Origin of the sequence: Escherichia sp. 20412-1 (assembly GCF_003027595.1) — a bacterium.
GTDB classification, from domain to species: domain Bacteria; phylum Pseudomonadota; class Gammaproteobacteria; order Enterobacterales; family Enterobacteriaceae; genus Escherichia; species Escherichia marmotae.
The window spans coordinates 1-47110 of sequence record NZ_PYQM01000028.1 but is presented as its reverse complement, the minus strand read 5'-3'; the positions used below and the strand labels follow the sequence as shown (position 1 = coordinate 47110).

42 protein-coding genes, 1 tRNA gene and 3 pseudogenes are annotated in these 47110 nt (G+C 50.8%); 20 read left to right on the top strand and 26 right to left on the bottom strand.

Annotated features, from left to right (window positions below; genetic code table 11):
- Positions 1-393: 393 nt before the first annotated feature.
- The 4 genes from licT to ppa all read right to left on the bottom strand — a co-directional run bounded on the left by licT (position 394) and on the right by ppa (position 5573).
- Positions 394-1233 (bottom strand): BglG family transcription antiterminator LicT, encoded by an 840-nt coding sequence (gene licT / locus C7B16_RS17275; protein WP_061090806.1) that lies wholly within the window; start codon positions 1231-1233, stop codon positions 394-396.
- Positions 1230-2654, bottom strand: a complete 1425-nt coding sequence (locus tag C7B16_RS17270; protein ID WP_000640262.1) for a glycoside hydrolase family 1 protein — start codon at positions 2652-2654, stop codon at positions 1230-1232. Before C7B16_RS17270 ends, licT begins: the two co-directional genes overlap by 4 nt.
- Positions 2651-4531: a beta-glucoside-specific PTS transporter subunit IIABC gene (locus C7B16_RS17265; protein WP_001108705.1), complete on the bottom strand. Its 1881-nt coding sequence runs from the start codon at positions 4529-4531 to the stop codon at positions 2651-2653. Before C7B16_RS17265 ends, C7B16_RS17270 begins: the two co-directional genes overlap by 4 nt.
- A gap of 511 nt (positions 4532-5042) precedes the next feature.
- Entirely contained in the window at positions 5043-5573 is a 531-nt protein-coding gene (gene ppa, locus C7B16_RS17260) for an inorganic diphosphatase (RefSeq protein WP_000055070.1), read from the bottom strand.
- A 308-nt stretch (positions 5574-5881) separates the two neighbouring features.
- Here ppa and ytfQ point away from each other — a divergent pair, with 308 nt between their 5' ends.
- Genes ytfQ through C7B16_RS17230 form a run of 5 tightly spaced genes read left to right on the top strand, consistent with a single transcriptional unit; the run spans position 5882 to position 10945 of the window.
- Positions 5882-6838, top strand: coding sequence for a galactofuranose ABC transporter substrate-binding protein YtfQ (gene ytfQ, locus C7B16_RS17250; protein WP_000265933.1), 957 nt, complete (start codon positions 5882-5884; stop codon positions 6836-6838).
- A gap of 35 nt (positions 6839-6873) precedes the next feature.
- Positions 6874-8376 carry a galactofuranose ABC transporter, ATP-binding protein YtfR gene (ytfR, locus tag C7B16_RS17245; RefSeq protein ID WP_000205820.1) on the top strand — a complete coding sequence of 501 codons (1503 nt, stop codon included), beginning with the start codon at positions 6874-6876 and terminating at the stop codon, positions 8374-8376.
- Between the two features lie 13 nt (positions 8377-8389).
- Positions 8390-9412 (top strand): galactofuranose ABC transporter, ATP-binding protein YtfT, encoded by a 1023-nt coding sequence (gene ytfT, locus C7B16_RS17240; protein WP_001468307.1) that lies wholly within the window; start codon positions 8390-8392, stop codon positions 9410-9412.
- The gene (gene yjfF / locus C7B16_RS17235) at positions 9399-10403 is read left to right on the top strand and encodes a galactofuranose ABC transporter, permease protein YjfF (protein ID WP_000596001.1); all 1005 of its coding nucleotides are present in this window, start codon (positions 9399-9401) and stop codon (positions 10401-10403) included. The genes ytfT and yjfF overlap by 14 nt, the downstream gene beginning before the upstream one ends.
- 26 nt (positions 10404-10429) lie before the next feature.
- Positions 10430-10945 carry a DUF2569 domain-containing protein gene (locus tag C7B16_RS17230; RefSeq protein WP_000263316.1) on the top strand — a complete coding sequence of 172 codons (516 nt, stop codon included), beginning with the start codon at positions 10430-10432 and terminating at the stop codon, positions 10943-10945.
- A gap of 39 nt (positions 10946-10984) precedes the next feature.
- On the opposite strand, the gene fbp is transcribed toward C7B16_RS17230, so the two are convergent.
- The gene (fbp, locus tag C7B16_RS17225) at positions 10985-11983 is read right to left on the bottom strand and encodes a class 1 fructose-bisphosphatase (protein ID WP_000853758.1); all 999 of its coding nucleotides are present in this window, start codon (positions 11981-11983) and stop codon (positions 10985-10987) included.
- A 175-nt stretch (positions 11984-12158) separates the two neighbouring features.
- Between fbp and mpl the strand changes: the two genes are divergently transcribed.
- Positions 12159-13532: a UDP-N-acetylmuramate:L-alanyl-gamma-D-glutamyl-meso-diaminopimelate ligase gene (gene mpl / locus C7B16_RS17220; RefSeq protein WP_001219774.1), complete on the top strand. Its 1374-nt coding sequence runs from the start codon at positions 12159-12161 to the stop codon at positions 13530-13532.
- Between the two features lie 179 nt (positions 13533-13711).
- Here mpl and yjgA read toward each other — a convergent pair whose 3' ends face one another.
- Entirely contained in the window at positions 13712-14263 is a 552-nt protein-coding gene (gene yjgA / locus C7B16_RS17215) for a ribosome biogenesis factor YjgA (RefSeq protein WP_000166266.1), read from the bottom strand.
- Between the two features lie 93 nt (positions 14264-14356).
- Between yjgA and pmbA the strand changes: the two genes are divergently transcribed.
- The gene (pmbA, locus tag C7B16_RS17210) at positions 14357-15709 is read left to right on the top strand and encodes a metalloprotease PmbA (RefSeq protein ID WP_001162190.1); all 1353 of its coding nucleotides are present in this window, start codon (positions 14357-14359) and stop codon (positions 15707-15709) included.
- Between the two features lie 58 nt (positions 15710-15767).
- Positions 15768-16154 (top strand): cytochrome b562, encoded by a 387-nt coding sequence (gene cybC, locus C7B16_RS17205; RefSeq protein ID WP_001232257.1) that lies wholly within the window; start codon positions 15768-15770, stop codon positions 16152-16154.
- Here cybC and C7B16_RS17200 read toward each other — a convergent pair.
- Positions 16151-16315, bottom strand: a complete 165-nt coding sequence (locus tag C7B16_RS17200; protein ID WP_228943734.1) for a hypothetical protein — start codon at positions 16313-16315, stop codon at positions 16151-16153. The two genes, cybC and C7B16_RS17200, sit on opposite strands and share 4 nt — an antisense overlap.
- Before the next feature lie 28 nt (positions 16316-16343).
- On the opposite strand from C7B16_RS17200, the gene C7B16_RS17195 reads away from it, so the two are divergent.
- Together C7B16_RS17195 and C7B16_RS17190 are read left to right on the top strand one after the other, a co-directional pair.
- Entirely contained in the window at positions 16344-16586 is a 243-nt protein-coding gene (locus C7B16_RS17195) for a type II toxin-antitoxin system RelB/DinJ family antitoxin (protein ID WP_000212715.1), read from the top strand.
- A pseudogene (locus tag C7B16_RS17190) lies at positions 16576-16859 on the top strand (type II toxin-antitoxin system RelE family toxin); the annotation flags it as partial. The gene C7B16_RS17195 and the pseudogene C7B16_RS17190, both read left to right, overlap by 11 nt.
- Positions 16860-16865: 6 nt before the next feature.
- Here the strand turns inward: C7B16_RS17190 and nrdG are convergent.
- From nrdG to treR, 5 genes are all read right to left on the bottom strand, one after another.
- Positions 16866-17330: an anaerobic ribonucleoside-triphosphate reductase-activating protein gene (nrdG, locus tag C7B16_RS17185; protein WP_001106237.1), complete on the bottom strand. Its 465-nt coding sequence runs from the start codon at positions 17328-17330 to the stop codon at positions 16866-16868.
- An 84-nt stretch (positions 17331-17414) separates the two neighbouring features.
- Positions 17415-19553 (bottom strand): anaerobic ribonucleoside-triphosphate reductase, encoded by a 2139-nt coding sequence (nrdD, locus tag C7B16_RS17180; protein WP_000187807.1) that lies wholly within the window; start codon positions 19551-19553, stop codon positions 17415-17417.
- A gap of 392 nt (positions 19554-19945) precedes the next feature.
- Positions 19946-21601 carry an alpha,alpha-phosphotrehalase gene (gene treC, locus C7B16_RS17175; protein ID WP_001468311.1) on the bottom strand — a complete coding sequence of 552 codons (1656 nt, stop codon included), beginning with the start codon at positions 21599-21601 and terminating at the stop codon, positions 19946-19948.
- A 49-nt stretch (positions 21602-21650) separates the two neighbouring features.
- Positions 21651-23069, bottom strand: coding sequence for a PTS trehalose transporter subunit IIBC (gene treB / locus C7B16_RS17170; protein WP_000049038.1), 1419 nt, complete (start codon positions 23067-23069; stop codon positions 21651-21653).
- A gap of 121 nt (positions 23070-23190) precedes the next feature.
- Positions 23191-24138: a trehalose operon repressor TreR gene (gene treR, locus C7B16_RS17165; RefSeq protein ID WP_001181341.1), complete on the bottom strand. Its 948-nt coding sequence runs from the start codon at positions 24136-24138 to the stop codon at positions 23191-23193.
- 173 nt (positions 24139-24311) lie between these two features.
- Here treR and mgtL point away from each other — a divergent pair, with 173 nt between their 5' ends.
- Both mgtL and mgtA read left to right on the top strand, forming a co-directional pair.
- Positions 24312-24365, top strand: a complete 54-nt coding sequence (mgtL, locus tag C7B16_RS17155) for a mgtA regulatory leader peptide MgtL (RefSeq protein WP_001387276.1) — start codon at positions 24312-24314, stop codon at positions 24363-24365.
- Between the two features lie 142 nt (positions 24366-24507).
- Entirely contained in the window at positions 24508-27204 is a 2697-nt protein-coding gene (gene mgtA, locus C7B16_RS17150) for a magnesium-translocating P-type ATPase (RefSeq protein WP_107179940.1), read from the top strand.
- 44 nt (positions 27205-27248) lie between these two features.
- Here the strand turns inward: mgtA and C7B16_RS17145 are convergent, their stop codons facing one another.
- The 5 genes from C7B16_RS17145 to pyrL form a co-directional block, all read right to left on the bottom strand.
- A complete protein-coding gene (locus tag C7B16_RS17145) occupies positions 27249-27704 on the bottom strand; it encodes a transposase (RefSeq protein WP_001029764.1) in 456 nt (151 codons plus the stop codon).
- A gap of 66 nt (positions 27705-27770) precedes the next feature.
- Positions 27771-28157, bottom strand: a complete 387-nt coding sequence (locus C7B16_RS17140; protein ID WP_000047542.1) for an enamine/imine deaminase — start codon at positions 28155-28157, stop codon at positions 27771-27773.
- A 72-nt stretch (positions 28158-28229) separates the two neighbouring features.
- Positions 28230-28691: an aspartate carbamoyltransferase regulatory subunit gene (gene pyrI, locus C7B16_RS17135; protein WP_000148581.1), complete on the bottom strand. Its 462-nt coding sequence runs from the start codon at positions 28689-28691 to the stop codon at positions 28230-28232.
- 12 nt (positions 28692-28703) lie between these two features.
- Entirely contained in the window at positions 28704-29639 is a 936-nt protein-coding gene (gene pyrB, locus C7B16_RS17130) for an aspartate carbamoyltransferase (RefSeq protein ID WP_000013036.1), read from the bottom strand.
- 3 nt (positions 29640-29642) lie between these two features.
- Positions 29643-29777 carry a pyr operon leader peptide gene (pyrL, locus tag C7B16_RS17125; RefSeq protein ID WP_032141493.1) on the bottom strand — a complete coding sequence of 45 codons (135 nt, stop codon included), beginning with the start codon at positions 29775-29777 and terminating at the stop codon, positions 29643-29645.
- Positions 29778-30039: 262 nt separating this feature from the next.
- Here pyrL and tabA point away from each other — a divergent pair, with 262 nt between their 5' ends.
- The gene (tabA, locus tag C7B16_RS17120) at positions 30040-30492 is read left to right on the top strand and encodes a toxin-antitoxin biofilm protein TabA (RefSeq protein ID WP_000583473.1); all 453 of its coding nucleotides are present in this window, start codon (positions 30040-30042) and stop codon (positions 30490-30492) included.
- Positions 30493-30537: 45 nt separating this feature from the next.
- Here tabA and argF read toward each other — a convergent pair whose 3' ends face one another.
- On the bottom strand, positions 30538-31542 hold the full coding sequence (gene argF, locus C7B16_RS17115; protein ID WP_107179939.1) for an ornithine carbamoyltransferase: 1005 nt from the start codon (positions 31540-31542) through the stop codon (positions 30538-30540).
- A 160-nt stretch (positions 31543-31702) separates the two neighbouring features.
- Between argF and rraB the strand changes: the two genes are divergently transcribed.
- A complete protein-coding gene (gene rraB / locus C7B16_RS17110; RefSeq protein WP_000002962.1) occupies positions 31703-32119 on the top strand; it encodes a ribonuclease E inhibitor RraB in 417 nt (138 codons plus the stop codon).
- A gap of 45 nt (positions 32120-32164) precedes the next feature.
- On the opposite strand, the gene C7B16_RS17105 is transcribed toward rraB, so the two are convergent.
- Positions 32165-32668 carry a GNAT family N-acetyltransferase gene (locus C7B16_RS17105; protein WP_001468314.1) on the bottom strand — a complete coding sequence of 168 codons (504 nt, stop codon included), beginning with the start codon at positions 32666-32668 and terminating at the stop codon, positions 32165-32167.
- Between the two features lie 192 nt (positions 32669-32860).
- Here C7B16_RS17105 and C7B16_RS17100 point away from each other — a divergent pair, with 192 nt between their 5' ends.
- Positions 32861-34048: a YjgN family protein gene (locus tag C7B16_RS17100; RefSeq protein WP_001014712.1), complete on the top strand. Its 1188-nt coding sequence runs from the start codon at positions 32861-32863 to the stop codon at positions 34046-34048.
- Between the two features lie 46 nt (positions 34049-34094).
- Here the strand turns inward: C7B16_RS17100 and valS are convergent, their stop codons facing one another.
- The 3 genes from valS to pepA form a co-directional block, all read right to left on the bottom strand.
- The gene (valS, locus tag C7B16_RS17095) at positions 34095-36950 is read right to left on the bottom strand and encodes a valine--tRNA ligase (protein ID WP_001517658.1); all 2856 of its coding nucleotides are present in this window, start codon (positions 36948-36950) and stop codon (positions 34095-34097) included.
- Positions 36950-37393 carry a DNA polymerase III subunit chi gene (holC, locus tag C7B16_RS17090; protein ID WP_000786399.1) on the bottom strand — a complete coding sequence of 148 codons (444 nt, stop codon included), beginning with the start codon at positions 37391-37393 and terminating at the stop codon, positions 36950-36952. Before holC ends, valS begins: the two co-directional genes overlap by 1 nt.
- A gap of 358 nt (positions 37394-37751) precedes the next feature.
- Entirely contained in the window at positions 37752-39263 is a 1512-nt protein-coding gene (gene pepA, locus C7B16_RS17085; protein ID WP_107179938.1) for a leucyl aminopeptidase, read from the bottom strand.
- A gap of 153 nt (positions 39264-39416) precedes the next feature.
- On the opposite strand from pepA, the gene ytgA reads away from it, so the two are divergent.
- The 3 genes from ytgA to lptG all read left to right on the top strand — a co-directional run bounded on the left by ytgA (position 39417) and on the right by lptG (position 41712).
- Entirely contained in the window at positions 39417-39467 is a 51-nt protein-coding gene (gene ytgA, locus C7B16_RS25045) for a protein YtgA (RefSeq protein WP_211180521.1), read from the top strand.
- A 62-nt stretch (positions 39468-39529) separates the two neighbouring features.
- Positions 39530-40630, top strand: coding sequence for an LPS export ABC transporter permease LptF (lptF, locus tag C7B16_RS17080; RefSeq protein ID WP_000584138.1), 1101 nt, complete (start codon positions 39530-39532; stop codon positions 40628-40630).
- Positions 40630-41712 carry an LPS export ABC transporter permease LptG gene (gene lptG / locus C7B16_RS17075; protein ID WP_001182249.1) on the top strand — a complete coding sequence of 361 codons (1083 nt, stop codon included), beginning with the start codon at positions 40630-40632 and terminating at the stop codon, positions 41710-41712. The genes lptF and lptG overlap by 1 nt, the downstream gene beginning before the upstream one ends.
- A gap of 150 nt (positions 41713-41862) precedes the next feature.
- Here lptG and C7B16_RS17070 read toward each other — a convergent pair whose 3' ends face one another.
- Both C7B16_RS17070 and C7B16_RS17065 read right to left on the bottom strand, forming a co-directional pair.
- Positions 41863-43365, bottom strand: a complete 1503-nt coding sequence (locus C7B16_RS17070; RefSeq protein ID WP_001294846.1) for a helicase HerA-like C-terminal domain-containing protein — start codon at positions 43363-43365, stop codon at positions 41863-41865.
- Between the two features lie 157 nt (positions 43366-43522).
- Positions 43523-43750, bottom strand: a pseudogene (locus C7B16_RS17065) (alcohol dehydrogenase catalytic domain-containing protein); the annotation flags it as partial.
- Positions 43751-43945: 195 nt separating this feature from the next.
- Between C7B16_RS17065 and C7B16_RS17060 the strand changes: the two are divergent.
- Together C7B16_RS17060 and C7B16_RS17055 are read left to right on the top strand one after the other, a co-directional pair.
- A tRNA-Leu gene (locus C7B16_RS17060) sits at positions 43946-44030 on the top strand.
- 288 nt (positions 44031-44318) lie between these two features.
- A pseudogene (locus C7B16_RS17055) lies at positions 44319-44610 on the top strand (hypothetical protein); the annotation flags it as partial.
- 88 nt (positions 44611-44698) lie between these two features.
- On the opposite strand, the gene dcm reads toward C7B16_RS17055, so the two are convergent.
- Positions 44699-45931: a DNA (cytosine-5-)-methyltransferase gene (gene dcm, locus C7B16_RS17050; protein ID WP_024193624.1), complete on the bottom strand. Its 1233-nt coding sequence runs from the start codon at positions 45929-45931 to the stop codon at positions 44699-44701.
- An 80-nt stretch (positions 45932-46011) separates the two neighbouring features.
- Complete coding sequence (locus C7B16_RS17045) at positions 46012-46731, bottom strand: Eco47II family restriction endonuclease (protein ID WP_016249526.1); 720 nt, start codon at positions 46729-46731, stop codon at positions 46012-46014.
- Between the last annotated feature and the right edge of the window lie 379 nt (positions 46732-47110).

The following is a 47110-nucleotide window of genomic DNA, read 5'->3' as shown; positions in this document are numbered from 1 at the left end:
TCGTAACGGGATACCAGATCAAGGGCCTGTCCAATGTGCATAAAAAAATCCGGAAACGAGTGAGCGTTTCCGGATTCTTACACAGCCACTGGATCGGTCAACTGATCCTTAACTGATCGGCATTACACCTTCGGGTGGCGTTGTTTTTGCGAGACGACACGCATTCTGTTTTGTAACTTTCCCGCCTGTTTCTTTTCCTTCCGAGTCGCTTTCTATATCTGTTAACGCATAAAAAACGCTGCTGGTGTTCATTAATGCGCAGGGGTAAAACATCTTGCAATTTAAATGGTGAGAATGAGCAGGAGCGGCTTATTTCCAGCAAGCGGCTCTGAACAGGCAAGATGCGTTCTCAAAAGCAAATGTTATACGTCAATTTAAACAGAGACATCCTGTTTATGCATCAAGTCCAGTTATCCTCACCAGATGGACTGTGAGCCATAGCAGTTCGTTACCTCTGAGGGTGATACCGAGTTGAACCTTGATATAATCGCGGATCAGTAGCGTACACTGCCAGGCTTCTGGATACTCTTTAATCACTTGCACTAGCAGGAAACTGTCCCGCGAGCTATCCAGTTCTCCCTCCTGTAAACGCTGAAGGAAAAACTGCATATGGATAAGAAAACGTGAGTAATTAATCGATTCAGTGTCGATCTCCTGCTTAAAGTGGTACTGCACGAGATTAAAAATATCCTTCAACATTTTCACTGACTGCATGGTTTGCGCTACGTCGTCGCCTTCGCTCTGACCATTCACAAGATGAAAAGCGATATTCCCGGCTTCCTCTTCCGGTAGTTCAATACCGTACTGCTGGCGAATAATGGTTACAGCCTCGCTGGCGATGTGGAACTGTTGTGGATAAAACCGCCTGACCTCCGGTAGTAGGCGGTTTTGAATGGTGATCCCTTTGCGGCTGCGCTCGATGGCAAAAGCCAGGTGATCGGCAAGGGTAAAGAAAATCTGCTCACGAACTTTGCTCGAAAGCTGCATGTTGGCACGGGAAATAATCATCGCAGCCATTTCGATGACTTCATCCGGTATAGCGGAAAGTGCCTCAATATAGCCGCTGCGTTCGTCAAGCGTCTGGGTTACAAATAGCTTCTCTATCTGCTCCGGGGCGATCTCGTCCCCGGGTCTGCTGTTGAAGCCAATACCTTTCCCCATGACGATAACTTCCCTGTTATCGTCATCAAGGGAGAGCACCAGGCTATTATTGAGCACCTTCTGAACAATCATCTCTGAGACTCGTTGTGGTTACCGTTTTGCGCGATGACATCCTTATACCACCAGAAACTGCGTTTGCGGATCCTTTGCAAACTCTTCAGATCATCCTCGCCGCGATCGACATAAATAAAACCGTAGCGCTTAGCGTATCCCTGGTGAGTGCTTACCACATCAATTGCTGCCCATGGGCAGTAGCCCATCAGCTCGACGCCGTCAGCAATTGCCAGACGCATTTGCTCAATGTGCGCTTCAAGGAAAGCGATACGGTAATCGTCATTCACCGTCCCATCATGCTCCAGCTTATCCGGTGCGCCCATACCGTTTTCGCTGATCAGAATCGGCAGGCCGTAGCGCTCGCACACTTTACGCAGCGTCAGGCGCAATCCCACCGGATCAACGACCCAGCCGTAAGGCGTTTTGCCGACCCACGGATTTTCCGCTGGCCGATAAACGCCCTCTTCGCCCAGCATAATTTGTTGATCGCCCGCGCGGGGGGCAACATCGGCACCATCGCCCCGGCTGGCAGCAATCGTCGCGGTTGAGTAGTAGTTAATGGCGATAAAATCCGGCCGCCCCTGCTGCAAAATCAGCGCATCTTCTGGCTGCATTTCCGGCGCGAGGCCGCGATCCTGCAAATACGCCCACGCCAGGGCGTTGTAGCGACCATGTACCGCTACATCTAAAAAACTCCAGCAGCGCAGCGTTTCCCAGTTATGCGCGGCAATAGCGTCTTCCGGTTTGCAACTTTCGGCGTACATCGAAGTGGTGTTTATCGCCGGGCCGATGCGCAGCCCGGGGAATTCGCGGTGGCACAGGGCGAAGATCTGCGCCTGAGCCAGCATCATATGATGATTCTGCTGGTACAGCGCCTTCTTATCCGGCAGTTCACGATTGGCGGGTACGCCAATCGCGCCGGGATGCAGGATCATGGTGTTCTGTTCGTTAATCGTCAGCCATAGCGGGACTTTATCGGCAAACTCGCTGAACAGCAGACGGGCGTAACGAACAAACGCCTCCCCGGTTTTGCGGTTCAGCCAGCCGCCTTTCAACTCCAGAGCCCAGGGCAAGTCGAAATGATACAACGTGACGATGGGGGTTATTCCGTGGCGTGTCAGGGCGTCGATCAGGCGGTGATAAAAGGCTAACCCGTCCGGATTCACCGGGCCATCACCGTCAGGTATCACCCGCGACCAGGCCACCGAAAAGCGGTAGGCCTTCAGCCCCATCTGCGCCATCAGCGCTACGTCTTCCTCCACGCGATGATAGTGATCGCTGGCAATGCGGAAGTCAGCCGTTCCCGGCGGATGGCTGAGCATGTCGACTACCGACGGTCCTTTACCGTCTTCATTCCACGCGCCCTCAACCTGATAGGCCGAAGTGGACGCGCCCCACAGAAAACCGTCCGGGAACTGCGTTTTCTTTTGATAAATCATACCTGCACCTCCTTAGCGGATTGCACCATCAGTTGTTCGCCGTAATCGACCTGCGCGGCGGTGGTAAGGCGCAGGGAGTGCTGCTCGTCGCCATTGACCACAATCACCGGGGTAATCAGGTCATACCCGGCCTGTTCGATGGCGGGGATATCAAAGCGGATTAGCTCCTGTCCGACCTCCACCTTGTCGCCTACTTTCAGCGATGAGCTAAAGTGCTGGCCGTTAAGATTAACGGTATCGATACCGATATGGATCAGCAGCTCAAGTCCGCTTTCACTTTGTAAACCAACGGCGTGGCAGGAAGGTAGAAACATCATTACAGTACCGTTAAACGGCGCACGCAGAACCCCTTCCTGTGGTTGGATCGCCACGCCTTCTCCCAGCAGGCCACCGGAAAAGACATCATCATTCACTTCGTTCAGCGCCATCACCTGACCGCGCAGCGGGCTGAGTACTTCAATCTCACCCTCAATTTTCGGGCTAACGACAGGCTGCGGAGCCTCGCTGACCTCTTCTTGCTCTTCAGGCGTATCTTTAAAGGCGATAAACCAGGTCAGGGCAAAGGTTACTACGATAGAAATCGCACAGGTCACTAGCGCATGAACGATATTCATCGGGTTTTCACCGATAAACGCCGGCAGCGCCGCAAGTCCTGGGGAGACAAACGCATAGCGCACCAGACCGCTCACACCAGCATAAATCCCGGCGCAGCCGCCACCGATCATCGCGGCAATCAGTACCCGGCGGAACTTGAGTAATACCCCGTACAGTGCCGGTTCGGTGATCCCCAGCAGCGCGGTAAAGCCCGATGATGAGGCCAACTGGCGCAGGTTGTTATTTTTGGTTTTCAGCGCCACGCACAGCGTCGCCGCGCCCATTGCCACGTTTGACGCCAGCATTCCCGGCCCGTTGATCATCTCAAAACCGTTTTTACTCAACTGACCGGTAGCGATTGGCGTCATCGCCCAGGCGGTGCCGGTAATAATCAGGAAGGGTTGCAGAGCGCCCATCAGCATCGGAATTAACCAACTGGCGTGGCGATCAATAGCGCCCGCGCCAGCCGCCACCAGATCGTTAAGCAAAATACCCGCAGGGCCGACGAGCACCAGCGCCAGTGGCGCGGTGATCAACAGGATCAGCATCGGCTTAACAAAGAACTTAATGATCGACGGCGAAACCTTCTCCGCGAAGCGCTCCACCCACGACATCAGCCAGACCGTCAGAATAATTGGCAGCACTGACCCGGCGTAATCGGAAAGCAGGACGTTGATACCGACAAAATCAACCGCTTTCCCCGCTGCCAGCATCTGGCCGATGCCCGGATGCAGCAGTACGCCCGCGAGGGTCATCGCCAGAATCGGGTTACATTCAAATTTCAGCGATGCCCCGTAGGCCAGCAGCACTGGCAGGAAGAAGAAGGCCGCGTCGGCAATAATGTTGAGTAGCTGATAGGTTGAACTGGTTTCGCTAATCACGCCCGTTAGTTTGAGGATAGCCAGCAGTGCCTTGATCATCCCGGCGCCGGTAATGGCCGGGATCACTGGGGTGAAGGTGGTCGAAATCACGCTGATAATGCGTGCGATGATACCGGTGGGTTTGGCGTTTTTGCCACCGCTTGAGGGGCCTTTCTTCTCCGGCAGCGCCTTATTGAGCAGGCGATAAACCTGCTGCACCTCATTGCCGATAACAATCTGGAACTGACCGCCTTTCTCCACCACGCTTATCACGCCGGGGATAGCGCCAATCTGCGTATCGTTAACCTTTGCGCGATCGTTAAACTCCATGCGCAAGCGGGTCGCGCAGTGGGTGAGCATTCGGATATTCTCCGCACCACCCACCGAGTGGAGGATTTTGTCTGCTGTTTCGTTATAGTTCATAGTGTTCCCTGGGTTGAGGCAAAAAAAAAGACCAAAATAGAAATGCTCCCCTTGGCGGGAGAGCATTTCTATTTTGGTCTTGCCTGCTTTCGCAGTAGCACGCCATCATAGAAATGGGTTATTTCGACAGATTATCTAAGTGATGTTGTTGTCTTTCAATCGGTATAGAGAAAAAACGTGATCTGCATTGAATGAAATTATGACGGTTTCAGGTGAACCTCTATGTTTTACCCAAACACGTGTCTACCATTCATGTGATAAGAAGGGCTTTGTGCCTTACCAACACCGGGTTCGGTTGTTTTTTGCAAGACAAAACAGGTGTCAATATAAAATAAAAACCCTTACTAACCGAAGCCCGGTGTTCAGGGTTATTACGATATACTCGTCATGCTGCAAGTTGCATGTACTGTGTCTGCGTTCGCTCACCTCAGTCACTTACTTATGTAGGTGCCCGGGAATTCACTCGCTTGTCGCCTTCCTGCAACTTGAATTATTTAGAGTATACAAGAAATTATTTATTCTTTGCGCGCTCGAAGGAAGCAACGATTTCAGCTTTAGCGGCTTCAGCGTTTTCCCAACCTTCAACTTTCACCCACTTGCCTTTTTCGAGGTCTTTGTAGTGCTCGAAGAAGTGAGCGATCTGCGCTTTCAGCAGTTCCGGCAGATCGTTAACGTCTTTGATGTGATCGTATTCTTTGCTCAGCTTGCTGTGCGGAACCGCAATCAGTTTTGCATCTTCACCGGCTTCGTCGGTCATTTTCAGAACGCCAACCGGACGGCAACGGATCACAGAACCCGGCTGCAGCGGGTACGGAGTCGGGACCAGTACGTCAACCGGATCACCATCCAGAGACAGAGTGTGGTTGATGTAACCGTAGTTGCATGGATAGAACATTGCGGTGGACATGAAGCGGTCAACGAACAGTGCGCCGCTTTCTTTGTCGATTTCGTATTTGATCGGATCTGCGTTAGCCGGGATCTCAATAACAACGTAGATGTCTTCCGGCAGATCTTTACCCGCAGGGACGTTGAGTAAGCTCATGTCTGTTTCCTTTAAAATATGTGGCAAACAAGTGCCGAGTATTATAGCCAACTCGCGCCGAATGTCTTCGCTTGTTTTCGTCCTCTTTTTCCTTTTTCGCCAGCTTTAAGACGGTTTACAGAGCAGGAAAATCCATAACCGTAGCCGCATTTTTCATAGCGAGATGAAAGCGATTACAAACTTGTGATTAACGATGTATTTACTTTTTTGAAGTGTGAAGTAACGCAATCTGTTACATGACCGATTGTCTATAGTTTTTTCGCGAACATCTTTTAAACAATAATAATCACCCCGACGAGGACAACCCTATGTGGAAACGCTTACTTGTAGTCTCTGCGGTCTCAGCAGCCATGTCGTCTATGGCATTGGCCGCTCCCTTAACCGTAGGATTTTCGCAGGTCGGATCGGAGTCCGGCTGGCGTGCCGCAGAAACCAACGTGGCGAAAAGTGAGGCAGAAAAGCGCGGTATCACGCTAAAAATTGCCGATGGTCAGCAAAAGCAGGAAAACCAGATTAAAGCGGTACGTTCCTTCGTCGCACAAGGTGTGGATGCGATCTTTATCGCTCCGGTGGTGGCGACGGGCTGGGAACCAGTATTAAAAGAGGCGAAAGATGCCGAAATTCCGGTCTTTTTGCTCGACCGTTCCATCGATGTGAAAGACAAATCTCTCTATATGACGACCGTTACTGCTGACAACATTCTGGAAGGCAAGTTGATTGGTGACTGGCTGGTGAAAGAGGTCAACGGTAAACCGTGTAACGTGGTTGAGTTACAAGGCACCGTTGGGGCGAGCGTTGCCATCGACCGTAAGAAAGGTTTTGCCGAAGCTATTAAGAATGCGCCAAATATCAAAATTATCCGCTCGCAATCCGGTGATTTCACCCGTAGTAAAGGCAAAGAAGTTATGGAGAGCTTTATCAAAGCGGAAAACAACGGCAAAAATATCTGCATGGTTTACGCCCATAACGACGACATGGTAATAGGCGCGATTCAGGCGATTAAAGAAGCGGGTCTGAAGCCGGGCAAAGATATTCTGACAGGCTCTATCGACGGCGTGCCGGATATCTACAAAGCGATGATTGATGGTGAAGCGAATGCCAGTGTTGAACTGACGCCAAACATGGCAGGCCCAGCTTTCGACGCGCTGGAGAAATACAAGAAAGACGGCACCATGCCTGAAAAGCTGACGCTGACTAAGTCCACCCTTTATCTGCCTGATACCGCAAAAGAAGAGTTAGAGAAGAAGAAAAATATGGGGTATTGAGGCCTACCAGGAGCCCGCTTTACACTGGGAGAGCTATGACTACCGACCAACACCAGGAAATCCTCCGTACCGAAGGATTAAGCAAATTCTTCCCCGGCGTCAAAGCGTTAGATAACGTTGACTTCAGCTTGCGTCGTGGTGAAATTATGGCACTGCTTGGTGAAAACGGGGCAGGAAAATCGACGCTGATTAAAGCATTAACCGGCGTTTACCATGCCGATCGCGGCACAATCTGGCTGGAAGGCCAGGCCATCTCACCGAAAAACACAGCCCATGCACAACAGCTTGGCATCGGCACCGTCTACCAGGAAGTCAACCTGTTACCCAATATGTCGGTTGCCGACAATCTCTTTATCGGCCGTGAGCCCAAACGTTTCGGCTTGCTACGGCGCAAAGAGATGGAAAAGCGCGCAACCGGGTTAATGGCATCCTACGGTTTCTCCCTCGACGTGCGCGAACCGCTTAACCGTTTTTCGGTGGCAATGCAGCAAATCGTCGCCATTTGCCGGGCCATCGATCTCTCCGCCAAAGTGCTGATCCTTGATGAACCCACCGCCAGCCTCGACACCCAGGAAGTGGAACTACTGTTTGGCCTGATGCGCCAGCTTCGAGATCGCGGCGTCAGCCTGATCTTCGTCACTCACTTTCTCGATCAGGTATACCAGGTCAGTGATCGGATCACCGTCTTACGCAACGGCAGCTTTGTTGGCTGTCGGGAAACCCGCGAGCTTCCGCAGATCGAACTGGTGAAAATGATGCTGGGGCGTGAACTCGACACTCATGCGCTACAGCGTGCCGGGCGAACATTGTTGAGCGACAAACCTGTTGCCGAGTTTAACAATTACGGCAAGAAAGGGACGATCGCGCCGTTTGATCTGGAAATTCGTCCCGGCGAGATCGTCGGGTTGGCAGGTTTGCTGGGATCAGGACGTACAGAAACTGCGGAAGTGATCTTCGGTATCAAACCCGCCGACAGCGGCACAGCGTTGATCAAAGGTAAACCGCAAACCCTGCGATCGCCGCATCATGCATCGGTACTGGGTATTGGTTTCTGTCCGGAAGACCGGAAAACCGATGGCATTATTGCTGCCGCTTCGGTACGGGAAAATATCATCCTTGCCTTACAAGCCCAGCGCGGCTGGCTGCGACCGATTTCACGCAAAGAACAGCAGGAAATAGCAGAACGATTTATCCGCCAGCTCGGTATTCGCACCCCTTCTACGGAACAGCCGATAGAGTTCCTCTCTGGCGGTAATCAACAAAAAGTGTTGCTTTCACGCTGGCTGCTGACTCGTCCGCAATTTCTAATTCTCGACGAGCCAACGCGCGGTATTGACGTTGGTGCCCACGCCGAGATCATCCGCCTGATTGAAACGCTGTGCGCCGATGGTCTGGCACTGCTGGTGATCTCCTCGGAACTGGAAGAACTGGTGGGCTATGCCGATCGGGTGATCATCATGCGTGATCGTAAACAAGTGGCAGAGATCCCGCTGGCAGAGCTTTCCGTTCCGGCGATCATGAACGCCATTGCGGCGTAAGGAGAACAGTGTGATGCCTCAATCTCTCCCTGACACCGCGTCGTCGAAAAGGCGTTTTCGCTGGCCGACGGGAATGCCGCAACTGGCAGCGCTGTTGCTGGTGCTGCTGGTCGATAGCCTGGTCGCCCCGCATTTCTGGCAGGTGGTGCTTCAGGATGGGCGTCTGTTCGGGAGTCCCATCGATATCCTTAACCGCGCGGCTCCCGTTGCGCTGCTGGCGATCGGCATGACGCTGGTGATCGCCACTGGCGGCATCGATCTTTCCGTAGGCGCGGTGATGGCTATTGCCGGAGCCACAACGGCCGCGATGACGGTAGCGGGGTATAGCGTGCCGATTGTGCTACTCAGTGCGTTAGGCACCGGCATTCTGGCTGGATTGTGGAATGGCATTCTGGTGGCGATCCTCAAAATTCAACCGTTTGTCGCCACTCTGATCCTGATGGTTGCCGGGCGCGGCGTGGCGCAACTGATCACCTCCGGACAGATCGTTACTTTCAACTCGCCGGATCTCTCCTGGTTCGGCAGCGGATCGCTGTTGTTCCTGCCAACGCCGGTCATTATTGCAGTGCTGACACTTCTTCTGTTTTGGTTGCTGGCTCGCAAAACGGCGCTGGGGATGTTTATTGAAGCTGTTGGCATCAACATTCGGGCAGCGAAAAATGCCGGAGTGAACACGCGGATCATCGTCATGCTCACCTATGTGTTGAGCGGGCTGTGTGCGGCGATTGCGGGCATTATCGTGGCGGCGGATATTCGCGGTGCCGACGCCAATAATGCTGGATTATGGCTGGAACTGGACGCCATTCTTGCGGTGGTGATCGGCGGTGGATCACTGATGGGCGGGCGCTTTAACCTGCTGCTCTCGGTGGTGGGGGCGCTGATTATTCAGGGAATGAATACCGGGATTTTGCTCTCGGGCTTTCCGCCGGAGATGAATCAGGTGGTGAAAGCTGTGGTGGTGCTTTGCGTGCTGATTGTTCAGTCGCAACGCTTTATCAGTCTGATTAAAGGAGTGCGTAGCCGTGATAAAACGTAACTTGCCACTGATGATCACCATCGGCGTCTTTGTGTTGGGCTATCTCTACTGTCTGACGCAGTTTCCCGGTTTTGCCTCCACGCGGGTGATCTGCAATATCCTGACTGATAACGCTTTTCTGGGGATCATCGCTGTCGGCATGACCTTTGTGATCCTCTCCGGTGGGATCGATCTTTCTGTCGGTTCGGTGATCGCTTTTACCGGCGTGTTTCTGGCAAAGGTGATTGGTGACTTCGGCTTTTCGCCACTATTGGCCTTCCCGCTGGTACTGGTGATGGGCTGTGCCTTCGGCGCATTTATGGGGCTTCTGATCGACGCGCTGAAGATCCCGGCATTCATCATTACCCTGGCAGGAATGTTCTTTTTGCGCGGCGTCAGCTATCTCGTTTCGGAAGAGTCGATCCCGATTAACCATCCCATTTATGAAACGCTCTCAAGCCTGGCGTGGAAAATCCCCGGCGGTGGTCGCTTAAGCGCGATGGGGCTGCTGATGCTTGCGGTGGTGGTTATTGGTATTTTCCTCGCACATCGTACCCGTTTTGGTAATCAGGTATATGCCATTGGTGGCAACGCGACTTCGGCAAACCTGATGGGAATTTCTACTCGCAGCACCACTATTCGCATTTATATGCTCTCCACCGGACTGGCGACACTGGCCGGGATTGTCTTCTCTATTTACACCCAGGCCGGATACGCGCTGGCAGGCGTAGGTGTGGAACTGGACGCTATCGCCTCCGTGGTGATTGGCGGTACACTTTTAAGCGGCGGTGTTGGGACAGTATTAGGAACGCTTTTTGGCGTAGCGATTCAGGGACTCATTCAGACTTACATAAACTTTGACGGCACGATGAGTTCATGGTGGACGAAAATCGCCATCGGCATTTTGCTGTTTATTTTCATTGCATTACAGCGTGGGTTAACGGTGCTGTGGGAGAACCGTCAGAGTTCGCCAGTAATAAGAGTGAGTCCGGAAAATACAATAAAAGAGTAAATTTACTGATATACAAGGATATTTTTATGTGGGCAAAGGAAGGCGAGGATTTAAGTACAACATGCAAAAGTTGTGGAGTAGCTGTTTTACCACCTGACGATTATTGCAAAGGTTGTGCTGATAAAAAGCTTACGGGGATTGGAGGTTGGCTGTATTTACCTGCTATTTCTTTAGTGCTGGTGATTATTTCGAGCATTTATTCTTTTGTACGAACATGGGGGCTTGCTCAGGGCAGTCAGGAAGAACCGCTCAGAACTCTGCTTTATCTGGAAGTGGTCGGATGTGCCACGATATTTCTGTTGGTGAGTTATACTACTTTTTTGTTTTTTAATAAGAAACGCCAACTTCCTCACTACTATATTGCCCTTCTTCTGGCGCTCTTCGCATTGAATGTTGCTGATATCTGGGGAGCAGTACAATTTCTTCATGCCACAATTGATCTTTCAGACGCATGGGGTGTGCTGAAAAATATCATTCATTTGGCTATCTGGGTTCCCTATTTCCGTGTCTCTAAACGCGTCAAATTAACTTTTGTTAATTAAAACGCAAAAACGCCGGACTGCTCCGGCGTTTTTAGACCATTACGCGTCAGGGAACTCACGAATAAAGCGTTCGACATCTTCAACCATATGGTCATTGCCGACGAAGAACGAACGGCGCTGATGCAGGGTTTCCGGGATGATATCCAGAATACGCTCTTTGCCATCGCTCGCTTTACCGCCTGCTTGTTCCGCCAGGAATGCCATTGGGTTGCATTCATACAGCAAACGCAGTTTACCGTCCGGGTGACTTGCGGTGCTTGGATAGAGATAAATGCCGCCTTTCAGCAGGTTACGGTGGAAATCCGCGACCAGTGAACCGATATAACGTGAGGTGTACGGGCGGTTGGTGGACTTATCTTCTTCCTGGCAGAATTTAATGTACTTCTTCACGCCGTTAGGAAACTTAATGTAGTTTCCTTCGTTGATGGAGTAGGTTGAGCCTTTCTCCGGGAAACGCATTTTTTCCTGACACAGACAGAAAACACCGAGTGACGGATCATAAGTAAAGGCGTGGACGCCGCAGCCAGTGGTGTAAACCAGCATGGTAGAGGAGCCGTATACCACGTAACCTGCGGCAACCTGTTTATTACCAGGCTGGAGGAAATCCTCTTCCGTTACCGGCGTACCAACAGGCGTGACGCGGCGGTAGATGGAGAATATAGTACCGACAGAGACGTTAACATCGATGTTGGACGAGCCATCCAGGGGGTCCATCAGCACAACGTATTTTGCGTGTTCACACCCATCAAAGACGACAATCCCATCCTCTTCTTCAGATGCAATGCCCGCAACGATATCGCGCGCTTTCAATGCGGCTTTCAGTTTTTCATTAGCGAACAGGTCGAGTTTTTGTTGCACCTCGCCCTGCACATTCTCAGCACCGCTGGCACCCAGGATATCAACCAGTCCGGCTTTGTTGATATCTCTATGGATAATCTTGGCGCCCAGTTTTATTGCCGACAGCAAAGCAGTGAGCTCACCGGTAGCATGAGAAAACTCGTGCTGCTTTTCGACAATAAATTCACCTAACGTTTTCATAAAACTTTCCCTGCAATGTTTATGGAGTAAAGCGACCGCAACAATCTTAACAAATAATCTGAATGTTGCGCTCAGGTGAATCGCGCCAGCAAATTACGGATTATCCTGAAATGCGTTTCTCACTTGCCCGACATATGCGTAAAATGAGCGGTAGATTAAAAAAGGATAATGACGTATGCGCATTCATATTTTAGGAATTTGTGGCACGTTTATGGGTGGTCTGGCGATTCTGGCGCGCCAGTTGGGCCATGAAGTAACGGGTTCGGACGCCAATGTGTATCCGCCGATGAGCACCTTACTTGAGAAGCAAGGCATTGAACTGATTCAGGGTTTCGATGCCAGCCAGCTCGATCCGCAGCCGGATTTGGTGATTATTGGCAATGCCATGACCCGTGGAAATCCGTGTGTGGAAGCGGTACTGGAAAAAAACATTCCGTATATGTCAGGTCCACAGTGGCTGCACGATTTTGTGCTGCGTGACCGCTGGGTTCTGGCCGTTGCTGGTACACACGGCAAAACTACTACCGCGGGAATGGCGACCTGGATTCTGGAACAGTGCGGCTATAAACCGGGTTTTGTGATCGGCGGTGTACCTGGAAACTTTGAGGTTTCGGCGCGTCTGGGCGAAAGCGACTTCTTTGTTATCGAAGCGGATGAGTATGACTGCGCCTTCTTTGACAAACGTTCTAAGTTTGTTCATTACTGCCCGCGCACGCTGATCCTCAATAATCTTGAGTTTGATCACGCCGATATTTTCGATGACCTGAAAGCGATCCAGAAACAGTTCCACCATCTGGTACGTATTGTTCCGGGGCAGGGCCGTATTATCTGGCCGGAAAACGACATCAACCTGAAACAGACCATGGCGATGGGCTGCTGGAGCGAGCAGGAGCTGGTGGGCGAGCAGGGACACTGGCAGGCGAAAAAGCTGACCACCGACGCTTCCGAATGGGAAGTTTTGCTGGATGGTGAAAAAGTGGGTGAAGTGAAATGGTCGCTGGTGGGGGAACATAACATGCACAACGGTCTGATGGCGATTGCTGCGGCCCGTCATGTTGGTGTTGCTCCGGCAGATGCTGCTAATGCGCTGGGGTCATTTATCAACGCTCGTCGTCGTCTGGAACTGCGTGGTGAAGCAAATGGCGTGACGGTATATGACGATTTTGCCCATCACCCGACGGCAATTCTGGCAACGCTGGCGGCGCTGCGCGGTAAAGTTGGTGGTACGGCGCGTATTATTGCCGTGCTGGAACCACGCTCGAACACCATGAAGATGGGCGTCTGCAAAGATGATTTAGCACCGTCGTTAGGTCGTGCCGATGAAGTCTTCCTGTTGCAACCGGCGCATATTCCGTGGCAGGTAGCCGAAGTGGCGGAAGCCTGTATTCAGCCTGCACACTGGAGTGGTGATGTCGATGCGTTGGCAGATATGGTGGTGAAAACCGCCCAGCCTGGCGACCATATTCTGGTGATGAGCAACGGCGGTTTTGGTGGTATTCATCAGAAACTGCTGGATGGTCTGGCGAAGAAGGCGGAAGCCGCGCAGTAACCCTGAGACGTTTTATAAGGCCTACAGGGGCAACGTGCTTTTGTAGGCCGGATAGGGCGTTCACGCCGCATCCGGCATTTGAGCATAGCGCCTGATGCGACGCTTGACGCGTCTTATCAGGCCTACAGATCTGGCGGTGTACTGCATCCGGCAAACCATACTCACATCAGCAACAAAACTTACCCTTCGTTCTCCGCTAACTCACGCAGATACTGGAAAATCTGTCGTGCGGATTTCGGCGGCTTGTTCCCTTCTTTCTCTTTCTTCGCGTTGCGGATCAGAGCACGTAATTGCTGACGATCGGCATCTGGCCACAAGTTCAATACCTCAGCGATGGCATCATCACCGTGGTCGATCAAACGATCGCGCAGGTTTTCCAGTTTATGGAACAGCACAACCTGCTGGTTGTGGCGGTTTTTCAGCTTATCCAGCGCCTGACGGATCGGTTCTACATCGCGCTGGCGCAGCATCTTACCGATAAGCTGCAACTGGCGGCGGCGGCCTTCCATCTTAATACGCTGGGCTAACTCGATAGCTGCGCGCAGATCCGCATCTAGCGGGATCTTATCCAGCGCGTTTTTCCCCAGATCTACAATTTCCGCACCCAGGCGTTTTAACTCCTCGGCATCGCGTTTAATTTCACTTTTACTGACCCAGATAATTTCATCGTCTTCGTCTTCGATATCATCACCGGGAACGTCGTCGAGCCAGTCTTCGGGCTGCTTAGTCATGTCAGGCTCCTTAAAAAAAGAGGCTAATGTTACCAGTTAAGATGCGCACTGAAAAACGGTTCTCTGTTAGACTTCAGAGAAACTCTCTACATTATGGCACTTGCAATGAAAGTAATCTCTCAAGTTGAAGCGCAGCGCAAGATTCTGGAAGAAGCAGTTTCGACTGCGCTGGAGTTGGCCTCAGGCAAATCGGACGGTGCAGAAGTTGCCGTCAGCAAGACCACCGGCATTAGCGTAAGCACGCGTTATGGTGAAGTGGAGAATGTCGAATTCAATAGCGATGGCGCGCTGGGGATCACCGTTTATCACCAGAACCGCAAAGGTAGTGCATCATCCACCGATTTAAGCCCGCAGGCCATTGCCCGCACCGTACAGGCGGCGCTGGATATTGCCCGTTATACCTCGCCAGATCCCTACGCAGGCGTGGCAGATAAAGAGTTGCTGGCCTTTGACGCGCCTGATCTCGACTTGTTCCACCCTGCGGAAGTCTCTCCGGATGAAGCCATTGAACTGGCGGCCCGTGCTGAACAGGCTGCGTTAAAGGCGGACAAACGCATCACCAATACCGAAGGCGGCAGTTTTAACAGCCACTACGGGGTAAAAGTATTTGGTAACAGCCACGGCATGTTGCAGGGCTACTGTTCAACGCGCCATTCACTCTCCAGTTGCGTGATTGCCGAAGAGAACGGCGATATGGAGCGTGATTATGCCTACACCATTGGTCGCGCGATGAGCGATCTACAAACGCCGGAATGGGTCGGGGCAGACTGCGCCCGCCGTACTTTATCGCGCCTGTCACCGCGTAAACTCTCCACTATGAAAGCGCCGGTAATTTTTGCCAATGAAGTTGCCACGGGGCTGTTTGGTCATCTGGTCGGCGCGATTGCCGGTGGTGCGGTCTACCGCAAATCGACTTTTCTGCTCGACTCGCTCGGTAAACAAATTTTGCCTGACTGGCTGACCATTGAAGAACACCCGCATCTGCTAAAAGGGTTGGCATCCACGCCATTCGACAGTGAAGGTGTGCGCACCGAGCGTCGCGATATCATCAAAGATGGCATCCTGACTCAGTGGCTGCTGACTTCCTACTCTGCGCGCAAGCTGGGGCTGAAAAGTACCGGTCATGCGGGCGGTATCCACAACTGGCGTATTGCCGGGCAAGGTCTGAGCTTCGAGCAGATGCTCAAAGAGATGGGCACCGGGCTGGTGGTGACAGAATTGATGGGCCAGGGTGTGAGCGCAATTACCGGTGATTATTCCCGTGGTGCCGCGGGTTTCTGGGTAGAAAACGGCGAAATTCAGTATCCGGTTAGCGAAATCACCATCGCAGGTAATTTAAAAGATATGTGGCGCAATATTGTCACCGTCGGTAACGATATTGAAACACGCAGCAATATACAGTGTGGTTCTGTACTGTTGCCGGAGATGAAAATCGCCGGGCAGTAAAAAACTGGCGCGACCTGCCGCGCCGAATCTTAATAAGAAAAATGGAAGGAAGTGAGCAATGCGTAAAAGCCTGTTAGCTATTCTTGCAGTCTCCTCGTTGGTATTCAGTTCGGCGTCGTTTGCCGCTGATCTGGAAGGCAATATGGAAACCCTCAACGACAATTTAAAAGTGGTCGAAAAAGCGGATAACGCGGCGCAAGTCAAAGATGCGTTAACCAAAATGCGCGCCGCGGCGCTGGATGCGCAAAAAGCAACGCCGCCGAAGCTGGAAGGTAAATCGCCAGACAGTCCGGAAATGAAAGATTTCCGTCACGGTTTCGACATTCTGGTCGGCCAGATTGACGACGCGCTGAAGTTGGCGAACGAAGGTAAAGTCAAAGAAGCACAGGCCGCCGCAGAGCAACTGAAAACCACCCGCAACACCTATCACAAGAAGTATCGTTAATGCTGGATTGGGCGGTGAAACATCACCGCCCAACGCTCTTCTCCTTTCATAAATCCCACGCAGAATTTACTGTCAACACGACCATTGTCTTGTGCGTAGCCCCATTTTTGCGAGGCGTTTTCCATAAATGAATGTAATGCATATGTAATGCTATAATGCATTACACTTTTCGTAATTACCGGAGGCATAATGGCCACACTTAACGTCCGCCTGGATGACAAACTGAAAAATGAGGCTTATGCGGTGCTGGAAAAATTAAATATCACGCCTACTGAAGCAGTGCGACTGTTGTTTCAGTACGTTGCGGAAAATGGGCGAATGCCGGTAAAAACGCTCACTGTCAGTGATAGCGAAGAAGCCTTGTTACGCACTGTCAGGGAACGACTGGCCAACCCACAAGAGGCCATTAAGGTTCGACTGGATGAACTATGAGCTGGCCTTTGATCCGCGAGCGCTGAAAGAGTGGCAAAAGCTGGGCGTGGCAGTCCGGGAACAATTTTAAAAAAGCTTGAGAATGTGCTGAAAAGGCCGAGCAATCCATCGGCTAAACTGCGGGATTTGCCGGACTGCTACAAAATTAAGCTTCGAACACTGGGATATCGTCTGGTCTATCAGGTCAATGATAAAGCGTTGCTCGTGTTGGTGATAGCTATTGGTAAGAGAGAGAACTCAGCCGTTTATGATGAGGCGGATAAACGGCTGGATGAGCGATTACCGCAAATGATGCACCACCTGGTTGCTGCTACCGCGCCAGATCAGGGACGGATCTTTTAAATCCTGCACAAATTTGCCGTCGACCAGCACGTTAATCAAGTCAACAACCTGCATTTGCGCAGCATTGAGTTCGTCGAGTTTATAGCCTGTCCATACCCAGATATCTTTACCAGGGCACTCGGCGCGGATGCGTTGTACCAGTTTTAAAATATCCGGCACGTTTTGTGGGTGCAGCGGGTCGCCGCCGGAGAGGGAAATACCCTGGCGTTTGATGCGGGTGTCGTTCAGATCGTTGATGATCTGGTCTTCCATTTCTTTGGTAAACGGTTGACCGGAATTTACCCGCCAGGTGCTTTTGTTATAGCAGCCAGGACATTCATGGACGCACCCGGAGACAAACAGGGTGCAGCGAGTGCCGGGGCCGTTAACGATGTCGACAGGATAGTATTGATGGTAATTCATTTTTGCCTGGCTTATCAGTCCGCGTGTAGGCCGGATAAGACGCTTTCGCGTCGCATCCGGCATTTGCTTACCGCAGAGTGAAGATCAACCGATTTGCCCATTGCCCAAATGTTTAACGCGGCGCTTAACTTCTTCCTGCTTACCGGCGTTAAACGGACGCGCATCAGGACTGCCTAAATACCCGCACACGCGGCGAGTCACCGACACACGGGAGGTGTCATGGTTACCACATTTCGGGCAGGTGAAGCCTTTGCTGGTGCACTCAAACTCACCGGTAAAGCCACATTCGTAGCATTCATCGATCGGCGTGTTGGTGCCGTAATACGGCACATGCTGATAGCTGTAATCCCAGACATCTTCCAGCGCCTTCAGGTTGTGCTGAATATTTGGATACTCGCCGTAGCAAATGAAGCCACCGTTCGCCAGCGGCGGATAAGGCGCTTCAAAGTCGATCTTGTCGTACGGGTTAACCTTCTTCTCAACATCGAGGTGGAAACTGTTGGTGTAGTAACCTTTATCGGTCACGCCCGGCACCACGCCAAACTCCGCAGTATCAAGACGACAGAAGCGATCGCACAGGTTTTCACTCGGCGTACTGTAGAGGCTGAAACCGTAGCCGGTTTCTTCTTTCCACTGATCCACCGCCTGACGCAGACGTTCAACAATGGCAATACCTTTCGCACGCAGTTGCTCGTTGTCGTAAACATGTTCGCCGCCGAACAGCGCATTAATCGTTTCGTGGATCCCGATATAACCCAGCGAAATCGATGCACGACCGTTTTTGAAGATTTCAGAAACGTCGTCATCAGCATTCAGACGTACTCCACAGGCACCTTCCATATAGAGGATTGGGGCCACGCGCGCTTTCACGCCTTCCAGACGGGCGATACGGGTCATCAGCGCCTTACGCGCCAGCACCAGGCGTTCATCCAGCAGCTTCCAGAAGGTGGCTTCATCACCTTTTGCTTCCAGCGCAATACGCGGCAGGTTAAGGCTGATTACGCCGAGGTTGTTACGTCCATCGTGGATCTGCTCGCCGTTTTCGTTTTCCCACACGCCGAGGAAGCTGCGGCAACCCATTGGCGTTTTAAACGACCCGGTAACTTTAACCACCTGATCGTAGTTCAGAATGTCTGGATACATGCGCTTGCTTGCACACTCCAGTGCCAGTTGTTTGATGTCGTAGTTCGGATCGCCTTTTTTATGGTTCAGGCCATCGCGGATCGCAAACACCAGTTTCGGGAACACGGCAGTTTTACGGTTTTTACCGAGGCCCGCGATACGGTTACGCAGGATAGATTCCTGAATCAGACGCGACTCCCAGCTAGTACCCAGACCAAAGCCAAAGGTGACAAACGGCGTCTGACCGTTGGCTGTGTGCAGGGTATTCACTTCATATTCCAGCGACTGGAACGCGTCGTAGCACTCTTTGATGGTACGAGAGTTGGCGTAGCCTTCAGCGTCTGGAATGCTCCACTCTTCCGCTGTTTTACGGTGCTTGTTGTAGCTGGCAGTGACGAACGGTGCCAGAACTTCGTCGATACGGTTAATGGTGGTGCCGCCATAAATATGGCTGGCAACCTGGGCGATAATCTGTGCAGTTACTGCGGTTGCCGTAGAGATCGACTTCGGCGGTTCAATCTCGGCGTTCCCCATCTTAAAGCCCTGGGTCAACATACCTTTCAGGTCGATCAACATGCAGTTGAACATCGGGAAGAACGGCGAGTAATCGAGATCGTGGTAGTGAATATCGCCACGCTCATGCGCCTGAACCACGTCACGCGGCAGCAAATGCTGGCGTGCATAGTGTTTAGCAACAATCCCGGCCAGCAGGTCGCGCTGGGTCGGAATCACCTTGCTGTCTTTGTTGGCGTTTTCATTGAGCAACGAAGAGTTGGTCTGCTCGACCAGGCCACGGATCTCCTGGTTCAGGCGACCGCGTTTTTCACGTTCAATGTCGCGATCATGACGGTACTCGATGTAAGCACGAGCCAGTTGTTTGTACGGGCCAGACATGAGCTGGTTTTCAACTGCAGTCTGGATTTCGTTGATATCGACCTGGGTGCGGCCTTGCATTTGCTCGCTGACGACAGCGGCAACAGTGGCACAATAATCTGCATCATCGACTTCCGCTGCTTTAGCTGCACGCAGAATAGCTTCTTTGATGCGCTCTGATTTAAACGGCACTTTGCAGCCGTCTCGTTTCATCACATGCGGTGTCATGATCGCTCCATATTTTTAAGAACAGGTTATACACAGAAAATTGGGAAGTGCGCCCCGGTTTATTTGGCTCTTTTTACGGGGAGTTACAGCAGTCCCAATCTGCCTTATCCACAATTATGTCGGCTTAGTTGGTGTGTATCTTGATGCAAGTATAGTCGACGGATACAACATATTGGGTTGCGATGCATTTTAAAGTCTATATATAGTGCTTTGCATTAAGGATGTTTGAGCTTTTTTTGATTTAGCTCAAAGTAAAAAGCAGAGTGTACGGATGACGGGCGCTACAGCGATGTGTAAATTTTTAATAATTTTCTGTTTAAAAAACCAACAAAAACAATGTGCTGCCATGTAAGGCCCCGAAAATGCTCGCTTTGCCGGGGCCAGGAGAAGAATTATCTCTGCAACCACCAGGCAGCCTCAAAAGGCCGTAATGTCATGGCTCCCGGTTGAGAGGAGGCTTCTTCATAGTTGTGCATTAACAGTTGCCAGTCGCCGCGGATTTGCCCTGGCTGCCAGGGTTGTATGTCGCGGCTAAGGTTGGCAATCACCAATAAGGTTTGCCCCTGCCATTCGCGGCGATAGCACCACAATGCAGGGCTGTTTGGCAGCAGATCCTGGTAATCGCCCCATGTCAGAATGGGTTCTTGTTTACGCAGCGCGATTAATTTCTGATAGGTGTAAAACACCGAAGATTCATCGGCCAGCGCGGCTTCCACGTTGATTTCCCGATAGTTATCACACACGGCAATCCACGGTTCGGCGGTAGTAAACCCGGCGTTATCGCCGTTGTTCCATTGCATTGGCGTGCGGCTGTTATCGCGGGACTTGCTGGCGAGGATCGCCAATAACTCTTCGGCGTCACACCCGCAGTTGCGCAGTTCGGCAAACATGTTGAGGCTTTCCACGTCGCGGTAATCGGTAATGCGTGTGAAATGCGGATTGGTCATGCCAATCTCTTCCCCCTGGTAAATATAAGGCGTTCCCTGCATACCATGCAGCACCATCGCCAGCATTTTTGCCGCAGGCTCTCGGTAGTCACCTTCATCGCCAAAGCGAGAAACAATGCGCGGCTGATCGTGGTTACACCAGAACAAAGCATTCCACGCGACGTTATGCATTCCCTGTTGCCAGTGGCGGAACAATGTTTTTAACGCTACAAAGTCAGGTTTAGCTAGCGTCCATTTTTCACCGCCGGGATAATCGACCTTCAGGTGATGAAAATTAAAGGTCATCGACAATTCACTGCCTGTCAGCGCCGCGTATCGCTGGCAATGTTCAAGGCTGGTGGAGGACATTTCACCTACGGTCATCAACCCGCGTGGTGTAAAGACATCACGGTTCATCTCGTGCAAAAACTCATGGACTCGTGGCCCGTCGGTGTAGAAGCGACGCCCGTCGCCATCCAGATCGTCAGGGAAGCGCGGGTCTTTGGAGATCAGATTCACCACATCCAGACGCAGCCCGTCTACCCCGCGATCGGCCCAGAACTCACAGACTTTTTTCAGTTCTGTGCGTACTGCTGGGTTTTCCCAGTTGAGATCGGCCTGTTCAGGTGCAAACAGATGCAAATAATACTGTTCGCTTTCTGCGTGCCAGCGCCAGGCATTGCCGCCGAATTTAGAACGCCAGTTATTTGGTGGTATTCCTGGTTTGCCGTCACGCCAGATATAAAACTGACGATAAGGGCTTTCTTTGTTCAGCGCCTCGCGAAACCAGGCGTGTTGGGTAGAAGTATGGTTAAACACCATATCAAGAATAATGCGAATACCGCGCGATTTCGCCTGCGCCACCAGTTCGTCAAAATCATCCAGCGTGCCATACGTGGGATCAATCGCCGTATAGTTCGCCACGTCGTAACCGTTATCGACCTGGGGAGAGACATAAAAGGGGGTCAACCAGATAGCATCGACCCCCAGTTTTTGTAGATAGTCGAGGCGCAGGGTGACTCCGCGCAGATCGCCGGTGCCGCTGCCGGTGGTGTCCTGAAAACTCTTTGGATAAATCTGGTAGATAACGCCGTTTTGCCACCAGTGGGGAAGATTAGTCATTAGGTTATTCCTGCAAATGCGAGGGGGCGCAAGTGCGCCCCGAAGAAAATTAAACAATTTCAAGCGTACCCAGGCGATATTTCCGCTGGTAGATAAACGAGGTGAGTACAATCGGAATGATGATGGCGATAGCCATTGCCAGCGCAAACACCTGCCAGTAGCTCGGCTGAATAGAGAGAATGCCCGGCAGACCGCCAACACCGATGCCGTTCGCCATGACGCCGTTCAGGCCGCATAACAATCCCGCCACACCAGAACCAATCATCGCGCACAGCATCGGGAAGCGATATTTCAGGTTGATGCCGTACATTGCCGGCTCTGTGACCCCAAGCCAGGCGGAGATCGCGGCAGGCACGGAGATCTCGCGTTCATTGTGCTTGCGGCTGGAAATGATAATACCTATCACGGCGGAGCCCTGAGCGATATTCGACAGTGCAATCAGCGGCCACACTGGCGTGCCACCCATGCTTTGAATCATCTGCAAATCAATAGCAAGCGTGGTCTGGTGTACGCCGGTGATCACCAACGGGGCGTACAGGAAGCCAAACAATGCCGCACCAATCGGCGCAAAGCTGCCGGTCATCAGGTGGCGTACCGCAAAGGCAACGCCATCGCCAATCATGCGGCCAAAGGGACCAATAAGTGCATGGGCAAGGAACACCGCGAGGATCAACGAACAGACCGGCACAACCACCAGATAGAGGTAATCTGGCACGATGCGCTTAAGGCGGGTTTCAATAACGCCAAGCGCCAGCCCGGCCAGCAGTGCCGGGATCACCTGTGCCTGATAGCCCACTTTAGCGATGCTGAACATGCCAAAGTCCCATACTTCTGGCACCTGCTGCCCGAGCAGATAGGCGTTCATCAATTGTGGAGAAACCAGCGTCACGCCAAGTACGATACCGAGAATCGGTGTGCCACCCATCTTTTTCACCGCTGACCAGCAGATTCCGACTGGCAGGTAGAAGAAGATCGCTTCACCGATCAACCACAAAAAATCGTAGATCGTTTTTAGAGAAGGGTACATTTGCGCCAGCGTCTGCCCGTTGCTCATGGGTAGATCGCCAATCACATTGCGAAAACCGAGGATCAAACCACCACTAATTAGCGCCGGTAGCAACGGGAAGAAGATCTCTGCGAAATGGGAGATCAACTGTTCATGCCATTTCATATTTTGCCGTGCAGCTTTTTTCACCTGCTCTTTATCGACCTGCGCCTGACCAGTCCTCGCCAACAGCGCTTTATAGTAATCGCCAACGTTGGTGCCAATGACCACCTGAAATTGCCCGGCATTGGTGAAGCAGCCTTTCACCATTGGTAATTGTTCAATTTCTTTCGGTCTGGCATTGGTCGGTTGGTTGAGGACAAAGCGCAGGCGTGTAATACAGTGGCTCACCGTCGCGATATTGTCGCGCCCGCCGACCAGTTCAATCAACTGGTCGATATCCGTTTGGTTCACTTTGCTCATCGTAAAGCCCCGTGGCAGATGACATATTTGGTTGATGGCAGAATATCGTGGGAAGAGAATATTAAAAATGGGAACGTTCCCGAAACGCAGCGAAGATCACAAATTATCGTTCAGTCAACGATCAGGAAAGGGTGGCGGGGATGACGATTTGTTGGGGTTCGCTGCGTCCGGTTACCTGCTCGATCAACTGGCAGGCCGCCTGGCGTCCGGCTTCAGCGTAGCCGGGATCAACGGTGACGATCTCCGGATGGAGGAACTTCATCAACGGCGTATTACCAACACTCGCCAACTGTAGAGTGTCAATGCGTTTCTCTTGCAGGTATTTACTTGCGCCAAGTGCCAGCGTGTCGGTTGCGCACAGCAACGCGGTGGTTTCAGGCGTAATCACTTTTTCCACGTTATCGTAGCCTTGCTTCATGGCAAGGCCCGGCAGAGCGGCGACGGGATGCAGTTTATGCGCTTTGCAAAATGCCAGATAGGCCTCATGGCGTCGCTTACCGGTAGTGACGTCACTGTGTGGCACGCCGAGATAGCTGATATTGCGGTGCCCCTGGTCATACAGTCGCTGCATCAGGATTTTGATCGCCCCTTCGTCGTCATAACAGACTGAAGCAAAGCCTTTTGCGTCACGTGCCATCAGCACCAGTGATGACTGCCAGTGGGCTAACATCTCTTCCGTTATGCCGGTAAAACCGAACAGCACCACGCCGTCAATATTACGACGTTTCAGAACGCCCAGATGCTCTGCGACCAATTGTGGTGAAAACTGGCTTTCCATCATGATTGGGTCGTAGCCCTGTTCATAGAATGCAGGCAGCATGGTCTGAACGGCGAGATTTTCTGATAACGAATCCAGACGGGTAACGATAATGGCGACGACTTTATCGCTTTGCCCACGCATGGCGCGTGCGGAGCGGGAAGGGGAAAATCCATGCTGATTCATCACTGCTTCCACGCGCTCACGTGTGCGCTGACTCACGCCGCTTTCGTTATTCAGCACCCGGGAAACCGTGGATTTCCCCACGCCGCTTAAGCGCGCGATGTCTTTGATGGTCAGCCGATTTTGCATCCTGTTGCCCCGTAACTTGCGGTTTAATTATTTGAGCCTAACTTTACCTGTGCATACCGCAATGGGCAAAGTCTGGTTTATCGTTGGTTTAGTTGTCTGCAGGTATTATATCGGCATAAATGCTACCAATATTATTGGATTCCTGGCGCTATTTTTCACTTACCGGAGGTTATATGGAACCTGATCCCACGCCTCTCCCTCGACGGAGATTAAAACTTTTCCGGTAAGCCTGTCTTTTCACGGCGTTACCGGATGCGTAAGGCCGTGACGTTTTAACGTCCCAGCTCATTTTTATTACCTTCAGGTAAGGCTTTGCAACGCCTGAAGATATTTTCTGCACCATGCTTACAGGGTGCGGAGGGACTTCCTATGTTTAAAGAAATTTTTACCCGGCTCATTCGCCATTTACCTTCTCGTCTGGTTCATCGCGATCCGTTGCCTGGCGCGCAACAGACAGCGAATATTCCGATCCCCCCTTCCTTAAGTGCGCATTGCCTGAAAATGGCGGTAATGCCAGAAGAGGAATTATGGAAAACCTTCGACACCCATCCGGAAGGGTTAAATCAGGCGGAAGTGGAATTAGCCCGCGAACAACATGGTGAAAATAAATTACCTGCGCAACAACCGTCTCCGTGGTGGGTACATTTGTGGGTCTGTTATCGCAACCCCTTTAATATATTGCTCACCATTCTCGGCGGTATTTCTTATGCCACGGAGGATTTATTTGCTGCAGGTGTGATCGCGTTAATGGTGGCTATTTCCACGCTGCTGAACTTTATTCAGGAAGCGCGTTCCACTAAAGCGGCAGATGCCCTGAAAGCGATGGTCAGCAATACCGCGACGGTGCTGCGTGTAATTAACGACAAAGGGGAAAATGGCTGGCTGGAGATCCCAATCGACCAGTTAGTGCCTGGCGATATTATTAAACTGGCGGCGGGGGATATGATCCCGGCCGATTTACGTATTTTGCAGGCGCGCGATCTGTTCATCGCTCAGGCGTCGTTAACCGGTGAGTCTCTGCCCGTTGAAAAAGCCGCAACTACCCGCCAGTCAGAGCACTGTAATCCGCTGGAGTGCGACACTTTGTGTTTTATGGGCACCACCGTGGTGAGCGGCACGGCACAAGCAATGGTGATTGCTACAGGCGCTAATACCTGGTTTGGTCAACTGGCGGGGCGTGTCAGCGAGCAGGAAAACGAGCCGAACGCCTTTCAACAAGGGATCAGCCGCGTCAGCATATTGCTGATTCGCTTTATGCTGGTGATGACGCCGGTGGTGCTGCTCATCAACGGTTACACCAAAGGTGACTGGTGGGAAGCAGCGCTGTTCGCGCTTTCGGTTGCGGTAGGCTTAACGCCGGAAATGTTGCCGATGATTGTCACTTCGACGCTGGCACGTGGCGCAGTCAAGCTGTCGAAACAGAAAGTGATCGTCAAACATCTGGATGCCATTCAGAACTTTGGCGCTATGGATATTCTGTGCACTGATAAAACAGGCACCCTGACGCAAGATAAAATTGTGCTGGAGAATCATACCGATATCTCCGGTAAAACCAGCGAGCGGGTGCTACATAGTGCGTGGTTGAACAGCCATTACCAGACCGGGCTTAAAAACCTGCTCGATACGGCGGTGCTGGAAGGCATCGATGGAGAGTCTGCCCGTCTGTTGGCCTGTCGTTGGCAGAAAGTGGATGAAATTCCGTTCGATTTCGAGCGCCGCCGGATGTCGGTAGTAGTGGCAGAAAATGCCGAACACCATCAACTGGTCTGCAAAGGCGCATTGCAGGAGATCCTCAATGTGTGTTCGCAGGTGCGTCACAATGGCGAGATTGTCCCGCTTGATGACACCATGTTACGCAAGATTAAACGGGTTACTGATACGCTGAACCGTCAGGGGCTGCGCGTGGTTGCGGTGGCGACGAAATACCTGCCAGCGCGTGAAGGAGATTACCAGCGGATTGATGAATCCGATCTGATCCTCGAAGGATATATCGCTTTTCTTGATCCGCCAAAAGAGACAACGGCTCCGGCTCTGCGGGCGTTAAAAGCCAGTGGAATTACCGTGAAGATCCTTACTGGCGACAGTGAGTTAGTGGCGGCGAAAGTGTGCCATGAAGTGGGGCTGGACGCGGGAGAAGTGGTTACTGGTAGTGATATTGAAACGCTAACTGATGACGAATTGGCAAATCTCGCGCAACGTACCACGCTGTTCGCGCGCCTGACGCCGATGCATAAAGAACGCATTGTGACCTTACTGAGGCGTGAAGGGCATGTGGTTGGCTTTATGGGCGATGGAATAAATGATGCGCCCGCCTTACGCGCTGCGGATATTGGAATTTCCGTGGACGGCGCGGTAGATATTGCTCGTGAAGCGGCTGATATCATCCTGCTGGAAAAAAGCCTGATGGTGCTGGAAGAGGGGGTTATTGAGGGACGTCGCACTTTCGCCAACATGCTGAAATACATCAAAATGACGGCGAGTTCTAACTTCGGTAATGTGTTCAGCGTGCTGGTGGCGAGTGCTTTCTTGCCTTTCCTGCCGATGTTGCCGTTACACTTGCTTATTCAGAACCTGCTGTACGATGTGTCACAGGTGGCGATCCCGTTTGATAACGTCGACGACGAGCAAATTCAAAAGCCGCAGCGCTGGAATCCGGCGGATCTGGGGCGCTTTATGATCTTCTTCGGACCGATCAGTTCGATCTTCGATATTCTGACGTTTTGCCTGATGTGGTGGGTATTCCATGCCAACACGCCGGAAACGCAAACGCTGTTCCAGTCGGGCTGGTTTGTGGTGGGGTTACTGTCGCAAACGCTGATTGTACATATGATCCGTACCCGCCGTGTTCCGTTTATTCAGAGCCGCGCATCGTGGCCGTTAATGATCATGACCGTGATCGTGATGGTTGTGGGGATCGCATTGCCGTTCTCGCCGCTGGCCAGTTATCTGCAACTGCAGGCGTTGCCGTTAAGCTATTTCCCGTGGCTAATTGCGATTCTGGCAGGGTATATGACATTAACGCAACTGGTGAAAGGGTTCTATAGCCGTCGTTACGGCTGGCAGTAAGTCAGTGATGAGACTGACCTGAAATATTCTTTCAGGTCAGTCACCTACGAAAAAATCTGCACAAAAAAATAGATTACTGCAAAAATAAAAAAACAAATAAACGTCCAGCTCAAATTATAAAGGGCGCTATAGCTTTTATTTACCGAACGAGAGAGATAGATGTCTTCTTTTTTAATGTGTCTGGAGGAGATGTTGCGATACAGGCGGATATAATAAACACAATAAAGTAATAAAGGCGGTATTACCCATCCACCTGTAGGCTTGCCAAATATAAGCGTGAGTATAATGGAGACAGCAAAGAAAAGCAGAAAGACGATTTGCGCTTTGGATTCTATTTTTTTTAATTCACTTCTTACGCCTTCTGCGTGCTGTTCTTGCCAGCGCCGCAACGTACTAACACTAAATTGATAGTGTTCACATAAATCCTTATTAGGTGCACCCTTTTTTGACTGCTGTAAAATTTCAGCAATTTGTTCATCAGTGAAACGGGCTTTAGCCATCTTCAACCCTCCGTGGTTGAATCAGATAATCCAGGCGCGAAACCTGGATTATCTTTTTGAAAGAGATTAGCGACGAACAGCGATCGCTTCGATCTCAATCTTCACGTCTTTCGGCAGACGGGCAACTTCAACGCAAGAACGTGCCGGGAAGGTGGCATTGTGCTCGGTGAAGAACGCTTCGTAAGTGGCATTTACGGTTGCGAAGTCGTTCAGATCTTTTACAAAAACGGTGGTTTTAACGATATCGCCCACTTTCAGGCCAGCCGCTTCCACGATCGCTTTTACGTTATCCAGAGACTGACGCGCCTGTGCGGCTACGTCTGCCGGAACTTCGCCCGTTTTCGGGTTTACCGGGATCTGACCGGAGGTGATGATCATACTGCCCAGATCAACGCCCTGAACATACGGACCGATAGCTGCGGGTGCATTTTCCGTCGCGATAGTTTTGCTCATGATTTCTCCTTTATTACAGCGGTAAAAAGTCTGGCTCATTATAGGGAGCCAGACTTTTATTACCAACCGCAATTAATTGGCCAGCACCACATTATGGGAAAACTCTTTTTCGCAGTATTTGCATTTGAGCGCGATATCATTGGCGCGTTTTCTCACTGCAAAGCTGGAAGAAACCGGTTCGGCATGGCTGATACAGTTGCTGTTCGGGCAGACCAGCACATTGTCGATGCGCTCCGGCAGGCTGGGGCGCGATTTGCCAACCACTTCATAGTTGTCGATACGGTTTACCGTGGCTTGCGGTGCATACAATGCCAGTTGGTCTACCTGATCTTCACTCAAAAAGGTATTTTCGATTTTGATCAGATCCTTGCGCCCCATCTCGCCAGAAGGCAGGTTCAGACCAATGGTGATGCGCTGATCCGTTTCGGTCAGCTTGAACAGACTCAACAGCTTAAAACCGATCTGGGCGGGGATATGGTCAATTACCGTGCCGCGTTTAATAGCTTCAACCTGCAATTTATTATCGTGTGTCATCTCTATTTCCCCTTACAGTACCAGATCGCGATTCAGAACCAGTGCCAGTAACGCCTGGCGAGCGAAAATTCCGTTACCTGCCTGCTGGAAGTACCAGGCGTGCGGCGTTTTATCAACATCTGTCGCAATCTCATCAACGCGCGGCAGCGGATGCAGTACTTTCATATTGGCTTTGGCGTTGTGGAGATCGCTGGCGCGCAGGACAAACTGCGCTTTCACGTTGGCGTATTCAGACGGATCCAGGCGCTCTTTTTGCACGCGGGTCATATACAGAATATCCACTTCCGCCATCACTTCTTCGATGGCGCTATGCAGACTCCAGGCGATACCTTTTTCATCGAGCATATCCAGAATGTATTGCGGCATTGCCAACGCATCCGGGGCGATGAAGTAAAAACGGTTGCCGTCGAATTTTGCCAGCGCCTGGGTCAGAGAGTGCACGGTACGGCCATATTTCAGGTCACCGACCATTGCGACGTGGAGATTGTCCAGACGCCCCTGAGTTTCCTTAATCGTGAACAGATCCAGCAAGGTTTGCGTCGGATGTTGGTTGGAACCATCACCGGCATTCAGTACCGGTACATTGCCGGAAAACTCGGTGGCCAGGCGCGCCGCACCTTCCTGCGGGTGGCGCATCACAATCGCATCGACATAGGTACTAATAACTGAAATGGTATCGGCCAGCGTTTCCCCTTTTTTACCCAATGACGTGTTGGCGCTGTCGGAGAATCCCACCACGCTGGCACCCAGGCGGTGCATCGAGGTTTCGAAAGAGAGGCGGGTGCGGGTTGATGCTTCGAAGAAGCAACTGGCAATCACTTTATGTTTCAACAACTCTGGTTGCGGGTTTGCTTTCAGTTTCGCCGCTGTCGCCAGCACCAGATTAAGGTCATCGCGACTAAGGTCGTTTATGGAAATGATATGTTTTTGATATAGCGGATTAGCCATCTTTTATCTCCTGACGCCTGGGCAAAAAAAAGCCCCTCGATTGAGGGGCTGGGAATAGGTGATCAACGGGAAGAAAAACGGCAGGCCAGCGTCTTTTTTCAGACGCGGTAAGACAAAATGTCGAACACACTGAACCATACATCCTCCCGGCAAATTGTCCGGCATTATACTCAGCCAGAAAGTGGGATCAAGCGATTAATGCAAAAAATTCCCCAGGTAAACGATTGTTGTGAATTTATATGCTTTAAATTTGAATTTATAACATAAGGTGGGATGGCGCGGGAACGGGCAGGAAAATATGCGCTGGCGCAATCAGGCGGCAAAAAATACTGGTATGGCTATAAGGAATTACGTATAACAAGAGAAATGAAACAATGTTTTAATTGAGGAAAGGAAAGAAATGATCATCGGAAATATTCATAATCTCCAGCAATGGTTGCCGGAAGAGTTACGCCAGGCGATTGAGCATATTAAAGCGCACGTTACGGCAGAAACGCCAAAGGGTAAGCACGATATCGAAGGCAACCGTCTGTTTTATCTTATCTCTGAAGATATGACCGAGCCGTATGAAGCGCGTCGCGCAGAGTATCATGCTCGCTATCTCGACATTCAAATTGTGTTAAAAGGGCAGGAGGGCATGACCTTTAGCACGCAACCTGCGGGTACACCGGATACTGACTGGTTAGCAGATAAAGACATCGCCTTTTTGCCGGAAGGCGTTGAAGAGAAGACCGTCATCCTCAATGAAGGGGACTTTGTCGTGTTCTATCCGGGTGAAGTGCACAAGCCACTGTGCGCAGTGGGCGAGCCAGCCAGGGTTCGCAAAGCGGTTGTGAAGATGCAGATGGTATAAGCGGATTATACCGGTGGCGACGTTACGCCGCCTCCGGTACTGGTGTTATTTGGCAAGCGTCGCGACCATCACTGCTTTGATGGTATGCATACGGTTTTCCGCCTGATCAAAAACAATGCTGGCGGCAGATTCGAAGACCTCATCCGTCACTTCCATCCCACCATGCAGGCCAAATTCTTCTGCCATTTTCTTGCCAAGCGTGGTTTGATCGTCATGAAATGCGGGCAGACAGTGCAGGAATTTGACTTCGGGATTACCCGTCAACTGCATCATTTTGCTGTTTACCTGATAATCACGCAGCAGTGCAATACGTTCTGCCCATTTCTCTTTCGCTTCCCCCATCGACACCCACACATCGGTATAGATAAAGTCTGCGCCTTTAACGCCTGCCGCGATATCTTCTGTCAGTGTAATATTCCCGCCGTTCTGTTGTGCCAGCGCGCGACATTCCGCAACCAGCGAGGCTTCTGGCCAGCACGCCTGCGGTGCCACCAGGCGTAAATCCAGGCCAGTCAGCGCAGCAGCTTCCAGCATCGAATTGCCCATGTTGTTGCGGGCATCTCCGGCGTAGACCAGCGTCATTTCATTGAACGCTTTACCCGGTAAATATTCTTGCATGGTCAGCAGATCTGCCAGCAACTGCGTTGGATGGAATTCATTGGTCAGCCCGTTCCAGACCGGCACGCCAGCGTATTCTGCCAGCGTTTCGACGATCTCCTGACCATAGCCGCGATACTGAATACCGTCATATATGCGTCCAAGCACGCGGGCAGTATCTTTAATCGACTCTTTATGACCAATCTGGCTGCCGCTGGGGCCGAGATAAGTGACGCGAGCGCCCTGGTCATATGCGGCAACTTCGAAAGAGCATCGGGTACGTGTCGAGTCTTTTTCGAAGATGAGCGCGATGTTTTTACCCGTGAGTCTGGCTTCTTCAGTACCGTTTTTCTTATCGGCTTTCAGCTTCGCGGCTAACTGAAGCAGGCTGTTGATTTCAGCGGGTGTGAAATCGAGTAATTTCAGGAAATGCTTATGATAAAACCCGGACATAGATCCCTCCTGTGGCTAATGCCTAATGAATTAAAATTCAATTTATATGGGTGAATATTTATTTGCAAGCCTGAGGCATAAATCTTTATCACAAAGGTGGAGGCAATGTCAGTGGTGTGTGACAATAAGAGTATCGGCAGGACATTAAGAGGAATAAGCCATGGCAAACCCGGAACAACTGGAAGAACAGCGTGAAGAAACGCGTTTGATTATTGAAGAATTACTGGAAGATGGTAGCGATCCAGACGCGCTGTACACCATCGAGCATCACCTTTCCGCAGACGATCTGGAAACCCTGGAAAAAGCGGCGGTTGAAGCATTTAAACTCGGCTATGAAGTGACTGATCCAGAAGAGCTGGAAGTTGAAGAGGGTGATATCGTGATTTGCTGTGACATCATCAGCGAATGCGCGTTGAATGCCGATCTGATCGATGCTCAGGTTGAGCAATTGATGAACCTGGCAGAGAAATTCGACGTTGAATACGACGGTTGGGGGACTTACTTTGAAGATCCTAACGGTGAAGAAGGCGACGATGAAGATTTTGTCGACGAAGATGATGACGGTGTTCGCCATTAATTAATTGATTAAAATGCCCGATAGCACACACTAGCGGGCATTTTTTTACAGTTCGCGCAGCATCCGCACTTCACAATCGACATGGCCCGTGCAGCCAAGCGCATAGTCGATATGTTGAAAACCTAAATGTTCATACAAACCAATCGCTTCTTTCAAAAAAGCGGTTGTTTCCAGATAGCAGCGTTTGAAGCCCATTTCTCGCGCCTGCTCCATCGCCATTAAGGCCAGTTTTTTTGCCAGCCCTTTGCCGCGAATAGCAGGAAGAAAATACATTTTTTGTAATTCGCAAATGTCTGACTCACTTCCGGTTAATGGTGCAATTCCGCCGCCGCCGACCACTTCGCCGTGGTATTCAACCACCCAATACGCATGGCCAGGCTGACTGTACATTTGATACAGCTCGTCGAGATTGGGATCGGCAACGGTATAGCCTTTATCAGCGGTCAGACCGTACTCTGCGGACACCTGGCGGATGACACTGGCAATAGCAGGATTATCGGTGGCGGTAAGTTTGCGCAAACGGAGCGCGGGAGAAGCGACAACATTCATAGCATAGCTCAATTTCAAATGTATGATTTATAGCTCACTTTAATACCACCCTCGCTTATGCGGTGCAAGAAGAAGATAAATCAGAAAATATTAAGCATATATCTCTTTGAGAAGGCGTATTCTAGGCGTACCAGTATTATTGTACTGGATTTATTATCTGTATGAATGGAATTTATTTTAGGGATATAGTTCATGAATGGTGTAAACGTCGGGAAAGATAATCCTCGTCACGCATTTGTTTTTACAGGCAAGGGTGGTGAGTATTTTCTTATTTGTCTTGTGAATTTTTTACTGACAATTATTACGCTGGGAATATATGGGCCGTGGGCATTAGTGAAATGCCGTCGTTATATTTATCAACATGTGACACTCAAGGGGCAACCATTTAGTTATAAGGGAACAGGTGGTGCCATTTTTGTTAGCATGTTACTTATTATGATCGTTTATTTTTTCAGTATTTTTTGTTTTTCAGGCCAACACTTTGTGCTTGGTTTTTTCCTGTTTGCCCTCTTGATCTGCGGTATTCCTTGCATGGCAGTGAAGAGTCTGCAATATCAGGCGAACATGACCTCACTGAATGGTATTCGCTTTGGCTTTAACTGCTCCATGCTCCGTGCATGGTGGGTGATGTTAGGTCTGCCTGTTCTGTTGGCGTTAGCTTTTTGGTTAGCGCTATACCTTATTGCGCAAGTTATGACATCAATAGGAGGATTAGTCTTTAATTTAGTGGTGTTAAGTTTACTTTCAGCCGTCGGATTGGGTGTTGTCCACGGTATTACCTATAGCAAATGGATGCCGTTGCTGGGTAATAACGCGACCTTTGGCACTCATCAGTTCTCTATTAAGGTAAACGTAAAAGAATGCATTAAAGGATGTATGCTCGCAATATTAACCATGGTTCCTTTCATCATTGTCATTGGTATTATGATTGCGCCAGTATTTCAGCAATTAATGATGATGACTATGTTAGGGCGGGCTGGTGCGGGTAGTGATCTTATATTGCAATATTACCCGCAGATTATGGCTTCCTATTTCCTGTATTTTGTGGCGATTCTTGTTTTTGCCAGTTATCTCTATGCCACGTTACGCGGTCTGTTTCTGAATAATCTGACACTGGCAAATGGAACAATTCATTTCCATTCGTCTGTTACCACCTTCGGTATGCTTCTGCGCATGTTTGCGATATTAATGGGGGCTTCAATCACCTGTGGACTGGCTTATCCCTGGCTGAAAATGTGGATGGTTGGCTGGATTGCCAATAATACCCATGTTCAGGGTGACCTTGATTCGCTGGAATTAACCAATGATGACAAACCGCAGGATAGCGGGCCGTTAATGTGGATATCTCGCGGTATTATGCCGTATGTTCCGTTTATCTAAATAAAAAGGCCGGAGCATGCTCCGGCCTTCGTTTTCACGGTGGGTATTACAGCGCGGCGATAACCGCCTGCTGTTCAATCAGTTTCGCTTTCGCTTCCGCATAACCTTCCAGCTTCTCACGCTCTTTCGCGATAACCGCTTCCGGTGCGCGGGATACAAAGCCTTCGTTCGCCAGCTTGTTCTCGATGCGGCTGATTTCGCCTTCGATCTTCGCCACTTCTTTTGCCAGACGCGCCAGCTCATCTTCTTTATTGATGAGGCCAGCCATCGGGATCAGCAGCTCAGCACCGTCGACGATCTTAGTAACGGAAACCGGACCTTTGTCATCGGCAGGCAGCACAGTGATGCTTTCCAGACGCGCCAGTGTTTGCAGGAAGCCACGGTTTTCATTTACGCGACGCTCTGCATCCGCACTGCAACCACGCAGCAGAAGCTCCAGCGGTTTGCCCGGTGCGATGTTCATTTCCGCGCGGATGTTACGCACCGCAATGATCGCCTGTTTCAGCCACTCGGTGTCAGCCAGCGCCGCCTCATCAACCTGAGACGCATCGTACTGCGGGAACGGTTGCAGCATGATGGTGTCGGCAGTGATGCCGCACAGTACTTTCACTCGCTGCCAGATGGTTTCGGTGATGAACGGAATGATCGGATGCGCGAGGCGCAGCAGACCTTCCAGCACGGTCACCAGCGTATGGCGAGTACCACGCAGTTCGGCTTCAGTTCCACCGTTCATTACCGGCTTGGTCAGCTCCAGATACCAGTCGCAGAACTGGTTCCAGGTGAACTCATACAAAATGCCTGCGGCGATATCGAAGCGGAAGCTATCCAGCGCTTCGCGGTACGCTTTGATGGTCTGGTTGAACTCCGCCAGGATCCAGCGGTCTGCCAGTGACAGGGTCATTTCGCCGCCGTTAAAGCCGCAATCCTGACCTTCAGTGTTCATCAGCACAAAGCGGCTGGCGTTCCACAGTTTGTTACAGAAGTTACGGTAACCTTCCAGACGCTTCATATCCCAGTTGATGTCACGACCGGTAGAAGCCAGCGCCGCCAGGGTGAAGCGCAGGGCGTCAGTACCGTGCGGCTCAATACCGTTCGGGAACTGCTTCTCGGTGCGCTTACGGATTTTATCCGCCAGTTGTGGCTGCATCATATTGCCGGTACGTTTTTCCAGCAGTTCTGGCAGCGAAATACCGTCGACCATATCCAGCGGGTCAATCACGTTACCCTTGGATTTGGACATCTTCTGGCCTTCGTCATCACGAATCAGACCGGTCATGTAAACGGTGTGGAACGGCACCTGCGGCTTGCCATTTTCATCTTTGATGAAATGCATGGTCATCATGATCATGCGGGCAATCCAGAAGAAGATGATGTCGAAGCCAGATACCATCACACTGGTCGGGTGGAACTGACGCAGGGCGTCGGTGTTTTCCGGCCAGCCAAGAGTAGAGAAGGTCCACAGCGCAGAGGAGAACCAGGTATCGAGAACGTCTTCGTCCTGACGCAGAGCGACGTCGGCGGCAAGGTTATTTTCCTTGCGCACTTCATCTTCGTTGCGGCCAACATAAACGTTACCCGCGTCGTCGTACCATGCCGGAATGCGGTGACCCCACCACAGTTGACGAGAGATACACCAGTCCTGAATATCACGCATCCAGGAGAAGTACATGTTTTCGTACTGCTTCGGTACGAACTGAATGTCGCCGTTCTCAACCGCTTCAACTGCCGGTTTCGCCAGTACATCGGCACGTACATACCACTGGTCGGTCAGCATCGGTTCGATAACTACGCCGCCACGGTCGCCGTAAGGAACAGTCAGGTCGTGCGGTTTAATCTCTTCCAGCAGGCCGAGGGCATCAACGGCAGCAACGATCGCTTTGCGTGCAGCAAAACGCTCCAGTTTCTGGAATTCTGCCGGGATCTCGCTGGAATAAACGTCAGATTCGTTACCTTTGGTATCGAACACCTGGGCGCTTTCACGGATATCACCGTCAAAGGTCAGGATGTTGATCATCGGCAGAGCGTGGCGTTTACCTACTTCATAGTCGTTAAAGTCGTGCGCCGGAGTGATCTTCACGCAGCCAGTGCCTTTTTCCATGTCGGCGTGTTCGTCGCCAACGATAGGAATACGACGGTTCACCAGCGGAAGAATGACATATTTGCCAATCAGATCTTTGTAACGCGGATCTTCCGGGTTAACAGCGACGCCGGTATCGCCCAGCAGAGTTTCCGGGCGGGTGGTCGCGACGACCAGATAATCTTTACCGTCTGCGGTTTTCGCGCCGTCAGCCAGCGGATAGCGGATGTGCCACATCGAACCTTTCGATTCGCGGTTTTCCACTTCCAGGTCAGAGATAGCGGTGCGCAGTTTCGGGTCCCAGTTGACCAGGCGTTTGCCACGGTAAATCAGGTCTTCTTTATACAGACGAACGAAAACTTCTTTCACCGCATTGGAAAGCCCTTCATCCATAGTGAAGCGCTCACGCTCCCAGTCGACGGAGTTGCCGAGACGACGCATCTGACGAGTAATGGTGCCGCCGGATTCCGCTTTCCATTCCCAGATTTTATCGATGAAGGCTTCGCGGCCATAGTCGTGACGGGTTTTACCTTCTTCTGCGGCAATCTTGCGCTCAACGACCATCTGGGTAGCGATCCCGGCGTGGTCAGTACCGACCTGCCACAGGGTATTTTTACCCTGCATGCGCTGATAGCGGATCATGGTATCCATGATGGTTTGCTGGAAGGCGTGACCCATATGCAAACTGCCGGTGACGTTCGGCGGCGGGATCATGATGCAGAAACTTTCCTGGCTTTCATCGCCATTAGGCTTAAAGTAGCCCTGCTTTTCCCAGTGCTCGTAAAGCGGCTGTTCGATATCTTGTGGGTTGTATGTCTTTTCCATTATTTCCAGGTTGCCGTATTCAGGTTGAAACCAGCCACGCGGTAGGCTTTATAGCGTTCGCGCGCCAGTTGTTTCAGAGAATCTTCATAAGGGACGAAGTCTACCACTTCTGTGAAAGCGGTGGCAAAATCTGCAAAGCTTGTTCGCAGACTAATCAATATATCGCGCGGGCTGCTGCTACGTTTTTGCGGCCAGGCGATCTCCACTGGCGCACCGCCGCGCGGTCCTTCTCCCGCTAAATTGTGCGGAACAAAACTTTCTGCCGGACGCGCCCACAGGGCTTCGTCCAGCCGGTAAGCCTGTTTTTCATCTTCACAGGCGATGAGCACGCGCTTACCGCTGCGCCAACGTTCTGCGGCAATTTCACACACCAGTTGCTCAACGGCGCTTAAGCCATCAACGGTGGTGTCATTGTCCAGAAGGTAGAACGTTGCGTTTTTCATATATGGGGCTTCTTGTGGTGGATTTAAATATGCATCAGGTAATACACCGCATTGCCTGATGCGCCGCTGTCGCGTCTTATCAGGCCTACAAGTTCGGTGCTGTGTGTAGGTCGGATAAGGCGTTCACGCCGCATCCGACAATAACAACATTGCCTGATGCGCCGCTGTCGCGTCTTATCAGGCCTACGAGTTCAGTGCTGCGTGTAGGCCGGATAAGGCGTTCACGCCGCATCCGACAATAACAACATTGCCTGATGCGCCGCTGTCGCGTCTTATCAGGCCTACGAGTTCAGTGCTGTGTGTAGGTCGGATAAGGCGTTCACGCCGCATCCGGCAAGAACAATAATTCTTGATGCAATCACTCTTCGCCGTTAAACCCGGCGCGGTTCAACAGGAACTGTGCCAGCAACGCCACCGGACGGCCGGTTGCGCCTTTTGCTTTACCAGAACGCCACGCAGTACCCGCGATATCCAGGTGTGCCCAGTTGTACTTACGCGTAAAGCGCGACAGGAAACAGCCTGCGGTAATCGCCCCGCCAGGACGCCCGCCAATGTTCGCCATATCGGCAAAATTGGACTCCAACTGTTCCTGGTACTCGTCACCCAGCGGTAAACGCCATGCGCGGTCGCCAGACTGTTCAGACGCGGCAATCAGCTCATGAGCCAGCGGGTTGTGGTTCGCCATCAGGCCAGTGATATGATGGCCCAGCGCGATCACACAAGCACCCGTCAACGTCGCCACGTCAATCACCGCCTCTGGCTCAAAACGCTCAACATAAGTTAACACATCGCACAGCACCAGACGGCCTTCAGCGTCGGTATTCAGCACTTCAACGGTTTGACCGGACATGGTGGTTAACACATCGCCCGGACGATAGGCACGACCGCCAGGCATGTTTTCGCAGCCTGCCAGCACGCCGATAACATTAATCGGCAGTTGCAGCTCCGCGACCATACGCATCACGCCGTAAACTGCCGCCGCGCCGCACATATCGTACTTCATCTCATCCATGCCTTCGGAAGGCTTGATCGAGATACCGCCGGAGTCGAAGGTTAAGCCTTTACCGACCAGCACGATTGGGCTCGCATCTTCCGACGCGTTGCCTTTGTACTCAATCACCGACATCAGCGATTCGTTCTGCGAACCCTGACCAACCGCCAGATAGGAGTGCATCCCCAGCTTTTTCATCTGCTGTTCACCGATAACGCGGGTGATGACATTTTTGCTGTAGCTGTCAGCCAACTGGCGTGCCTGGGAGGCGAGGTAGGCGGCGTTACAGATATTTGGCGGCATATTGCCGAGATCTTTCGCCGCTTTGATCCCTGCGGCAATCGCCAGACCGTGCTGGATCGCACGCTCACCACTGGTAAGTTCACGGCGAGTCGGTACGTTGAACACCATTTTACGCAGCGGACGACGCGGCTCGGTCTTATTCGTTTTTAGTTGATCAAAACTGTATAGCGTCTCTTTTGCCGTCTCGACAGCCTGACGCACTTTCCAGTAGTTATTGCGGCCTTTGACGTGCAGTTCAGTCAGGAAGCAGACCGCTTCCATTGAGCCAGTATCATTCAGTGTATTAATGGTTTTCTGAATAACCTGCTTATACTGGCGCTCATCCAGCTCACGTTCTTTGCCACAACCAATAAGGAGGATGCGCTCGGAGAGCACATTTGGCACATGGTGCAGCAACAGGGTCTGCCCCGGTTTTCCTTCCAGTTCGCCCCGGCGTAGCAGGGCGCTGATGTACCCATCACTGATCTTATCGAGCTGTTCTGCAATCGGAGAAAGGCGACGTGGTTCGAAGACGCCCACGACGATGCAGGCACTCCGCTGTTTCTCCGGGCTACCGCTTTTTACACTAAACTCCATGCACTACGCTCCTGAATCTTAAAGACAACGGCGGTGGCTACAGATAGAATTGCAAGCTTTCGTAACTCATGTCCGCTGTTGCGATGACTTCGTGTTAATCTTAACGTTATTACGGCATTGGCACGTCAGAACAAAATCTGAGGGGCGAATCCGTTGAGTATAATTATCTTAGCGACGATTTCGACGACTCAAGAGAATAAATGACGTTTAAGCCATGAAACAAGCTAAAATCCTGCAAAAGACGAGTTTTTACGGGCGTATTTAAAGTGATAATCATAAGATATCTGGTTCGGGAGACGCTCAAAAGCCAGTTGGCGATACTCTTCATCTTGCTTTTGATCTTCTTCTGTCAAAAGTTAGTGAGGATCCTCGGCGCGGCGGTTGACGGCGACATTCCGGCGAACCTGGTGCTCTCCCTTCTTGGGTTGGGCGTGCCGGAAATGGCGCAGCTTATCCTGCCATTAAGCCTGTTCCTCGGGCTGCTGATGACGTTGGGTAAACTGTATACCGAAAGTGAAATTACGGTAATGCATGCCTGTGGCCTGAGCAAAGCGGTTCTGGTCAAAGCGGCGATGGTTCTCGCGGTATTCACGGCGATTGTCGCGGCGGTTAACGTTATGTGGGCAGGACCGTGGTCATCGCGCCATCAGGATGAAGTGTTAGCGGAAGCGAAAGCTAACCCCGGCATGGCGGCGCTGGCGCAAGGTCAGTTCCAGCAAGCGACGAATGGCAGCTCGGTGCTGTTCATCGAAAGTGTTGACGGTAGCGATTTCAAAGATGTGTTCCTCGCGCAAATTCGACCAAAAGGTAATGCGCGTCCTTCCGTGGTGGTGGCCGATTCCGGACATTTAACTCAGTTGCGAGATGGCTCTCAGGTCGTGACCCTCAATCAGGGAACGCGCTTCGAAGGCACTGCACTGCTGCGTGATTTCCGCATTACGGACTTCCAGGATTATCAGGCGATCATCGGTCATCAGGCGGTAGCGCTGGACCCGAACGATACTGATCAGATGGACATGCGCACATTGTGGAACACTGACACCGATCGTGCCCGCGCGGAACTGAACTGGCGTATCACTCTGGTATTCACCGTGTTTATGATGGCGCTCATGGTTGTGCCTCTGAGCGTGGTTAACCCGCGTCAGGGACGTGTCCTGTCGATGCTACCGGCCATGTTGCTGTATCTGCTTTTCTTCCTGATCCAGACCTCGCTGAAATCGAACGGCGGTAAAGGTAAGTTGGACCCGACGCTGTGGATGTGGACCGTAAACCTGATTTATCTGGCTTTGGCGATTGTTCTCAACCTTTGGGATACGGTGCCGGTCCGCCGTCTGCGCGCCAGTTTTACGCGTAAAGGAGCGGTATAATGCAACCCTTTGGTGTACTTGACCGCTATATCGGTAAAACTATTTTCACCACCATCATGATGACGCTGTTCATGCTGGTGTCGCTTTCCGGCATTATCAAGTTTGTCGATCAGTTGAAAAAAGCCGGGCAGGGGAGCTACGACGCGTTAGGCGCGGGGATGTATACCCTGCTGAGCGTGCCGAAAGATGTGCAAATCTTCTTCCCGATGGCGGCCTTGCTGGGCGCGTTGCTCGGACTGGGGATGCTGGCACAACGCAGCGAACTGGTGGTGATGCAGGCTTCTGGTTTTACCCGTATGCAGGTGGCGCTGTCAGTGATGAAAACCGCCATTCCACTGGTCTTGTTGACCATGGCGATTGGCGAGTGGGTCGCGCCGCAGGGCGAACAGATGGCGCGTAACTACCGTGCGCAGGCGATGTACGGCGGCTCGTTGCTCTCTACCCAGCAAGGTTTATGGGCGAAAGATGGCGACAACTTTGTCTATATTGAACGAGTAAAAGGCGATGAAGAGTTAGGTGGCATCAGTATTTATGCCTTCAACGAGAATCGTCGTCTGCAATCCGTTCGCTATGCTGCTTCCGCGAAGTTTGACCCGGAACATAAAGTCTGGCGTCTCTCGCAGGTTGATGAATCTGACCTGACCAATCCCAAACAGATAACCGGTTCGCAGACCGTGAGCGGCACCTGGAAAACCAACCTCACGCCGGACAAACTGGGCGTTGTAGCGCTGGATCCGGATGCTCTCTCCATTAGTGGTTTACACAACTACGTGAAGTATCTGAAGTCGAGTGGCCAGGACGCCGGACGTTATCAGCTCAATATGTGGAGCAAAATCTTCCAGCCGCTTTCTGTCGCGGTGATGATGTTGATGGCGCTGTCGTTCATCTTCGGTCCACTGCGCAGCGTGCCGATGGGGGTACGCGTGGTCACCGGTATTAGCTTCGGCTTTGTGTTCTACGTGCTGGATCAGATCTTCGGCCCACTGACGCTGGTTTACGGTATCCCGCCGATCATCGGCGCACTGTTGCCAAGCGCCAGCTTCTTCTTAATCAGCCTGTGGCTGTTAATGAGAAAATCGTAACTTGATGAACGAATAAAGGGAGCATAAGCTCCCTTTATTATTGTCAGCAAAGTGTGTTTCGTTCATGCCTGAAAAATCAATATATTGCAGTGGCGTAGGCCTGATAAGACGCGCCAGCGTCGCATCAGGCGAAGATAAATCGCACCTGACTTACCTTCTTCTTCCCCCCAGCAAACTCCCCAGCACCCCGCGTATAATCTGGTTCGTCACCTGACGGGCGGCGCTTTTCGCCATAGTCTGTACCACGCCATCTTTCTTCCCGCCGCGCGGTCCGGTAGTGCCAAACAAAATATCCTTCAACCCACCCAGAATACCGTCATCTTCACTTATCTCTTTCCCTTTGGCAGGAGGGTTATTTTGCTGTTCGGTACTGGCCTGCACACCTTTTTGCAGCATCTCATAGGCGGATTCCCGGTCTACGTCATCTTCATACTTGCCATACACCGGAGAGTGATTAATCAGGCCGTTACGCTCATCTTCCGTTACCGGCCCCATCCGTGAACAAGGCGCGATTACCATCGCACGCTCTACCACAGAAGGACTTCCTTTCGCATCCAGAAAAGAGATCAACGCTTCGCCGGTTCCTAGTTCCTGAATCGCCTTTTCCGTATCAAATGCCGGATTGGGACGCATGGTTTGCGCCGCCGTCTTCACCGCTTTCTGGTCTTTCGGCGTGAAGGCGCGCAGAGCGTGCTGAACGCGATTTCCCAACTGCCCAAGCACGTTGTCAGGGATATCAGACGGGTTTTGCGAAACAAACCAGACGCCCACACCTTTCGAGCGGATAAGTCTTATTACCTGTTCAATCTTATCCAGCAACACCTGCGGTGCATCGTTGAACAGCAGATGCGCTTCGTCGAAGAAAAATACCAGTTTCGGTTTATCCAAATCGCCTGCTTCTGGCAGTTGCTCATACAACTCAGAAAGCATCCACAGCAGGCTGGCGGCGTACAGTTTTGGCATCTGGTAGAGCTTTTCGGCGCTAAGAATATTGATAACACCTTTACCGTTAGCATCGGTACGCATCCAGTCTTTGATATCCAGCATCGGCTCACCAAAGAAATGCGTCGCCCCTTGCTGTTCCAGCGTCAGTAATCCGCGCTGGATGGCGCCAACCGATGCGCTACTGATATTACCGTACTGATTCTGGAATGATTTGGCGTTATCACCGATATATTGGGTAATCGCCCGGAGATCTTTAAAGTCGAGTAACAATAGTCCCTGATCGTCGGCAATACGGAAGATGATATTCAGCACGCCGGATTGCACGTCGTTGAGATTTAACAGCCGTGCAAGCAACAGCGGTCCCAGATCCGAGACCGTTGCCCGTACTGGATGACCTTTCTCACCAAAAATATCCCACACAACGACTGGATTCGCATGTGGCTGCCAGTCGTTGACGCCGATATTTTTCAACCGAGCGAGCAGTTTTTCCGAGGTAGTACCTTCTGCCGCAACCCCGGTCAAATCACCTTTTACATCGGCCATAAATACCGGAACGCCGATTTCTGACAGAGATTCCGCCAGTTTTTGCAGCGTGACAGTTTTACCTGTCCCTGTTGCGCCAGTAATCAGTCCGTGACGGTTAGCCATAGCGGGTAGTAAAAACAGTTCTGTGTCCGGCGTGCGGGCAATTAAACGCGGTTCGCTCATGAGATTTCCTCCAGTTCCCTGCCTGGAGTATAGACACGGTTGAGCGCTTTTCACCACTAAATTCAGCCGATTGCGAGATATCTTAAAGGCCGGTAGAAGTGACCCGGCAGAGCGATCAGAGGTCGACACGCTGACTGATTTGCAAACCTTTATCTTACGCGGCGCTACCCAGCGCAACCACGCGACCAATCACTTCATGACAGGCAACCAGTGGGTACTGTGAGAATCCCCACTTGTTGTCGAGCATCGACAGGCCAGAATGGCAAATCCCGCAGTAATCCACCTGTACTTCGCCGTCTTGTGGCTTCAGTTCACCGGGATCGTACTCATAGAGCTCCAGTTCCCCGCCAGCCTCTTTTGCAGCATAGCTTTTTATCATCGACATGCTTTTGCCCTTCTCTGATATTTCCCGGGAAGTGTAGAGCATGGTCGGGCGGGAGGCCTGGAGTGTGACAAAGGTTACACATTACTGAGAATGGTGCTGAAATTTTCAGCACTTAGCAAGGTGGGTGCAAGCTGACGCTTGCATGGCGGCGCGTGACAGGTATAATCCACAACGTTTTCCGCATACCTCTTCAGTGCCGAAGTGGCGAAATCGGTAGACGCAGTTGATTCAAAATCAACCGTAGAAATACGTGCCGGTTCGAGTCCGGCCTTCGGCACCATACCGTATGCAAATCGAGTCGCTCAAGGGCGGCTTTTTTTGTATATAAAATCTAGTATCCGTAAGGCTTTCCTCGCTTTTTCACGTAACCTAAGTCAGCCAACTTTAATCTACATTAACTTATTGATGGCGAGTGCCTCTGCTGGTATTTCCCGGTTAGATAATATTTGTTCTCACACGAACCCTCTGAAAGGATATTCATTGTGGCTCTGAGTGATGTGAAAGTTCGTTCGGCAAGGTCTGAGTAAAAGCTTATAAACTACCGGATAGTGAACTATTAATAAAAGCGATACGGGGCTATCTGGAATACCCCGGCAACATGCCGCTGCCTGAACAGATTACAAATGTCGCTGTATTCGAAGATGTGTATCGTTTCCTGTTGAATGGTTCCGGTGGCTGGAGCTGCGCCGTACTGATGTGGCAGCAGTCCGTGTCTTCCTTTAGAATTATCGATATCGCCATTGTGATGCAATAGGTAAACCGCAGCGCCTCATTTCTGCCGTGTGCCGGATCATTGCTATCGAACCAGGCACCAACGTGCTGTAGTACATCGTTCTGCTAATGATGCGGAGAGGGGATATGTATCGTAAGAATTATTTTGTAATAAATCTAATGAATCCAACATAGGGTAAGAATAAAAGGGTAGGCCACGAAACCTACCCTGTATGGTTATCTTTTATTTATCTTATCTAAAAGATGTACCACAGATTTGCCAACAGCAAATGACAGATTAACAGGAACAGCATTTCCTATTTGCTTATATTTCGCTGACATTGGGCCTTCAAATACCCAGTCATCGGGGAAGGTCTGTATTCTTGCATACTCACGCACAGTTAATGGTCTTGTTTCTTCTGGGTGGCAACGCTCTGTTTGTTTCTGTGCTGGGGCGCATGTTAATGTTAGGCTTGGTTCATCCCATGACAAGCGACGAGCCATACCAGTTTTGCCCCCTCCTAAGTAAAAACTCTTGAGCATGTATTCTTTTTGAATATCTTCTGGAAGATCTCTCCAATAGCCACCGGGAGGAACCATACTTAGGATCTCTGCTTTTCTTTTGGGATATTTTTGTCCCTCAGATTCTGGCACGTCGCTATCGTACAAGTCTCCCTTTTTTAATGCATCTTTAAGGGTTAATATTTTATTGTAAGAAGAAGGCCACTCATAATCGATGCCATCAGCAAGATCATTTCTTACAGCTACAATGATCAAACGCTCTCGTTTTTGCGGCACTTTGTAGAAAATAGCCTTAAGTACTCTTGGCTCAAATAAAGTGTAGCCCAAGTCTGTGATAATATTTTTTATTGTTTCTAAAGTTCGCCCATCATCATGATTTAGCAACCCTCGAACATTCTCTGCTAAAAGAACTTTCGGATTGACTTCTTTAGCTGCCCGGGCGAATTCAAAGAAAAGGGTGCCCCGTGTGTCTTCAAAACCAAGTTTTTTGCCTGCATAAGAGAATGCCTGGCAAGGAAAGCCACCAGCCAGCACATCAACGGTATTCCTATAAGGAGTGAAGTCTACTTGGCTCACATCGCCTTCAACCACATTCCATTCAGGCCTATTTTTTCGTAACGTCTTACAAGCATGGGAGTCAATTTCATTTAGTAAAACAGATTTTAAACCTGCTTTTTCCAAACCTAAAGCCATCCCCCCTGCGCCAGCAAATAACTCTAATACAGTATAAACATTATTGCTAATTTTAGTCTCATCAGACCACTGGCTTTTAAATAAAAACTGAGCTTGTTCAAAATTTTTAAGTTGCTCTTTTTTATAAAATCGATAGTTGTTTTCGTCATTTCTTTGAGAAACTAATTTTCCAGCAGTATCCCAACGCCTTAAAGTTTCTTTTGAAACACCCAAAATGTCTGCAACTTCTGAAAGTGAAAATTCTTCCTTTAACATATTTAGTAACCATGCCAACATTAGTCATGGTTACTACTGTATGAGTTTACATGTACTTTGTCAAACGTTGATCATGGTTATCAGCCGTAAGCGAGCCCAAAATACTTAATAAAACTATCTTTATCAGGGATGGAAAAGCCTTGCTGCCCAAGACGCTCGCTCAAAATATACTCAATTGCGTGAGGAAGAGCACTATGGAGTTCTTGTAGAGCATCTGGTCTGCCTGTGACAAGTTCATAGAAGCTCGCACCATCAATGATTCGAATTTTAGGGTTCGAAGGACACAGAGTACCGCTACCTTTATTGGAAGGGGTAAAAGGGATGTCATATCTGATAGGTTTACGAGGGATTATATTAACAAAGTACGCGCAGTAATCCTTAAATCGGCTATGTTTCGGTGATACTAACTCATCTAAACCTTTATACTTATCTGCTAAATCCCCGCCAGTAACCGTTGAGTATTTATTTTTCACCTCAGCGATGATTCTTCTCTCTTCATTGAGAAGATCAACGATGCCACCAATCCCCATATCCCGCCATCCTTCAACATGGCCGAGGATTTTTTGGTGAAAAGTACCAACATGATTTTGAATGGTTTTCTGTCGTTGTCGTGCGAGTTCGGAGTTTCGCCACTCTTCATGGGATGAGAACCCTGGAGCTTCAAAAAGTGCGCCAAAAGGGTCAATCACATTGCTGGTAAAAGTCTTCTCAGCGGCGTCTTTTTTCTTTTTAGCTTTCGTTAATAAGGTTTCAACTTCGTTAAAAAGATCTTCATCACTGATATATTCAAGTAATGACATAGTTGTATCTCCATCATTCTTTATAATTCAATAAATTTTTCGCGTAATAACCTTTGGGAACTATTGTGGTTACGGCTAATTACACGACAGCTCTCAAAAACGACACTGGAGCAAGTTTTCTAATCATAACGATTACAGACATAGATTAAAACGATCAATGAGCACTTAAAGAGAGGGGGGGTTGTGGTGTGATCTGAATGGCTTGTGCTGAGGATTCGAGCAATATGTTACGGGGATAGGGGATTGTAGTGGCTGAAGTGGTCAACAAAAACTGGCCACCGAGTTAGAGTTTTTCCAGTATCGATTTTCCGATTCGTTTGGGGGTAATCCACCGTTATATTCGTGCGGTCTTAGTGCGCTGTAATATCCAACGATATAG

Excerpts from the sequence above, each read along its gene's own strand:
- treC (WP_001468311.1), bottom strand. The coding sequence starts at position 21,601 with ATGACTAATCTTCCCCACTGGTGGCAAAACGGCGTTATCTACCAGATT.
- C7B16_RS17100 (WP_001014712.1), top strand. The coding sequence starts at position 32,861 with ATGAATGGTGTAAACGTCGGGAAAGATAATCCTCGTCACGCATTTGTT.
- nrdG (WP_001106237.1), bottom strand. The coding sequence starts at position 17,330 with ATGAATTACCATCAATACTATCCTGTCGACATCGTTAACGGCCCCGGC.
- C7B16_RS17105 (WP_001468314.1), bottom strand. The coding sequence starts at position 32,668 with ATGAATGTTGTCGCTTCTCCCGCGCTCCGTTTGCGCAAACTTACCGCC.
- pyrI (WP_000148581.1), bottom strand. The coding sequence starts at position 28,691 with ATGACACACGATAATAAATTGCAGGTTGAAGCTATTAAACGCGGCACG.
- pmbA (WP_001162190.1), top strand. The coding sequence starts at position 14,357 with ATGGCACTTGCAATGAAAGTAATCTCTCAAGTTGAAGCGCAGCGCAAG.
- argF (WP_107179939.1), bottom strand. The coding sequence starts at position 31,542 with ATGTCCGGGTTTTATCATAAGCATTTCCTGAAATTACTCGATTTCACA.
- yjgA (WP_000166266.1), bottom strand. The coding sequence starts at position 14,263 with ATGACTAAGCAGCCCGAAGACTGGCTCGACGACGTTCCCGGTGATGAT.
- C7B16_RS17200 (WP_228943734.1), bottom strand. The coding sequence starts at position 16,315 with ATGCATTATAGCATTACATATGCATTACATTCATTTATGGAAAACGCC.
- licT (WP_061090806.1), bottom strand. The coding sequence starts at position 1,233 with ATGATTGTTCAGAAGGTGCTCAATAATAGCCTGGTGCTCTCCCTTGAT.
- C7B16_RS17145 (WP_001029764.1), bottom strand. The coding sequence starts at position 27,704 with ATGGCTAAAGCCCGTTTCACTGATGAACAAATTGCTGAAATTTTACAG.
- tabA (WP_000583473.1), top strand. The coding sequence starts at position 30,040 with ATGATCATCGGAAATATTCATAATCTCCAGCAATGGTTGCCGGAAGAG.
- pyrL (WP_032141493.1), bottom strand. The coding sequence starts at position 29,777 with ATGGTTCAGTGTGTTCGACATTTTGTCTTACCGCGTCTGAAAAAAGAC.
- C7B16_RS17195 (WP_000212715.1), top strand. The coding sequence starts at position 16,344 with ATGGCCACACTTAACGTCCGCCTGGATGACAAACTGAAAAATGAGGCT.
- holC (WP_000786399.1), bottom strand. The coding sequence starts at position 37,393 with ATGAAAAACGCAACGTTCTACCTTCTGGACAATGACACCACCGTTGAT.
- mpl (WP_001219774.1), top strand. The coding sequence starts at position 12,159 with ATGCGCATTCATATTTTAGGAATTTGTGGCACGTTTATGGGTGGTCTG.
- pyrB (WP_000013036.1), bottom strand. The coding sequence starts at position 29,639 with ATGGCTAATCCGCTATATCAAAAACATATCATTTCCATAAACGACCTT.
- ytfR (WP_000205820.1), top strand. The coding sequence starts at position 6,874 with ATGACTACCGACCAACACCAGGAAATCCTCCGTACCGAAGGATTAAGC.
- C7B16_RS17140 (WP_000047542.1), bottom strand. The coding sequence starts at position 28,157 with ATGAGCAAAACTATCGCGACGGAAAATGCACCCGCAGCTATCGGTCCG.
- C7B16_RS17070 (WP_001294846.1), bottom strand. The coding sequence starts at position 43,365 with ATGAGCGAACCGCGTTTAATTGCCCGCACGCCGGACACAGAACTGTTT.
- C7B16_RS17270 (WP_000640262.1), bottom strand. The coding sequence starts at position 2,654 with ATGATTTATCAAAAGAAAACGCAGTTCCCGGACGGTTTTCTGTGGGGC.
- pepA (WP_107179938.1), bottom strand. The coding sequence starts at position 39,263 with ATGGAGTTTAGTGTAAAAAGCGGTAGCCCGGAGAAACAGCGGAGTGCC.
- ytfQ (WP_000265933.1), top strand. The coding sequence starts at position 5,882 with ATGTGGAAACGCTTACTTGTAGTCTCTGCGGTCTCAGCAGCCATGTCG.
- treR (WP_001181341.1), bottom strand. The coding sequence starts at position 24,138 with ATGCAAAATCGGCTGACCATCAAAGACATCGCGCGCTTAAGCGGCGTG.
- valS (WP_001517658.1), bottom strand. The coding sequence starts at position 36,950 with ATGGAAAAGACATACAACCCACAAGATATCGAACAGCCGCTTTACGAG.
- rraB (WP_000002962.1), top strand. The coding sequence starts at position 31,703 with ATGGCAAACCCGGAACAACTGGAAGAACAGCGTGAAGAAACGCGTTTG.
- ppa (WP_000055070.1), bottom strand. The coding sequence starts at position 5,573 with ATGAGCTTACTCAACGTCCCTGCGGGTAAAGATCTGCCGGAAGACATC.
- treB (WP_000049038.1), bottom strand. The coding sequence starts at position 23,069 with ATGAGCAAAGTGAACCAAACGGATATCGACCAGTTGATTGAACTGGTC.
- nrdD (WP_000187807.1), bottom strand. The coding sequence starts at position 19,553 with ATGACACCGCATGTGATGAAACGAGACGGCTGCAAAGTGCCGTTTAAA.
- dcm (WP_024193624.1), bottom strand. The coding sequence starts at position 45,931 with ATGTTAAAGGAAGAATTTTCACTTTCAGAAGTTGCAGACATTTTGGGT.
- ytfT (WP_001468307.1), top strand. The coding sequence starts at position 8,390 with ATGCCTCAATCTCTCCCTGACACCGCGTCGTCGAAAAGGCGTTTTCGC.
- mgtA (WP_107179940.1), top strand. The coding sequence starts at position 24,508 with ATGTTTAAAGAAATTTTTACCCGGCTCATTCGCCATTTACCTTCTCGT.
- fbp (WP_000853758.1), bottom strand. The coding sequence starts at position 11,983 with ATGAAAACGTTAGGTGAATTTATTGTCGAAAAGCAGCACGAGTTTTCT.
- C7B16_RS17265 (WP_001108705.1), bottom strand. The coding sequence starts at position 4,531 with ATGAACTATAACGAAACAGCAGACAAAATCCTCCACTCGGTGGGTGGT.
- C7B16_RS17045 (WP_016249526.1), bottom strand. The coding sequence starts at position 46,731 with ATGTCATTACTTGAATATATCAGTGATGAAGATCTTTTTAACGAAGTT.
- cybC (WP_001232257.1), top strand. The coding sequence starts at position 15,768 with ATGCGTAAAAGCCTGTTAGCTATTCTTGCAGTCTCCTCGTTGGTATTC.
- lptG (WP_001182249.1), top strand. The coding sequence starts at position 40,630 with ATGCAACCCTTTGGTGTACTTGACCGCTATATCGGTAAAACTATTTTC.
- C7B16_RS17230 (WP_000263316.1), top strand. The coding sequence starts at position 10,430 with ATGTGGGCAAAGGAAGGCGAGGATTTAAGTACAACATGCAAAAGTTGT.